Origin of the sequence: Microvirga terrae, from assembly GCF_013307435.2 — a bacterium.
Taxonomy (GTDB): domain Bacteria; phylum Pseudomonadota; class Alphaproteobacteria; order Rhizobiales; family Beijerinckiaceae; genus Microvirga; species Microvirga terrae.
In genome coordinates this window covers 729,926-787,596 of the sequence record NZ_CP102845.1, presented here as the reverse complement: position 1 = coordinate 787,596, position 57,671 = coordinate 729,926, and the positions used below count along the sequence as shown (strand labels likewise).

The 57,671-nt window shown below is 62.4% G+C and carries 50 protein-coding genes (2 of these 50 running past the window's edge); 21 read left to right on the top strand and 29 right to left on the bottom strand.

Annotated elements, in window-relative coordinates; all coding sequences use genetic code 11:
- The 3 genes from HPT29_RS03675 to HPT29_RS03665 all read right to left on the bottom strand — a co-directional run.
- Window positions 1–77, bottom strand: the 5' end (the start) of a protein-coding gene (locus HPT29_RS03675) for a chemotaxis protein CheW (RefSeq protein WP_173950042.1). Its footprint begins 412 nt before the window's first position; only the first 77 of its 489 coding nucleotides appear in the window; its start codon is at window positions 75–77; its stop codon lies beyond the left edge, outside the window.
- A gap of 2 nt (window positions 78–79) precedes the next feature.
- Complete coding sequence (locus HPT29_RS03670) at window positions 80–2,881, bottom strand: hybrid sensor histidine kinase/response regulator (protein WP_173950041.1); 2,802 nt, start codon at window positions 2,879–2,881, stop codon at window positions 80–82.
- Between the two features lie 737 nt (window positions 2,882–3,618).
- Window positions 3,619–4,305 carry a response regulator transcription factor gene (locus HPT29_RS03665; protein WP_173950040.1) on the bottom strand — a complete coding sequence of 229 codons (687 nt, stop codon included), beginning with the start codon at window positions 4,303–4,305 and terminating at the stop codon, window positions 3,619–3,621.
- Window positions 4,306–5,078: 773 nt separating this feature from the next.
- Between HPT29_RS03665 and HPT29_RS28605 the strand changes: the two genes are divergently transcribed.
- From HPT29_RS28605 to HPT29_RS03640, 3 genes are all read left to right on the top strand, one after another.
- A complete protein-coding gene (locus HPT29_RS28605; protein WP_173950039.1) occupies window positions 5,079–8,234 on the top strand; it encodes a bifunctional diguanylate cyclase/phosphodiesterase in 3,156 nt (1,051 codons plus the stop codon).
- 266 nt (window positions 8,235–8,500) lie between these two features.
- The gene (locus HPT29_RS03645; protein ID WP_173950038.1) at window positions 8,501–8,890 is read left to right on the top strand and encodes a response regulator; all 390 of its coding nucleotides are present in this window, start codon (window positions 8,501–8,503) and stop codon (window positions 8,888–8,890) included.
- A gap of 124 nt (window positions 8,891–9,014) precedes the next feature.
- Window positions 9,015–9,890: an aldose 1-epimerase family protein gene (locus HPT29_RS03640; RefSeq protein ID WP_173950037.1), complete on the top strand. Its 876-nt coding sequence runs from the start codon at window positions 9,015–9,017 to the stop codon at window positions 9,888–9,890.
- A 55-nt stretch (window positions 9,891–9,945) separates the two neighbouring features.
- On the opposite strand, the gene HPT29_RS03635 is transcribed toward HPT29_RS03640, so the two are convergent.
- Window positions 9,946–10,332 (bottom strand): response regulator, encoded by a 387-nt coding sequence (locus tag HPT29_RS03635; RefSeq protein ID WP_173950036.1) that lies wholly within the window; start codon window positions 10,330–10,332, stop codon window positions 9,946–9,948.
- A 111-nt stretch (window positions 10,333–10,443) separates the two neighbouring features.
- Between HPT29_RS03635 and HPT29_RS03630 the strand changes: the two genes are divergently transcribed.
- Complete coding sequence (locus tag HPT29_RS03630; protein WP_173950035.1) at window positions 10,444–10,641, top strand: hypothetical protein; 198 nt, start codon at window positions 10,444–10,446, stop codon at window positions 10,639–10,641.
- Window positions 10,642–10,720: 79 nt separating this feature from the next.
- On the opposite strand, the gene HPT29_RS03625 is transcribed toward HPT29_RS03630, so the two are convergent.
- Window positions 10,721–10,930, bottom strand: coding sequence for a hypothetical protein (locus HPT29_RS03625; protein WP_173950034.1), 210 nt, complete (start codon window positions 10,928–10,930; stop codon window positions 10,721–10,723).
- A 260-nt stretch (window positions 10,931–11,190) separates the two neighbouring features.
- Between HPT29_RS03625 and HPT29_RS03620 the strand changes: the two genes are divergently transcribed.
- Window positions 11,191–12,381, top strand: a complete 1,191-nt coding sequence (locus tag HPT29_RS03620) for a YihY/virulence factor BrkB family protein (protein ID WP_173950033.1) — start codon at window positions 11,191–11,193, stop codon at window positions 12,379–12,381.
- Between the two features lie 158 nt (window positions 12,382–12,539).
- Here HPT29_RS03620 and HPT29_RS03615 read toward each other — a convergent pair whose 3' ends face one another.
- From HPT29_RS03615 to HPT29_RS03585, 7 genes are all read right to left on the bottom strand, one after another.
- On the bottom strand, window positions 12,540–13,574 hold the full coding sequence (locus HPT29_RS03615; RefSeq protein ID WP_173950032.1) for a UDP-glucuronic acid decarboxylase family protein: 1,035 nt from the start codon (window positions 13,572–13,574) through the stop codon (window positions 12,540–12,542).
- Window positions 13,575–13,683: 109 nt separating this feature from the next.
- Window positions 13,684–14,793, bottom strand: a complete 1,110-nt coding sequence (locus tag HPT29_RS03610; RefSeq protein ID WP_173950031.1) for a CgeB family protein — start codon at window positions 14,791–14,793, stop codon at window positions 13,684–13,686.
- Entirely contained in the window at window positions 14,790–15,884 is a 1,095-nt protein-coding gene (locus tag HPT29_RS03605) for a CgeB family protein (protein WP_173950030.1), read from the bottom strand. Before HPT29_RS03605 ends, HPT29_RS03610 begins: the two co-directional genes overlap by 4 nt.
- Window positions 15,881–16,993: a CgeB family protein gene (locus HPT29_RS03600; RefSeq protein WP_173950029.1), complete on the bottom strand. Its 1,113-nt coding sequence runs from the start codon at window positions 16,991–16,993 to the stop codon at window positions 15,881–15,883. The genes HPT29_RS03605 and HPT29_RS03600 overlap by 4 nt, the downstream gene beginning before the upstream one ends.
- Window positions 16,990–18,123 (bottom strand): glycosyltransferase family 4 protein, encoded by a 1,134-nt coding sequence (locus tag HPT29_RS03595; RefSeq protein ID WP_210272463.1) that lies wholly within the window; start codon window positions 18,121–18,123, stop codon window positions 16,990–16,992. Before HPT29_RS03595 ends, HPT29_RS03600 begins: the two co-directional genes overlap by 4 nt.
- Before the next feature lie 42 nt (window positions 18,124–18,165).
- Complete coding sequence (locus HPT29_RS03590) at window positions 18,166–19,284, bottom strand: NAD-dependent epimerase/dehydratase family protein (RefSeq protein ID WP_173950028.1); 1,119 nt, start codon at window positions 19,282–19,284, stop codon at window positions 18,166–18,168.
- Entirely contained in the window at window positions 19,281–20,393 is a 1,113-nt protein-coding gene (locus HPT29_RS03585; protein ID WP_173950027.1) for an NAD-dependent epimerase/dehydratase family protein, read from the bottom strand. The genes HPT29_RS03590 and HPT29_RS03585 overlap by 4 nt, the downstream gene beginning before the upstream one ends.
- Window positions 20,394–20,803: 410 nt before the next feature.
- On the opposite strand from HPT29_RS03585, the gene HPT29_RS03580 reads away from it, so the two are divergent.
- From HPT29_RS03580 to HPT29_RS03555, 6 genes are read left to right on the top strand one after another with little or no spacing between them, the layout of a single operon-like run.
- Entirely contained in the window at window positions 20,804–21,886 is a 1,083-nt protein-coding gene (locus HPT29_RS03580) for an inositol-3-phosphate synthase (protein WP_173950026.1), read from the top strand.
- 15 nt (window positions 21,887–21,901) lie between these two features.
- A complete protein-coding gene (locus tag HPT29_RS03575; protein WP_173950025.1) occupies window positions 21,902–22,501 on the top strand; it encodes a histidine phosphatase family protein in 600 nt (199 codons plus the stop codon).
- Window positions 22,498–23,604 (top strand): CgeB family protein, encoded by a 1,107-nt coding sequence (locus HPT29_RS03570; protein ID WP_173950024.1) that lies wholly within the window; start codon window positions 22,498–22,500, stop codon window positions 23,602–23,604. The genes HPT29_RS03575 and HPT29_RS03570 overlap by 4 nt, the downstream gene beginning before the upstream one ends.
- Before the next feature lie 2 nt (window positions 23,605–23,606).
- Complete coding sequence (locus HPT29_RS03565) at window positions 23,607–24,419, top strand: sugar phosphate nucleotidyltransferase (protein ID WP_173950023.1); 813 nt, start codon at window positions 23,607–23,609, stop codon at window positions 24,417–24,419.
- Window positions 24,420–24,427: 8 nt separating this feature from the next.
- Window positions 24,428–25,201 carry a TIGR04290 family methyltransferase gene (locus HPT29_RS03560; RefSeq protein WP_173950022.1) on the top strand — a complete coding sequence of 258 codons (774 nt, stop codon included), beginning with the start codon at window positions 24,428–24,430 and terminating at the stop codon, window positions 25,199–25,201.
- A complete protein-coding gene (locus tag HPT29_RS03555) occupies window positions 25,198–26,127 on the top strand; it encodes a glycoside hydrolase 5 family protein (RefSeq protein ID WP_173950021.1) in 930 nt (309 codons plus the stop codon). The genes HPT29_RS03560 and HPT29_RS03555 overlap by 4 nt, the downstream gene beginning before the upstream one ends.
- Window positions 26,128–26,288: 161 nt before the next feature.
- Here the strand turns inward: HPT29_RS03555 and HPT29_RS03550 are convergent, their stop codons facing one another.
- From HPT29_RS03550 to HPT29_RS03520, 7 genes are all read right to left on the bottom strand, one after another.
- Window positions 26,289–27,317, bottom strand: a complete 1,029-nt coding sequence (locus tag HPT29_RS03550; protein ID WP_173950020.1) for a Gfo/Idh/MocA family protein — start codon at window positions 27,315–27,317, stop codon at window positions 26,289–26,291.
- Window positions 27,317–28,270, bottom strand: a complete 954-nt coding sequence (locus tag HPT29_RS03545) for an MDR/zinc-dependent alcohol dehydrogenase-like family protein (RefSeq protein ID WP_173950215.1) — start codon at window positions 28,268–28,270, stop codon at window positions 27,317–27,319. Before HPT29_RS03545 ends, HPT29_RS03550 begins: the two co-directional genes overlap by 1 nt.
- Window positions 28,271–28,450: 180 nt before the next feature.
- On the bottom strand, window positions 28,451–28,741 hold the full coding sequence (locus tag HPT29_RS03540; RefSeq protein ID WP_173950019.1) for a DUF8829 domain-containing protein: 291 nt from the start codon (window positions 28,739–28,741) through the stop codon (window positions 28,451–28,453).
- Window positions 28,742–28,807: 66 nt separating this feature from the next.
- Window positions 28,808–29,269, bottom strand: coding sequence for a hypothetical protein (locus HPT29_RS03535; protein ID WP_173950018.1), 462 nt, complete (start codon window positions 29,267–29,269; stop codon window positions 28,808–28,810).
- Window positions 29,270–29,481: 212 nt separating this feature from the next.
- A complete protein-coding gene (locus HPT29_RS03530) occupies window positions 29,482–31,026 on the bottom strand; it encodes a SpoVR family protein (RefSeq protein WP_173950017.1) in 1,545 nt (514 codons plus the stop codon).
- Window positions 31,023–32,327 carry a YeaH/YhbH family protein gene (locus HPT29_RS03525; protein ID WP_173950016.1) on the bottom strand — a complete coding sequence of 435 codons (1,305 nt, stop codon included), beginning with the start codon at window positions 32,325–32,327 and terminating at the stop codon, window positions 31,023–31,025. The genes HPT29_RS03530 and HPT29_RS03525 overlap by 4 nt, the downstream gene beginning before the upstream one ends.
- A gap of 29 nt (window positions 32,328–32,356) precedes the next feature.
- Window positions 32,357–34,303 (bottom strand): PrkA family serine protein kinase, encoded by a 1,947-nt coding sequence (locus tag HPT29_RS03520; protein WP_173950015.1) that lies wholly within the window; start codon window positions 34,301–34,303, stop codon window positions 32,357–32,359.
- Between the two features lie 582 nt (window positions 34,304–34,885).
- Between HPT29_RS03520 and HPT29_RS03515 the strand changes: the two genes are divergently transcribed.
- The 3 genes from HPT29_RS03515 to HPT29_RS03505 all read left to right on the top strand — a co-directional run bounded on the left by HPT29_RS03515 (window position 34,886) and on the right by HPT29_RS03505 (window position 38,716).
- Window positions 34,886–35,953: an NAD(P)-dependent alcohol dehydrogenase gene (locus tag HPT29_RS03515; RefSeq protein ID WP_173950014.1), complete on the top strand. Its 1,068-nt coding sequence runs from the start codon at window positions 34,886–34,888 to the stop codon at window positions 35,951–35,953.
- Between the two features lie 20 nt (window positions 35,954–35,973).
- Complete coding sequence (locus tag HPT29_RS03510) at window positions 35,974–37,728, top strand: protein kinase family protein (protein WP_173950013.1); 1,755 nt, start codon at window positions 35,974–35,976, stop codon at window positions 37,726–37,728.
- Between the two features lie 85 nt (window positions 37,729–37,813).
- Window positions 37,814–38,716, top strand: coding sequence for a YihY/virulence factor BrkB family protein (locus tag HPT29_RS03505; RefSeq protein WP_173950012.1), 903 nt, complete (start codon window positions 37,814–37,816; stop codon window positions 38,714–38,716).
- A gap of 15 nt (window positions 38,717–38,731) precedes the next feature.
- On the opposite strand, the gene HPT29_RS03500 is transcribed toward HPT29_RS03505, so the two are convergent.
- The gene (locus tag HPT29_RS03500; protein ID WP_173950011.1) at window positions 38,732–40,447 is read right to left on the bottom strand and encodes a catalase; all 1,716 of its coding nucleotides are present in this window, start codon (window positions 40,445–40,447) and stop codon (window positions 38,732–38,734) included.
- A gap of 297 nt (window positions 40,448–40,744) precedes the next feature.
- The gene (locus HPT29_RS03495; RefSeq protein WP_173950010.1) at window positions 40,745–41,044 is read right to left on the bottom strand and encodes an HlyU family transcriptional regulator; all 300 of its coding nucleotides are present in this window, start codon (window positions 41,042–41,044) and stop codon (window positions 40,745–40,747) included.
- Between the two features lie 189 nt (window positions 41,045–41,233).
- Between HPT29_RS03495 and HPT29_RS03490 the strand changes: the two genes are divergently transcribed.
- Genes HPT29_RS03490 through HPT29_RS03480 form a run of 3 tightly spaced genes read left to right on the top strand, consistent with a single transcriptional unit; the run spans window position 41,234 to window position 42,952 of the window.
- Window positions 41,234–41,587: a DUF6152 family protein gene (locus HPT29_RS03490; protein WP_173950009.1), complete on the top strand. Its 354-nt coding sequence runs from the start codon at window positions 41,234–41,236 to the stop codon at window positions 41,585–41,587.
- Window positions 41,588–41,593: 6 nt separating this feature from the next.
- Window positions 41,594–42,061, top strand: a complete 468-nt coding sequence (locus tag HPT29_RS03485; protein WP_173950008.1) for a hypothetical protein — start codon at window positions 41,594–41,596, stop codon at window positions 42,059–42,061.
- Between the two features lie 54 nt (window positions 42,062–42,115).
- Window positions 42,116–42,952, top strand: a complete 837-nt coding sequence (locus tag HPT29_RS03480) for a transglycosylase SLT domain-containing protein (protein WP_173950007.1) — start codon at window positions 42,116–42,118, stop codon at window positions 42,950–42,952.
- Between the two features lie 58 nt (window positions 42,953–43,010).
- Here the strand turns inward: HPT29_RS03480 and HPT29_RS03475 are convergent, their stop codons facing one another.
- The 3 genes from HPT29_RS03475 to HPT29_RS03465 form a co-directional block, all read right to left on the bottom strand.
- Window positions 43,011–43,799, bottom strand: coding sequence for a CYTH domain-containing protein (locus tag HPT29_RS03475; protein ID WP_173950006.1), 789 nt, complete (start codon window positions 43,797–43,799; stop codon window positions 43,011–43,013).
- 416 nt (window positions 43,800–44,215) lie between these two features.
- Window positions 44,216–45,691 carry an aldehyde dehydrogenase family protein gene (locus HPT29_RS03470; RefSeq protein WP_173950005.1) on the bottom strand — a complete coding sequence of 492 codons (1,476 nt, stop codon included), beginning with the start codon at window positions 45,689–45,691 and terminating at the stop codon, window positions 44,216–44,218.
- Between the two features lie 2 nt (window positions 45,692–45,693).
- Window positions 45,694–46,890, bottom strand: coding sequence for a fumarylacetoacetate hydrolase family protein (locus tag HPT29_RS03465; protein ID WP_173950004.1), 1,197 nt, complete (start codon window positions 46,888–46,890; stop codon window positions 45,694–45,696).
- A gap of 291 nt (window positions 46,891–47,181) precedes the next feature.
- Here HPT29_RS03465 and HPT29_RS03460 point away from each other — a divergent pair, with 291 nt between their 5' ends.
- From HPT29_RS03460 to chrA, 3 genes are all read left to right on the top strand, one after another.
- Entirely contained in the window at window positions 47,182–47,970 is a 789-nt protein-coding gene (locus tag HPT29_RS03460) for an LOG family protein (protein WP_173950003.1), read from the top strand.
- Between the two features lie 133 nt (window positions 47,971–48,103).
- Complete coding sequence (locus tag HPT29_RS03455; protein WP_173950002.1) at window positions 48,104–48,928, top strand: chromate resistance protein ChrB domain-containing protein; 825 nt, start codon at window positions 48,104–48,106, stop codon at window positions 48,926–48,928.
- A gap of 13 nt (window positions 48,929–48,941) precedes the next feature.
- A complete protein-coding gene (chrA, locus tag HPT29_RS03450; protein ID WP_173950214.1) occupies window positions 48,942–50,327 on the top strand; it encodes a chromate efflux transporter in 1,386 nt (461 codons plus the stop codon).
- 43 nt (window positions 50,328–50,370) lie between these two features.
- On the opposite strand, the gene HPT29_RS03445 is transcribed toward chrA, so the two are convergent.
- The 5 genes from HPT29_RS03445 to HPT29_RS03425 all read right to left on the bottom strand — a co-directional run bounded on the left by HPT29_RS03445 (window position 50,371) and on the right by HPT29_RS03425 (window position 56,643).
- On the bottom strand, window positions 50,371–51,150 hold the full coding sequence (locus HPT29_RS03445) for an SDR family oxidoreductase (RefSeq protein WP_173950001.1): 780 nt from the start codon (window positions 51,148–51,150) through the stop codon (window positions 50,371–50,373).
- A 23-nt stretch (window positions 51,151–51,173) separates the two neighbouring features.
- The gene (locus HPT29_RS03440; RefSeq protein ID WP_173950000.1) at window positions 51,174–52,085 is read right to left on the bottom strand and encodes a dihydrodipicolinate synthase family protein; all 912 of its coding nucleotides are present in this window, start codon (window positions 52,083–52,085) and stop codon (window positions 51,174–51,176) included.
- Between the two features lie 96 nt (window positions 52,086–52,181).
- Window positions 52,182–52,355 carry a hypothetical protein gene (locus tag HPT29_RS03435; RefSeq protein WP_173949999.1) on the bottom strand — a complete coding sequence of 58 codons (174 nt, stop codon included), beginning with the start codon at window positions 52,353–52,355 and terminating at the stop codon, window positions 52,182–52,184.
- Window positions 52,356–52,456: 101 nt separating this feature from the next.
- Window positions 52,457–55,243, bottom strand: a complete 2,787-nt coding sequence (ppc, locus tag HPT29_RS03430) for a phosphoenolpyruvate carboxylase (RefSeq protein ID WP_173949998.1) — start codon at window positions 55,241–55,243, stop codon at window positions 52,457–52,459.
- Between the two features lie 89 nt (window positions 55,244–55,332).
- On the bottom strand, window positions 55,333–56,643 hold the full coding sequence (locus tag HPT29_RS03425; RefSeq protein ID WP_173949997.1) for an Hsp70 family protein: 1,311 nt from the start codon (window positions 56,641–56,643) through the stop codon (window positions 55,333–55,335).
- 184 nt (window positions 56,644–56,827) lie between these two features.
- On the opposite strand from HPT29_RS03425, the gene HPT29_RS03420 reads away from it, so the two are divergent.
- A protein-coding gene (locus tag HPT29_RS03420) for a Tex family protein (protein WP_173949996.1) crosses the window boundary here: on the top strand, window positions 56,828–57,671 show its 5' end (the start). The gene runs 1,502 nt beyond the window's last position; 844 of the gene's 2,346 nt are visible here — the first part of the coding sequence; the start codon lies at window positions 56,828–56,830; the stop codon falls past the right edge of the window.

The following is a 57,671-nucleotide window of genomic DNA, read 5'->3' as shown; positions in this document are numbered from 1 at the left end:
ACCGTGACCGTCACGAATTCCATCTGCTTGGAGGTACTCTTGATTGCACCGGATGCAATTGGGTCAATCGGTTTCATTCTTATGCAGCCTCTTCAAGCGACGCGTTCAGCTCTGCCAGGGCGGAGAGAAGTCCCCGCCTGTCGATTTTCGAAACGATCTCCGAAATGCGCAGTTTCCTCGCCAGGGCGATCTGCTGCGCGTCAGGTTTGACAGTCATCCCGATGACAGGGGTCGAACTGTGATGCGGATCGGCTCGCAGCGAAGCAACCAATGCAAAACCTGAGTGTCCGGAGAGCTCCAGATCGGTCACGATCACATCGACCTGCAACCCGTTCGATAGGAGGCGAACTGCCTCCTGGGCCGTCGAGGCCGTTTGAACCCTGTAGCCTGACGCCTTGAGGACCGGGACAAGCATGTCACGGAAGAACGTCGAGCTGTCGACGAGGAGCAGGGATTTGTCAGGTCCGCCGCGCCGGTCTTTACGGGCCCACGTTTCAAGCACCATCGGGAGGTAATGTGCGATGTTGACGATCTCGGTCGTACGACCACGGACGACAGCGGATCCAACCAGGTCGGACCGCTCAGCAAGCAGTTCCACGTCAAGTTTATCTTCGACGATGTCCACGATCTCGGCGACAGCCAAGCCCATAGAGACCTCGCCATCGGAGAAGACCAGCAGAGATTGCATCCCCTGTCGTTTGATGGCCAGCTCATCATCGCACGAGACCAGCGGCATCAAACGCCCGCGATACTGGACGACCGGGCGCCCGCTGGACCACTCGATGGTCGAGGCGTCAATTTCCTCCAGACGGGTTACGAGAGAGAGCGGAACCGCCTTGAGGCTTTCTCCACCGCCGCGGAAGACAAGCAGACTTGTCAATTCATCCGCCGCCGCGATCGTTTGCTCGAGTCCGGCATCGCTCTGGAACTCATTGCTGTCGGCGCCCGAGCCGACCATCCGGGCGAGACCGTTTGGATCGATGATGAGAACGACGGCGCCATCGCCCAGGATGGTGTTGCCGGAGAAGAGCTGGATATGCCGCAACTTGGACGACATCGGCTTTACGACGATCTCTTCAGTATGGAAGACACCATCGACAAGGATGCCAAAGCGCTGATGGGCGACCTGCGTCACGACGACGAAGCCGTTATTGACGTCCTCGTTTCCGGACAGGCCCATGACCTTCGAGAGCGGAACGATCGGCAAGAGCCGGTCCCGCAGGCGGAGGATCGGAGTCCCGTTGATGCGTTCGATCGAGTGCTCGGACGACGGCGATACTCTGACGAGCTCGGAGACGGCAACCTGGGGGATTGCGAAGCGCTGGTCCTTCGATGCCACGATGAGCGCCGCGACGATGGCCAGGGTTAGCGGAATTTTGATCGTGAATGTTGTCCCGCGTCCCTGCTCGGAACGGATATCGACGGTGCCGCCAATCAGCTCGATGTTCGTCTTGACGACGTCCATGCCAACGCCGCGTCCCGACACAGAGGTGACTTTCGCCGCTGTCGAGAAGCCAGGATGGAAGATGAACTTGGCCACTTGAGCATCGCTCATGCGCTCCACTTCGGAATCGCCGGCGATGCCTCGTTCAACAGCCTTCTTCCGGATGGCGGCAAAGTTCAGGCCCTTGCCGTCATCGGAAATTTCGATCGTGATTGACCCGCCCTCGTGATAGGCATTGAGGCGAATCGTTCCCTTCTCAGGCTTTCCGGCAACTTTTCGATCCGCCGGGCTCTCGATGCCGTGGTCGGCCGAATTGCGGACCATATGGGTGAGAGGATCTTTGATGACCTCGAGCACCTGCCGATCGAGCTCGGTGTCAGCCCCCTGCATCACGAGCTCGATCTTCTTCGAAAGTTCGTTCGAGAGGTCGCGAACGACTCGGGGAAGCTTCTGCCACGCATTGCCGATGGGCTGCATCCGGGTCTTCATGACCCCGTCCTGCAGCTCCGCCGTCACCTGAGACAAACGCTGCAAGGGTACCTTGTATCCGTGGTCCTCGGAGCTTCTCCTGGCAATCTCGAGCAACTGGTTCCGGGTCAGAACGAGCTCTGACACCATGGTCATCAAATGCTCGAGCGTATCCACGTTCACGCGGATGGTTTGGACCTTCCCGGCGATGCTCTCGGCTCCGTCGCCGGCGTCCGACGCATCTGAATTCTTCTTGGGCGCCTGTGCCGGACGCTGGGTCGCTGCGGCCTCCGCTTTCGGGGCGATGGCGACGGGCTTGTCGATGACAAGGGGAGCCGGGCCAGGCGCCTCTCGGAAGGCCCGTTCAAGTTCGTCGAGCGAGACCTCGCCGTGCTTCAGTGGACGTTCCAGCACCTGATAGGTCAGCGTGCCGGAGGTTGAGTCTTTCTCCGGACCGGGCGCCTCCTGGAAGGCCCGCTCGAGCTCGTCCAGCGAGACCTCTCCGGGCTTCAGCTCGCGCTCCAGAACCTGATAGACCAATTGTCCGGACGATTGTGGCGAGGGCGCCTGTGCGACAGGTGCAGGAGCGGGTGCTTCCTGTGATGCCATCTTGTCCAGCATCTCGATCAGGTCGCCGTCGGATCCTTCGGGCTCCGAGCCCTGCCGCTCGAGTTCACCCAGGATCTCTTTGATCCGATCGAGGGTTGCGAGGATGAGCGAGACGGCAGGCGTTGTAACCGGCATGCCGTCCCGGAATTTGCCCATAAGGGTCTCAGCCGCATGTGCAAGAGCTTCAAGGCGCGGCAGGCCGAGGAAACCGCAGGTTCCCTTGATGGTATGAACCAGCCGGAAGATGTTGCTGAGAATCGCCTCGTTATTGGGGTCTTGCTCGAATCGGACCATCTCCACGTCGACCGTCTCGAGGTGCTCGTTGGTCTCGGTTAGAAACTCAAGAAGAAGGTCGTCCATTGCCGTATCTCAACTCTTGTTACGCGAACTGACGGGCACAATCATCGAGCCCCTCACGATGGATGAATTCTGCGGCCTTTACGCCGGCAATAAAGCGCTGAACCTCATGTCCATGCTTGGAGTTCGAAGGGCGGCATTCTGAGCCGCACTCAAGAGCTGGGAGCTGCCCAGCCGGTGTGAGAATGCCCTTGGATGGGAATCGCCAAAACTTGCGCCGTCATACCCTGCCCCGATACGCCCTGTTCACTACGCCAGAGTTGTGCTGATGTTCTTGTCGGCGCAGGTCTGGGGCGGTCCGGCGACCTCATGGGTCAAGAACAGCGATCCAGAGCAGCTCCCATATCATTGCAGCTTTACTCATGACGTTGAGGAAGAATAAGTCCTCGTTTCCTGCAATAAAGTTAACGCCAGCGAGGCAAATCGACTTTATTTCAGGGCCCACGTCAAACGTCCGGATCCGCTGTATTGCAATGTTCAGCAGCTCCGGCGCATCGTTCGCTTGAAAGTCCCGTTGCGAGCCCAAGCTCCGTACCTTCCATCCGCTACGTCCGCCGAGCAGCGATCCACGATCGAAAGATTTTGCAGCAGACTCTCATCGCAGCAGCATGGCAACAACAAAGCAAACCCCGCGAGGGTATGAGCCTCGCGGGGTTTGCTGCAATCATGTCATTTCAGGAATTTCGCCCGCCTGTGGTTCGATCCGTCGGGCCACAGGAAGGAGCCGCCGACGAACAGAACTATGAAGCTGCGCCCACATACGAATAGCCGATATACCGCTTGGCATCGATAGGGTCATATCCGAGACGCTGCCGGAGCTTCTTCCGCAACTTGCTGATATGCCCTTCTACGACGCTGTCCTCCACGTCGTCACTGTAGATCCCGTAGACTGCATCGAAGATCTGCTTCTTGGTCAGACGATGTCCCCTCTTGCGGACCAGGTATTCAAGGATATGCCGCTCGCGGCGCGGAAGCGCCAGGGGCATACCGTCGACCTCCGGATCGCGACCATCGAAGAAGACCTTCAAACGGTCGGCGTCGTTGTGCGTCTTCTTTCCGACACCCGCATTGACCCGACGCCACACGGCCTCCGAGCGAGCGAGAATCTCGCGAACGTGGACAGGTTTGCGGACCACGTCGTCGAATTTGGCCGTGAAGAGTTCCAGAGTCTCCTCAAGGGATCGAACGTCACTCAAAGCGATAATGGGGGCTTTGGAATAGCGGCGAATGCTTTCGGCAGAGTGGACCCGCTCTTCGAAGGTTCCAAGGACGAAACCTTGAATGGCTTCGAGATCGGCGTCTGATGCCGATTCCAGCCAGTCGTTGAATTCGTTAGCATACAAGCCAAGGGAGGATATGCCTTCGCGCTTGAAGCTTGCAACATATCCGGACGTAACCATCTGCCGGTCATCGACGACGATATACATTTTGATCTGCCCCGCCTTAATAATTAAGTGCGTTCTTCACATTTTTACTTTTCGCCATGGAAAGTTTTACTTCTAAGATCCACATCCTTCGGCGATGTGGAGAATGTATATTTTGCCCCGATGACGGACAATACGTAAATAATGGGAGAGCCCCCGAGGTTATGGTTAATGCCGTTTAACAAACCTTAAGCAGCTCTTAAGGGACGGTTTTGCGAGGGTCAGGGGCAGCGGCCTCTTTGAATCGCAGCATCAACAGGCTGACAAGTCAGGGCTTTTTACCGTTCCGATGTTTCAGAATTGCAGTCGCTGGCGTAGGCTAGCCGCTAATGACATAAAATTACTACGTAGTTTCCGCAGCTTTTCTCTACGTGGGACCACGTATTCGCCCATCCTATTCGATGGCGGGCGCCCACCGTTCGAGGCGAATCCATTGACGTTCAGCCCCGGTCGCGGATGGTTTCTGCTCATCGGGATCTTGAACCGGAGCTCACCCTTGGATTGATCCCGCATCGCGTCGTACCCGATGAAGATTGCGCGGAGCAGACCTCCCCTCACGCATGTGCCGTTGGACTTGCGTCCCGGACCTGAGCCAGCGGAGCCAAGGCGCACGCTGAGTGATCAGCCGCAGATCTGCGCATGTCCTGTTAACCATAAATGCGAGGGAGCTTTCGCCGCTTCTTGACCTCGACTGGACCGGGCCGCTATCCCAGGGTTGAGTATAGTTCAATTTATTGCGGACAGTACCGCCGTCAGCACTATGGCAGGCCTGATTGATGGCCGGCATGACGCTTTGCCATTTTACCGGTTGCGAGCCCGGATGTTCTATCAGCAGCAGATCGAGATTTGCTCGAGGCATGATGCCATTCTGCTGTGTCGGTTGGAATCCGACATCTCCTGAGCAACTCGGGCGCTTCGGCGCGGGCAGTTTTAGAATGGTAGAATGTCCTGGTCTTCGCGATGTACCTCAGTGGAAAGAGGTCGACCGCCTTGCTGCCCTTTATCAATTCGACATCCTTGATACGGAAGCGGAACTCGAATTCGACAGCATCGCAAAAGTTGCAGCACAGATCTGTGAGACGGAAACTGCCTTCATTTCTTTCCTGGATGAGCACAGGCAGTGGTTCAAGGCGCGGATCGGCCTCGAGATCTCCGAGACACCCCGCGAGATTTCGATATGCAATCATGCAATCCTGCACCCAGGGGTGTTTGTTGTTGCAGACCTCGCAGCCGACCCTCAATTTCGAAACCATCCGTTGGCCGAGGAATGCTCCAAGTTCTCGTTCTACGCCGGGGCACCTCTGAAAACGAAGGATGGCCTTCCACTGGGGATGCTGTGCGTCCTTGCCCACGAACCACGTCCGCAGGGATTGAACGAACAACAGAAGCACGCATTGACGGCCCTCGCAGGTGCGGTGATGTGTCAACTGGAGTTGAAGCTCGCCAACAGGGCGGCGGCTGATCGCGAGGAGTTTACGCGGCGCCTGTTGGCCAGCTCCGACGACTGCATAAAGGTCTTCGATCTCAGAGGAGACCTCCGCTTCATGAGCCAAAGCGGTTTGCGCGCGATGGATGTGGCGGATTTCGGTACGATTGAGGGTCGCAATTGGGCTGATCTTTGGAGCGGTGTCGCTGGAAGAGACGCGTGTGAAGCGCTCGAGCATGCGAAATCGGGCGGGACAGGGCGTTTCCAAGGCCCTTGTGCAACCGCGGCAGGGGGGCGGAAATGGTGGGACGTGGTGGTCACTCCCATCATGGGGCGCGACGGGCGTCCACAAGCATATCTGTGCATCTCCCGTGACATGACAGAGTTCCGACGAGCCGAGCAGAGCCTGCGGAAAAGCGAGAAGCGTCTTCGTACGCTCATTGACGTCATGCCGCTTTCCTTTACTTCACCGCAGGTGGTCTGGTTCAGCGATCCCGATGGGGAACTCACGTACTGCAACGACGTTTGGCATGAATATGCGGGGGCTGGGCCGAACTCCACGCCAAAAGGCTGGTTTACGGTGATCCACCCTCTCCATCGCGAGCGGGCTTCCGAGATGTGGGCCGGAGCCCTTCGCGGCGGCCAATCCTTCGAACTGGAGTTGCCGCTTCGACGCGCGTCGGATGGGATGCATCGCTGGTTCATTATCCGGGGGCAACCGCTCAAGAATGAGCACGGCAAGGTTGAACAATGGTTCGGCATTGCCATGGACATCCACGAGCGTAAGCAGTCCGAGCAGGCTCTGGGGGAAAGTGAAGAACGTTTGCGGCTCGCCTTGAAGGCCGCGCATATGATTGCGTGGGAGTTCAATCCGCAGACAGGCACCACGACGCGCTCCGAGAACGCGCTTGCACTTCTGGGCGTCACGCCTGGAACTGACAGAAGCTTCATGACAGGAATCCATCCGGACGACCATCAGAGGGTCGAGGATTTCCTTCAACGGATACAGATCCGCGGTTCCGACGCCGTGGAGTGCCGCTACGTATTGCCTAACGGCGAGTTTCGGTGGCTTCGAGCGCGGGCCGAGAGGGCTGGGACTGACCGGATCGTAGGCGTCACGTTCGATATCAGCGAGCAAAAGGAAGCAGAAGAAGAAATCTGGCGCTCGGCCAATCATGACGCCCTTACGGGTCTTCCCAACCGCAATCTCTTCCAACGCCGGCTTGAGGCCGCCCTGGCGGCCGCCCAGCAAGGCGGAACGAGCGTCAGCCTCCTGTTGATCGATCTGGATGATTTCAAGGACATCAATGACACACTTGGCCATGATGCGGGTGATGCGCTGCTGCAGGAGACGGCACGCCGTCTCTCAGCCATGGTTCGCGCTTGTGACACCGTGGCTCGGATCGGCGGAGATGAGTTCGCGGTACTTGTCGTCGATCCGCTCAAGCTCGAGAACGCCGCGCGTTTGGGTACGCTCATTGCGGACATGCTACGCCAGCCGTTCACTTACCGGAAGCGGACCCTCCTCAGTCGGGTAAGCATTGGCATCGCGGCTTTTCCAGATCACGATGGAACGCCGACGGAACTGGTCAAAGATGCGGACATTGCCATGTACCAGGCAAAATCTCAGGGACGCAACAGAGTCGTCACGTACTCGCCAGACATGCGGAGAGTTCTCGAACAGCGCGTCTCTTTAGGGCGAGGAATGCGAGAGGCGGTCGAGAACGATCAGATCATTCCATTCTACCAGCCGAAAGTTAGCCTCTCGACGGGGGAGATCGTAGGTCTCGAAGCCCTGGCGCGCTGGCAGCATCCAACGAAGGGCATTCTGACTCCCAGCTTCTTCGGAGCCGTCTTCGAGGATCATGAAACGGCGATTTCCATCGGCAAGCTTCTGATTTCGAAGATTGCAGCGGATGTGCGTCAGTGGCTTGATCAGGACCTCCCTTTCGGCCGCGTCGCGCTTAATCTGTCGCCGGCTGAGTTCGGCCAGTCGGGGCTGGTCGACGGCATGTTGAGAACCTTCGACTGGCTTAAAATTCCGCCCAATGTCTTCGAGGTCGAGGTCACGGAGACCGTGCTCCTTGGGAGAAACTCCAGCAACGTCGCTTCGGCTCTGGCGCAGTTCCGTGAACACGGTATCCAGATTGCGCTCGACGATTTTGGAACCGGCTACGCCTCGTTAACGCACCTGAAGCAGTTCCCCGTCGATCATATCAAGATCGACAGAAGTTTCGTACGGGATCTCGAGCATGATTCCGACGATGACGCGATCACAGCGGCCGTCATTGGCCTCGGCAGAAGTCTGCAACTGCAGGTGACCGCAGAAGGCGTGGAAACGCATGGCCAAGCCCGGCGCCTGCGTGACCTCGGATGTGATCATGCGCAGGGCTACCTCTATGCGAAGCCGATGGCGGGGTCGCAGGTCCCTGATCTATTGATGCGGTGGGACGGAATGCTCATAAGGCCCCGATCTGAGAGAAACATGGAGCTCCTGAGCCGCTAGGAGCATACGACAGTGCGGTATGGCACGTCGGGCGGCAACGCAGCACAATCGACCGCGTGAGCTGTGAGGCGCTGGTGGGAGACGTCGTTGACGTGGCCTGCAGCCGGGCAGAGACTATCGTCATCCTTGGCCGTTTGAGGCTCCCCGAGCCATTTCCGGTTCGCGAGGAACCGCGAGGGCTTACTTATGTTATTCCTCGTATTGCTCAAGCCGGCCTATCAATAGGACTGCCCCGTCGCGAGGTTGTTTGGCAGAGGAGTAGGCGTATGGCGGTCTCTGGACACAAGCAGTCGTTGCGTGATTGTCGAATCCTCGTGGTCGAGGACGAGTATTTCCTCGCTGAGGATATGGCCCAGGCTTTGGAGAAATTGGGCGCCACGATCATCGGGCCTGCATCGGACCGCGAGAAAGCTCTCGCCCTGCTCTCGTCGTCGGAGCAAGTTGATGCGGCCGTGCTCGACATCAACCTGCGTGGGGCGACCGCCTTCCCAGTCGCCGACGCCTTGCTCGAACATGGGATCCCTTTCGTGTTTGCGACGGGTTATGCACCTGCCTCCGTCCCGTGGGCTTACTCGGCCGTCCCGTGCTGGGAAAAGCCATTCAACCCGAACGACTTGGCTCAAGCTCTGCCACAAATCGTCAGAGGTGTACGCTGACCTTCAGGTCTGGTGAGGGTGGCCATAAGGGCAATTCGATCAAACCTGTCGATACCTTCATGCTGAGATCGGCTTCGCTCCCGGCTTCGTGCTAGTGTGCAGAGGCAGGCGAGGAATTGTTCGAATGAGCGCTACCATTGCGAGCCCCTATCTGCGGGCTCAAGTGTCCGATAGAGGCGCCGAGCTTGTGCGGCTCCAGGACGAGCAGGGGCGAGACCTCCTGTGGGACGGCGATCCTGCGTTCTGGACCGGGCGCTCGCCACTTCTGTTTCCCATCGTCGGACGTGTGAGGAATGACCGGATCCAGGTCGACGGCTCCGACTATGAGCTGCCAAAGCACGGCTTTGCACGAGGATCCCAATTCGAGCTCAAGGAGTCCGAAGCATCCCGGTGCCGGTTCCGCCTGTGCTCCGACGAGGCTACGCTTCGGCAGTATCCGTTTCCCTTTCAACTCGATGTTTCCTATAAAATCGATGGGACGACGCTGACGGTCACGGCTTCGGTAACGAATTCCGGCTCTGCTGCCATGCCGGTCTCGCTTGGATTTCACCCCGCCTTTCGCTGGCCGCTGCCGTTTGGGGCACCACGGGAGGCCCATGCAGTTCGTTTCGAGTACGAAGAAACCGCTCCAATTCGCCGGCCGGTCGACGGTTTGATCAGCCGCAAAGCCGAGATGAGCCCCGTGCGTGATGGGATCCTCTTATTGAACGATAACTTGTTCGAGACAGATGCTCTCGTCTTCGACCAGCTCGAAAGCAGATCCGTCGTCTATGGAGCGCCACGTGGCGGATCGATCCGTGTCGACTTTCCAGGAATGCCGCATCTGGGCATCTGGACCAAGCCTGGAGCCGGCTTCATCTGCATCGAGCCTTGGCAGGGGCATGCGGATCCGGAAGGCTTCGATGGTGAATTGTCCGCTAAGCCAGGCATTGTTCTCGTTCAGCCCGGCGGAACGCGTGACTTCGCCATGGGCATCACGGTCCGCCACGTGGGAATTTGACCCAGTCGCCGGAGATCTTCAACCTGCGCGTTGGCTGCTCCGTTACTGGCGCGGTCTACTGGCTCGTCACGAGTTCGCGGATGTGCTGAACCACATCTTCGCTGGAATACGGCTTTGGGACGAACCGGCCGTCGTCGGGGATCTGCTCGGAAGTAGGCTTGTGATAGGCGGACGAGATCAGGAGCGAGATGTGCGGCCACCGCTGCTGAACATTCTCGGCCAGATCAAGACCGTTCATGGATCCCGGCATGTCGATATCAGTGAATAGCACCTGTACTTCGTTAGAACAGGTTTCCAGGACCGCGAGGGCCACATCCGCATTGGCCGCTTCCAGCACGTGAAAACCGGCATCCTCTAAATCGCCGGCCGCCGCCATCCGCACGAGGAGTTCATCCTCGACTAGCAGAACAACCGGAGTGTCGTCTGAATATTTGTTCATCATGAGCCATGGAACGAAACTAACCTATGTTAGTTCCTACTGCTCAGGTAGCTTTTTTGAGCGGGGATCCGGGTCATGGCATCGCACAGGTTCAAGGTCGGAGATCAGGTGCGAATGGTCAAGTTTGCCAGCACCAATACCGTGGAGGCCTTCCTCAATATGGTCGCGACCATCGATGTCGTCCAGCCCCAGGACACCTGGGAAGTGATCCGACTTCTCCCTGCTGACAGCAACGGCTTTCAGTATCACATCAAGGGCAATCAGCAGGGCCCGGAGCGCCTCGTGCGTGAAGAACAGCTTCAGCCCGCCTGACGAACCCATTTGAGGGAAGCACCGTCCGATGGCAGGACAATTGGCGGTGCTCCCTTACAGATCCCTAGCAGCAGCGAGCTCAGCCTGCCTTGCGGACAGGGGTTTCCTCTGCTTGATCGACCATGGGCTGCGTCCGAGAGCGGAAATCGTGCAGCTCCTGCCGTATCGTTTCAAGAACCGGATTGAAGGCCGGCCCGTGCTCCTTCGCGATATCAACCAGAACATCGATCGCCCGAAGCAGACGCTCCTCTGTCACTGGCTCCCATTTGCGTCCTGACCACTCGTCCATTTCAGACCCTCCTCGTGGATCGAGGGAGACACTGGTCCAGAGAGTCTTGCATCCGGGTTAAAGCGTACGATCAAAAGGGCTGGGCAAAACCGACGAACCGGGTTCCCGCTTCTTCAATGCAGATCAACACCAAAACCTTATGGCGGACAGTCCAGGATCGTCTCCACACAATAAGTGTGTGGAACCACTGAGTAATTCGGAAGGTTTACGGTTGAACCAGGCCGTTTGGCCTGCACCCGACAACCGAGGCAGTGTCGACTATGGCGAACAATCCGGCAATCCAGCCACCTGGAGGGAGGCAGTCCTCCTCATCCTCGACTGTCACGACCATGTGGGCCGTGGTGCTCGGATGGGCTCTCGTCCGCCTCGTCGTCGGAGGGGATCGCGTGGATCCTGTCCAGACAGGACGATCGTCATCGCAACCGGCATCGACCCGGCGTCAGGGCCGACAGACCGATTCAGATTTGGGCGAGAAGCAGCATGCCCCGCCGCAAGCCGCTGCCGAGAAGGGGCGCGGGCGGAGCGCCGACACGCCAACGGAGATCCCGGCCCAGGGATGGAAGGACATCCTGTGGCGCACCTATGAAGAGTTCAACAAAGACCGCATCATGTCGGTTGCAGCCGGCGTCACCTACTATGCCCTGCTGGCGCTGTTTCCGGCGATCGCAGCCCTCGTCTCCATCTACGGCCTCTTCGCCGACCCGGCCACGATCCAGGATCATCTGAACACCCTGTCGGGCGTGTTGCCCAGTGGCGCTCTCGACATCATCCGCGAACAGGTCACCCGTATCGCTTCCAAGGGAGGCGGTGCCCTCGGGTTCGGTTTCATCTTCGGCCTTGGATTGTCCTTGTGGAGCGCGAATGCCGGTATGAAGGCCATCTTCGACGCCCTCAACATCGTCTATGGCGAGGACGAGAAGAGAAGCTTCGTCAAACTGAACCTGCTGTCTCTATCCTTCACATTGGGAGCGATTGTCTTCATTCTTGTTGCTCTCACCGGAATTATCATCCTGCCGATCCTGCTCAACTTCATCGGACTGGGCTCAGGAGCCGAATGGCTGGTATCGCTTGCGCGCTGGCCGATCCTGCTGATCGGAGTCGTTCTAGGCCTTTCGCTGATCTACCGGTTCGGGCCGAGCCGCGACAAGGCCGAGTGGCGTTGGGTCACGCCCGGCGGGATCATCGCGGCCGTCCTGTGGCTTGCCGTCTCCATGCTGTTCTCATGGTATGTTGCGAATTTCGGAAGCTACAACGAGACTTATGGTTCACTCGGCGCCGTCATCGGCTTCATGACGTGGATCTGGTTGTCGACAATCGTCGTGCTGCTGGGTGCCGAGATCAATTCAGAGATGGAGCACCAGACGGCGAAGGATACAACCGAAGGCTCCGATCAGCCCATGGGAGTTCGTGGCGCACGGATGGCCGACACGATCGGTGCGGCGAAGAGCTGAGCACCGTAAAAAACCATCGGGGAAGGCGCTCCCTCGCGGAGCGCCTTTTTCCATGCCTATGCTCGGGGCGAGCTCGTCCGTCATCGGTCCCGAATGAACAAGGGCGCGCCGTTCGTGATCCGGCGCGCCCTATGAGCCACTGGTGTGCTTTAAAAATCTCAGACTTGCCCGGCCGAGATCGCACTTCCGACGGTTGATGTCTTGCGAGCTGCTGTTCCGTCTTCAGCCTGTTCGGCCGAGAACCAGGCAATCGTCGCCTTCAGGCCGGTGTCCAACGCTGTGCGTGGCGACCATCCGAGCAGATTCTTGGCCAGGGAAATGTCGGGACGCCGGCGGCGTGGATCATCGATCGGCAACGGCCGCGTAACAACGCGGGATGAGGAGCCGGTCATGGCCAGAACCTTCTCGGCCAAATCACCCACGGTGAGCTCGACCGGGTTACCGAGGTTGACTGCGCCCGGGAACGGGCCGTCATAGGCCATCAGACGCAGGAAACCGTCGACAAGATCGGACACGTAGCAGAACGACCGTGTCTGGCTTCCGTCTCCGTAGACCGTAATATCATCGCCCGTGAGAGCTTGGCAGATGTAGTTGGACACGACGCGGCCATCGTCGGCGCGCATGCGTGGGCCATAGGTATTGAAGATCCGCGCCACGCGAACGTCGGCCCGTCCCGCACGATCGAAATCGAAGGTCAGCGTCTCGGCAGCGCGCTTGCCTTCGTCATAGCATGCACGCGGCCCGGTCGGATTGACGTTTCCCCAATAGCTCTCCGTTTGCGGGTGCACCTCTGGATCGCCATAGATCTCGCTGGTCGAGGCGAGGAAGAACCGCGCCCCTGTCGCTTCAGCGAAGGTGAGAAGATTGTGCGTGCCCACGACGCTCGTCAGCATCGTGTGCTCCGGATCGGCCTGATAATGCGGAGGGGAGGCTGCACAGGCAAGATTGAAGACTTCATCGATCTTCAGGCGCTTCGACCGCAGCCGGGCCGGCAGAGGCTTGATGATATCGCTGTCGATGATATCGAAGCGTGGCTCCCGCTCCAAATGGCGAATATTCTGCTTTCGTCCTGTTTGAAAGTTATCGAGGACGGTCACATGAGCGCCTTCGCTGAGAAGGGCATCGCAGAGATGGGACCCAAGGAATCCGGCCCCACCGGCTACGAGAACATGCTTACCTGTGCCATTCTTCATGAGAACGCTCCTTCTCGGACCTTCAGAGGGTCTCAAGGTACAAACCTACTCTGCCCCAACCGCAAAGCCTGACGTTTGTTCAATGCCCGGCTTGAATCTATTCATAGCATCAGGACTCAACTGCCAAAGCGAGCGGCCGTTCCTGATGTCGGCGCTGAAGGGCTTCGAAAAGATCCCGCTCCATCGATGCGGCACGGTGAGCCGATGTATGCTCCTCAAGGATACGGTGCCGTGCGCGACTTCCCAGGTCCTTTCTCTTATTGTCGGGCCAAGTACCGAGAACCGTGAGAACATCGTCGGACCGGCGCGCCAGTACGATCTCCCGATCCGGTTCGAGAAGCGTCTCAATCCCATCCCAAACATCGGAAATGATCGGCGTTCCACAGGCTGCGGCCTCGAAAAGGCGAACGCTCGGGCTATACCCTGCCCTGATCATGTCGGCCCGCGTGACATTGAGAGTATAGCGGCTCCGCGCATAAAAGGCCGGGTGGTCGCTTGGAGGAATGTGGTCGATACGCTCAACGTTCTCCGGCCAATCGATGTCGGCCGGATATTGGGGACCTGCGACGACGAAACGAAGATGAGGCGCTTTCAGGGCTGGTTCGATCAGGAGCCGCTCAAGGGTCGGCTGCCGGTCTGGACTGTACGTCCCGAGATAGCTCAGATCCCAGCGCTTCTCCTCATCAAGGCTCGGATACGCCTCAGGATCAACCGAACAGTAAAGCGCCCGAGCGGCGGGCGAGCCATACCTCGCCATCAGCAAGTCAAGCGTCGGCCCTCCGGTGAACGAGAAGTAGACGTCGTAGTCAGGAATCAGGCCTGGCGCGAGGTACTCGTAGTCGCCCCTCTCCAGTTTCGCGAGCGTGACGGGCGTGTCGATGTCATAGAACGCCACGACACTCTGGGCCGTCTGTTGGACGTACCGGCCGACCTCGACACCGTCCGGCACATAGGAGCCGACAAGGACGGCATCGGCCTCCTTGATCAAGTCCTGATAGCGCTTGAGATCCTCCAAGCTGGAATAGAACTCCAGCCGGCAGAAGTCAGGATCCTTCAGATCGCGGTGAGAGGCATACCACGGCACGTCGCGCTCCAGGAACTGCACGTCATGATGCCGCGCTGCGAAAGCCCTCAACAAGGCGCGGAAGGTTGTCGCGTGGCCGTTCCCCCATGAGGAGGACAGACTCAGTCCCAGGACAACGACGCGGAGCTTGGTCACGCGACGCTCCTCTCGCGCTTCTGAGAGACTTCTTGGCGCAGAATGGCATCCACCTCGGCACCGCGGCGGGTATAGGTGTGCTCAGCCATGATCCGCGCCCTTGCCGCGGCGCCGATCGCGCGGGCACGCTCGGGCGTAAGGGCCTCGACATGGTCAGCGACATCTCTGCCGTCGCGGGCCACCAGCACTTCCTCTCCTTCCTTCAGGAACAGCTCCAGACCGATCCAGGCATCCGTGATCAGGCACGCCCCGGCTCCCGCAGCCTCGAAAACGCGGGTTGCGGGTGAATATCCCGTGCTTGCCATCGAGTCGCGGGCAATGTTGAGAACCGCCAGCGGACTCGTGTTGAAGGCGTTATGGTCACGCGTGTAGACATGGCCGATGTGACGGACGTTCGACGGCATTCCCTTTGTTTCCCAGCCATTGCCGCCAATCAGGAATTGACGGTCCGGCAGATGGGCGGCGGGCTCCAGAAAGAACTGCTCCACACGAGCCTCGCGATCGGGCAGACGATTGCCGAGGAAGGACAAGTCTGCCCGGAAGCGATCATCTGCCGGAACAGGATGATGGGTCGATGGATCGCAGGCATTATAGATCGGGATGCACCGGCGGGCGCCGAAGCCCTCATAGGCGCCGATCACCGGCGGGCCGCCGCCATAGGTCAGCACAAGATCAAGAGACGGCATCGCGCGATGCAGCGGATGGTCAGGGCTCTCGCGCAACTCAGCGAGGGTTGCAGGCGCATCAACATCCCAGAAGATGCGGATCGCATCGGGACGAGACGCTGCAACGATCCCTTCCAGCAACTCGTTGTCGAAAACACCGACACCGGACGCCTTGACCACGACATCAGCCTTTGCCGCCTCAGACACGACCCCACGCATGGCCTCAGCCGTTGCGGGATAGACTTTTACATCCGCCCAGTCCGGTGGCTCGATGTCCCGATGCTTCTGGCGGTCGAACGCATCCGGCTCGTAGAACGTGATGCTGTAGCCCCGGCGGGCGAGATCACTCAGGAGGCCGCGGTAATAGGTGGCGGCACCATTCCAATACGAAGACAGAAGGCTGGAGCCGTAAAAGGCGATCTTCATGCGGACATCTCCATTGGCGTCGCAGCGCCATGATCTGCAAGAATAGAAAGGAGCTGTTCGGCCCGATGAGCACAGGAGTGGCGGCTGCGAATGGCGTTAAGTCCATTCTCCACCAGCGACCTGCGCAGGTCGGAGTCATGGAGAACCGCCTTCATATGGCGTTCCATCCGCGCGTCATTCTCGGCAACGAGAAAATCAGATCCGGGATTGAACAAGCCTTCGGAATCGTGCCAGGGCGCGGAGATCAGCGGAATCCCGCAGGCGAGAGCCTCAAAGACACGAATTGTCGGGATGCCCGGGAGCATCTCGACATAAAACCGCCGTGGTACGTGAACGGTCGCCACATGGCGCGAGAAGACTTCAGGAGCTCGAGCGTTCGGCAGCCAACCGCGATAGGTGACGCCATAGCGTGCCAGCGTGCGGAGCGCCTCGTCAGGATACCGCACGCCGTAGATTTCGAGAGGAAGACCAACCGCCTGCGCAGGGCGGAAGAGGAAGCTTTCGAGCTCCGCGCTTCGCTCGCCGTCACCCCAGTTGCCGATCCACACCAGGCCATTCCGCTCCACTTCACGTGCAGGCGGGTGAAAGAGCCGGGTATCGGCAGCCTCGTGCCAGACGTGGACGCGATCACCCCAGCCCCAGCGTCGATAGACCTCCGCGAGAGTCTCGCCGAAAGCGAGAACGCCGTCATAGCCGTCGAGATCGAATTGGCGAATAGCGTCAGGATCGCTTACGGCCCTGTGGTGCGTGTCATGAAACAGGAGCGTGAACTGGCCACCCAGCCGGCGCACTTTCCCAATCGCTGCGACCAGCCATGGCTCGTTCCATTCATGAACGATGACCACGTCGGCGTCTGCAAGTGCTTCCTCGAGATTCAGGTCCTGGTTGAAGATTCTCGAGGACAGCTCAGGGTAGAGTCTACGATAAGAATCGAGCCCTGCCTCTCCATGATCCTTCAGGAGGTTCTCGAGGCTCCAGGCTCCCCGCGGCTCGTACACGGCGACAGCATGCCCTCCATGAACGAGCTCTCGCAGGACGCCGCGCAGGAAATGCGCGTTGCCATGGTTCCAGCACGAGGCGAGGGAATGGGTAAAATACACGAACTTCATGCGGCGGCTCCCTCAAGGGGGGATCTCGAGGGCTTCGGCTCCAGGAGGGAACGATACGCGCTCAGAACCCCGGCGCTCATGGCCTCTATCGTGTAGGACTCAGAGCGCACTCGTGCAGCGCTTCCCAGAGCGCGGCGGGTTTCCGGATCCCGAAGAAGGCGTTCGGTTGCCTCGACAACTGCGCTCTCATCATCTGGATCGACGAACAACGCGGCATCCTCCCACAATTCCCGGAACGTCGGTATGTCGGACAGGATCAAAGCGCATTCCATCTGGGCGGCTTCGAGAACGGCAAGGCCGAAGGGTTCATATCGTGCCGGCGAGACGAAGATCGGCTTGGCGCTCAGGTACCGGGTAACGTCCATATCGCTCAACTGGCCGAGCACTCTGGCGTGAACCGCCTGAGCTGTCGCACCATTTGGCCCTCGAACTGATCCTGCGGCGAGAACCGATATGGGGAGACGGGATGCCAGGCGGTCGATACCGGCAAAATTCTTGCCCTCGTCCCAGAGGCGCCCAGCCGTGAAGACGAAATCGCCGTCGGGCATGCTCGCTGATAACGGCGCGAGTCGCCTGCCATTTCTGACGACGCTCGGGACCTGGGGGAGTTCATAGACCTTCGCTGTGGTGCGGGCGAATGCGAGGGTCGGCGCCAGGAGGCGGCCGGCAGACGCATAGCCTCTCCTGACGAGTTCCGTCCGCCATACGAACTCCTCCGGGAGGCGACCGCATTTCACGGCCTGCCACCAGGTCGCAACGCAAGAGTGACACACTGCCACGACAGGAGCATCGAAGACCGCACGAGCGGCCAGCGCCGGCGAGTTGAGATGAATGAGATCCGGGCGAAGGCGCGCGGCAAGACGCGCAATCGCTTCGCCGGCCTCCTCGACCTCATGCGGAGCTTGAGCGGTCCAGTCCAGCGGGAGGCCTGTCATCACAAGCGTTGCGCCCATGGCTTCTGCCGCCACCTGCTGATCGGCGGACGGAGGAGGCCCGAGCACGGCGATCGTGGTTTTGACATCGTGTGCACGCAGACCATCACTGAGATCGAGCGCGTATTGCCAGACCCCGCCGACCGCATCTGCTGTCATCAGCACATGCAGACCTGCTCCACCGTCAGGCCATGCCATGGCGTCTCTCGTTATCGCGCAACCCGCAAACAACATGGGCCCTCATGACAGGGCCTCGGCATTCTGAAGGGAAGAGGGCAGAGAATTCGAGCGGGCGAGCCCGCTCTCATTCTGCAGCCAGGCCGCCAATGCAGCCACGCCCTTGAGCCAGGAGATCGGCTGTTTCAGGCCGAGCTCCCGAGTGGCGAGGCGGGTATCCGAGACGTAGTAGCGCTGGTCTCCGGCACGCCAATCGGCGTAGATCGTCTCAACCGGGCGACCGATGACATCCTCGATGTGAGTGATGAGCTGACGCAGACTGATCGCGTTCGCCGTGCCTCCGCCGAGATTGAAAGCCCGCCCTTGAACCGCATCGCTCCGCTTCCACGCCGAGGCGTAAGCGGCAACTGCATCGGAGACATCGAGCACGTCACGAACCTGGCAGCCGTCGCCATAAATCGTGATGGGTTCGCCTTGAAGAGCGCGGATCAGGAAATGGGCAACCCATCCCTGATCCTCCGTTCCCATCTGCCTCTGCCCGTAGATGCAGCTCATGCGCATAACGCAGGTCGGAATTCCAAAGGAGCGCGCATAATCCAGCACATACTGATCCGCCGCTCCCTTCGAGCACCCATACGGTGTATGGAAGTCGAGAGGCCGGCTTTCGCCGATTCCTGCATCCCGGACCGCAGGGCTACGCGGCTTGTAGGCGTCGTTCGTCTTCTCCAACTCCACATCGGCAAGGTCCCCATAGACCTTGTTCGTTGACGCGAAGATCAACGGCACCCGATCGCCGCGTTGCCTGAGCGCATCAAGCACGTTCAGGGTTCCGCGAATATTGATTTCGAAGTCCGCGCGAGGGTCCGTCAGGCTGGTCGTCACGGCAACCTGGGCGGCCATGTGGAACACGGCCTGAGCATCGCGTGCCGCCTCGGCGACGGATGTCTCGTCGCGGATGTCGCCGATCACGCTTGAGATCCTGCTCGGGTGCCGCTTTTTAAGCCATTCGAGATTACGTTCGACGCCGGGCCGAGCCAGAGCGTCGTAGATCAGAACATCGTGTCCCTCAGTGGCGAAATTGTCGGCAAGATTGGATCCGATAAAGCCGGCGCCGCCTGTCACCAGAATGGGACGGCGGCGAAGGACGGCCGGTGCGGCAGCCGATGTGTCTGATGCTTTCATGCCACCAGGCCCCGGGCTTCAAGCTCCTTGCGAGCTTCATTGACGAGATCCTTGGCTTCCTGTTTGGCGACCCATTCGGCGAGCTCCGCCAAGCCCTCGGCGAAGTCTTTCCTGGGCCTGTAGCCAAGCTCCTGCTGGATCCGACTGATATCGGCGATGCAGTGACGGATATCGCCGATACGCGCCTTGCCGGCGATCTCCGGCGCCATAGGCCGGTTCATCGCTTCGGACAGAAGCTGCGCGACCTCCGAGACAGTACGATCCTGTCCGCTTCCGACATTGTAGACTCCGCCTGGAGCCTTCTCATGCTCCAGGGCCAGAACGAAAGCCTGTGCCACATCTTCGACGTGAACGAAGTCCCGGCGCTGCTGACCGTCCTCGAAGATCATTGGAGGCTGACCGTTGTGGAGCCGCGACGCAAAGATGGCGAGAACCCCGGTATAGGGGTTGGACAGGGCCTGCCCAGGCCCGTAGGCATTCCATAGCCGGAGAGCCACACCCTCCATGCCGTAGGCCGGACACAGGGTCAGCGTCAGGCGTTCCTGGACATATTTCGACAGCGCGTAAACCGAAGCCAATGCAGGTTTCTTCCATTCGGGTGTCGGCACCGGAATGAGAGGCCGCCCCTGCTCATCGAGGGGATCCCAGGGGTCGTTCTCGCCTGCGCGCGGCTTGCGGACGACATCCTCGTGAATTCGTCCATCGGCATCGCGATAGAGACCTTCGCCATAGATGCTCATGGAGGACGCGACCACGACCCGCTTCACCGGATTGTCGATGAGCTGCTGGAACAGCACGGCTGTGCCGTAATCGTTCACGGAGACATAACGGTCGACCGCATACATGCTCTGACCGACGCCAACCTCGGCCGCAAGATGGACGACCTTCGTGACCCCTTTGAGCGCCCGCAGAAGCGCCGCCTCGTCGCGGATGTCTCCGACAACGACCTCCACATCCGGATCGAGCCCATCGGCCTGGGTTCTGTCGCCATGGACCTGCTCGATGAGGCTGTCGAGCACACGAACCTTGTGACCACGGTCAAGGCACGCCCGCGCAACGTATCGTCCAATGAAACCTGCACCACCGGTAATAAGGATCGTATCCGTCACGAGATGTCTCCAGATCAGTTTCTGGCCGAGCCGCCGATGAGTCAGACAAGAGACGGCAGCCCCATCCTAAGCTGGAATGAGGACGCAGAACCTCCACACATTCCGGCTTAGGATAGAGCTTCGCAGCAGACCTCGACAAACGAGGGCTGCACCATACATTTCCAACTCAAGCTTGACTTTGCTCTCAGGAAACTCCGCCGCTTCATCTTTGTTCCTGGCCAATCGGATAGTTTGGGCGCTCGGCCATCAAGACAAGAGTCACATGCGACAGGAATCCGGGCGGAACAACGAACCTTCTTCAAACGTTGGAGGCCAAGCTTAGGAGAAGGCCCAGGTCGGATGCCTGTGGCCGCATATGTGCTTTCGCCTGACGAGAGAGCATCCGACCGGCCATACATGGGAGATCCGTCATGAGTTCGAGGAAGGTCCGCGTCGGCATCGTGGGCGTCGGTAATTGCGCCTCGTCCTTCGTGCAGGGGCTCTCCTACTACAAGGATGCGAACGGCAACGAGCCCGTACCCGGCCTGATGAACGTAGAGCTTGGCGGATACCATATCAGAGACGTCGAAGTGTCAGCGGCCTTCGACGTGAACGCCTCGAAAGTCGGTCGCGACGTATCCGAGGCCATATTCGCACAGCCTAACAATACGCAGCGGTTCGCGTCCGTTCCACAGAGCGGGATCATCGTCCATCGAGGCAGGACGCTGGACGGGCTCGGCAAATATTTGCGCGACACGATCGAAGAATCCTCTCACGATGAAACCGACGTCACTGCGATCCTGCGCGAGTCCAAGACCGATGTTCTCGTGTCCTACTTGCCCGTGGGTTCGCAGAAGGCCACCGAGTGGTACGCTGAGCGGGCGCTCGAAGCAGGGTGTGCCTTTGTGAATTGCATCCCGGTCTTCATCGCCTCGAACCCCGAATGGCGCAAACGGTTCGAGGAACGCGGTCTCCCCATCATCGGTGACGACATCAAGAGCCAGGTCGGCGCCACGATCGTCCATCGCATGCTCGCCAATCTCTTCCGGGAGCGCGGGGTGCGTCTCGACCGCACCTATCAGCTCAATTTCGGCGGCAACACCGACTTCCAGAACATGCTGGAGCGCGAGCGTCTCGAGTCAAAGAAAATCTCGAAGACGCAGGCCGTCTCGAGCCAGCTCGACGTTCCACTCCCGGCAGGCGACATCCATGTGGGGCCGAGCGATCACGTGCCCTGGCTCACCGACCGGAAATGGGCTTACATCCGCCTCGAGGGAACGAGCTTCGGCGGCGTTCCGCTCAACATGGAGGTGAAGCTCGAGGTCTGGGATTCTCCGAATTCGGCCGGCATCGTGATCGATGCCGTGCGCTGCGCAAAGCTTGCCATGGACCGTCAGATCGGAGGCGCTCTCACGGGTCCGTCGAGCTATTTCATGAAGTCGCCGCCGCAGCAATTCACCGACAACGAGGCCCGCGACAGAACCCTCCGCTTCATCAGCGGCGACGGCGATTAGGACCGGGAGGCCGCGGTGACCACCACGTTCTTCCTCGTCCGCCATGCCGCCCACGATCGGGTCGGCACCGTTCTGTGCGGGCGCATGCCGGACGTGAAGCTCGGGTCGGTCGGGAAAGGCCAGGCGGAGCGCCTGGCGCAGCATCTTGCGAGGAACGATGTGGCCTGCATCTGCACAGGTCCTCTTGAGCGTGCTCTGGAAACGGCCCAGCCCATCGCATCGGGCCTAGGACAGAGGCTTCACGTTCGTGATGCCATCACCGAAATCGATTTCGGTCGTTGGACCGGCATGAGCTTCGATGCGCTGGGCCAGGATCCGCTCTGGTCGTCCTGGAACCGCTCGCGCAGCACCAGCCGCCCTCCTGAAGGAGAGACGATGCTGGAAGCGCAAACGCGCATTGTCGGCGCCATGGAACAACTGCGCAGCCTTCATCCAGGTCGATCGGTCATTCTCGTGAGCCATGGCGATGTGATCAAGGCCGCCCTCCTCTACCACCTCGGCATGCCGATCGATGCCTATGACCGGATCGACGTGGAACCTGCTTCGATCTCCACTCTGGTCGTGGGCGACTGGGGCTCCAAGGTTCTACGCCTGAACGAGGTGGCGGCCCCATGAAACTCGTCGTCTTCGGTCTGACCATTTCGTCGTCCTGGGGCAACGGCCACGCGACCCTGTGGCGCGGCCTGTGCCGAGCGCTTGCGCAACGAGGGCACAGGGTCGTGTTCTTCGAGAAGGACGTGCCCTATTACGCCACGAATCGGGACTTCGTCGAAATCCCCGGCGGCGATCTCATCCTCTATCGGGATTGGAGCGACGTTCGCCGTCGGGCCGAGGAAGAGCTGAGAGACGCGGACGTGGCCATGGTCACGTCCTACTGCCCGGACGGCATTGTTGCGGGAGATCTCGTACTGGCGGCGCGCGCAACCCGCGTGTTCTATGATCTCGATACGCCGGTGACGTTCTCGCGTCTCGATGCGGGCGAGCCGATCAGCTACATCGGTCGGGATGGTCTCGCGGGCTTCGATCTGGCTCTGAGCTATACCGGGGGCCGGGCTCTCCAGAGGTTGAAGACGGAACTCGGCGCACAACGTGTCGCGCCGCTCTACGGCCATGTGGATCCGGACGTGCACCGTCCCGTGCAACGGGTCCAGCATTACGGTTCGGATCTGTCCTACCTCGGCACCTATGCGGCGGACCGCCAGGATGTCCTTCAGAACCTGTTCATCGACCCGGCTGCCCGCCGCCCGGACCGGCGCTTCCTGATCGGAGGGGCACAATACCCCGACGACTTCCCCTGGCAGCCCAACATTCATTTCGTAAGACACCTTCCCCCGCCGGAACATCCCGCGTTCTTCTCGTCCTCGCGCCTCACGCTCAACATCACCCGGCGAGCCATGGCCGAGATGGGCTGGTGTCCATCCGGGCGGCTCTTCGAGGCCGCGGCCTGCGGGGCGCCCATTCTTTCGGACAATTGGGAGGGTCTCGACAGCTTCTTCGAGCCTGGCAGGGAGATTTTGATCGTCGGCGATCCAGAGGATGTCGTCGCCGCGCTCGACCTGACGGACGCCGAATTGCATCGAATTGCCAAGGCAGGGCGGGACAGGGTGCTGGAAGAGCATACGTCAGAGCACAGGGTCCGGGAGCTTGAGATCCTGCTTGGCGGCTCCACATCCCTTTCGCGCTCAACCGGCGGCCCAGCCGCCATGATGGAGGCGTGACCATGTGGGGAATCGTGCCCGCGGCCGGGACAGGCAGCCGCATCCAGCCCCTGGCGTTCTCGAAGGAGCTCCTGCCCGTCGGAAGCCGGCTCGACAATGGCATCGAGCGCCCCTGCGCCGTGAGCGAGTACCTTGTCGAGCGCATGATCCATGGCGGAGCGAACAAGATCTGCTTCGTGATTTCCCCGGGCAAATCCGACATCATGGAGTATTATGGAGCAAGCTATGGCAGCGCCTCCATGGCCTATGTGGTTCAACCGCAGGCGAGTGGATTGTGCGATGCGATCTTCCAGGCCACGCCGCTCATTCCCTCGGACGAAAGCGTGATCGTCGGCTTGCCCGACACGGTCTGGTTTCCCGAGAAGGCACTGGCGGAACTGCCGGACGACGTTCTCTCGTTTCTGCTCTTTCCCGTCGACAATCCGGACGTTTTCGACGCGGTTATCCTGGACGAGGCGAAGCGCGTCCAGGAGATCCAGGTGAAGCGGAGCGATGCCGGGTCACGCTGGATCTGGGGGGCTTTCAAGATGCCCGGGCATCTCCTGAAAGCATTGCACGAGCTCTGGATTTCCCGCGATCGCCAGGATGAGTATTTCGGCACGCTGGTGAATGCCTATCTGGCTCAAGGAGGCGCGGCTGTCGGCGTGCAGGCCGGTGAATCCTATGTGGATGTGGGGACCCTGCACGGCTATCGGGCCGCCATCGGTTTGCTGAGCGAGGCTGCCCAGCACGACACAATCACGGGCGCCCGTGTGGCCCTGGGCTGGCCGGCGGGTCGCCTGCCGCGGGGACTTCACGACTTGAACAGGGAGTAGTCGCTACGATGAATGCCATCGATCCCACGCCGCCGGATGAGATCCGCCGGAAAGCCGAAGCGCTCGGGCCATGGTTTCACAATATCGAGCTGAAGGGTGGCGTCTGGACCGCGCCTGACCACTTCCTCGGCAATTACCCGGCCGTGAAATGGCAGCAATTCGCGGACGCGATCCCGCAGGATCTCACCGGTAAAACCGTGCTCGACATCGGCTGCAACGGCGGCTTCTACTCCATGGAGATGAAGAAGCGGGGCGCGGAGCGCGTGCTCGGCATCGATTTCGACGACACTTATCTCGCCCAGGCCCGGTTCGCCGCCCAGACCATGGGCCACGACATCGAATTCCGCAAGGTTTCGGTCTACGACCTCGGCCAGCTCGGGGAGCGCTTCGATGTGGTGCTCTTCATGGGCGTGCTCTATCATCTGCGCCACCCGTTGTTGGCCCTCGACCTGATCCACGAGCACGTCGCCCGGGATCTTCTCGTGTTTCAGTCGATGCAGCGCGGATCCGCGGAGGTCATGCCGGTCGCGGAGAACTATACCTTCTGGCAGACGGATCACTTCGATGATCCGCGCTACCCGAAAATGCACTTCATCGAGCATCGCTATGCCGATGATCCGACCAACTGGTGGGCCCCGAACGCCGCCTGCGTCGAAGCCATGCTCCGCAGCGCCGGGTTCGAGATCATCCAGCACCCTGAAATCGAAGTTTATATCTGCCGCCGTGTCGACGCTCCGCCCGGTGCGGGCGCCGTCTATCCGGCCCAAGGGAGACAAGCATGATCGAAGCCGCGATGATCTGGAACGAGCCCAACAACAAGTCCCATTGGGATCCGGAGATCGACCCGGATTGGAAGCTCTTCTCCGATATGGCGATCGTCGCAGGTCAGGCGATCAGGGCCGAGAATCCCAACCTGCCCCGCGTGCTCGGCGGCATCTCGCCGATCGATCCCGGCTTCATCAAGAAGCTGGAAGGCCATGGCGCCCTGGACCAGATCGACGTTGTGGCCGTGCACGGATTCCCGCTTGATTGGAACCTGTGGCAGATCCACGATTGGCCCGCGAAGATCGACGAGATCCGGGCCGTCACGGACAAGCCCATCTGGGTGAGCGAGGTCGGCATTTCGACCTTCGGCGCCGAGGAGGTTCAGGCCTGGGGCTTGAACCGCACGGCGGAACTTCTGATCGGCAAGGTGCCGAAAATCCATTGGTACAGCCTCTACGACCTCCCTCGATCCTGGGAGGCCACGACGCGCCACAGGGAAGCGGAAGGCTCGTCATACTACCGTCACTTCTACATGGGCCTTCTGCGCGAAGACGGCACGCCGAAGCCCGCTCTCGAGGAATTCGCAAAATATACGCCGCAGATGGGCCTGTGCCAGTGGTTCCATTACGAGGACCATCGCCTCGACGATGCGGTGGCCTGCATGAAGCGGCTGGGCGTGAAGTATCTGCGCACGGGCCTGTCCTGGGCGGACAGCTTCCGTCCGAATGCGCTCGACTGGTTCGACCGGCAGATGGAGGCGCTGGCGGATTTCGACGTGACCGTGACGTTCTGCTTCACGCCCGAGCATCGCGGGATCGCTCCGCACCACACGAGCGCACCGCAGGTGAAGGAGGAGTTCGCGGAGTTCTGCGCCAGCATGATCCGCCGCTATGCGCCCTCGGGCCAGACCGCTCAACCGAGCAAGGTGCTGGAGGCTCTCTGACGCGGGATGCGTCTCAAGGAGCTGACACTCCTCACGTCATGGCCGGGCTTGCCCCGGCCATGACGCTTGCGTGAAGCGCCTTGCCCTTTCGATCGGGATCACCGGAACAGGGCCGGTGAGACAATGAGGAGGGAACGGCGCACCTCTTCGTCTGATGGGCGTTAACGCCCGTAAATCGAGTCGAGCACCCGTGCGACCTCGACCAGCTGCTCCGCTGCTGGGTCGAACCGCTCGCCCGCGGCCAGGCGGGAGGCCCAATCCGCAGCAGCGCGGCCACCCCACTCGTCGGGCGGCGTCGTCAATGTCTCACGGGATGTGCCGCGATAGCGCTCCGCCGTGAAATCGTAGAACGACCCATTCACATTGCGCAGCGACACACCCCCTTGCGTGCCATAGAGCGTGGCCGAGATCATCGCGTCGCATCCGGCCTGGAGCCGCCAGGAGCAGGCGAGCTGCACCACGGCGCCCGTGTCCAGCGTCACCGTCGCGACGGCATAATCCTCGACCTGTGACGCGGGATCCTGGAGCGGCGCGCCGCCAGCGAAGAGCTTGCCCGTCACGCCTGCGACCCCGGGGCTGTTGAGGGTCCACAAGGCGAGATCGACCAGATGAACGCCGAGATCCATCACGCAGCCGCCGCCCGACTGCACCGGATCGTAGAACCATGGCTTGTCGGGGCCGTAAGCGTTGTGGAACACGAGATCGACAGCATAGATGTGTCCCAGCTCACCCGTGTCGATGACCTCGCGAATGCGCCGCATGCCCTCCGTGAACCGGTACGAGAGATCGACGCCCAAGAGCCGATCGGACCGGCGCGCGGTATCGACCACGGCCTGCACCTCCGCGGCCGTGCGTCCGAGAGGTTTTTGGCAGAAAACCGCGACGCCGCGTTCCAGGGCCCGGATCGACTGGTCGGCATGCATGGCGCTCGGGGTTGCGATCACCACGCCATCGACGCCGATGTCGAGAATGTCGTCGAGCGTCGCCACCCGCTTCGCATCGGGCGCGAGCCGGCCGGCCTCCGCGGCCGTCTCGGGGGACGGATCGGCGATGGCCGCGACATCGACCATGCCGGTGCCGAGGATGGCCTGCATGCGGTGCCGCCCGATCCAGCCGACGCCGAGAAAGCCGAGGCGCGGGCGCACCAGTGAGGGTTCGGAAGTTGTTTCAACCACGGCCTGCTGCACCATCAGTATGTCACCAGGGCCTTGAGGAAACCGTCCGGCCGGTCGCGCGTGGCATCGAGCGCCTCGCCGAGCCGGTCCAACGGGTAAGTATGGGTATAGAGGGTGCTCGGGTCCAGACGTCCGGATGCGATCATGTCCATGGCCTCGCGCATGCCCTGAACATAGACCCTGGAATCGCGCTCATGGGCGTTGATCACGTCGATGCCGCGCCAGTTCCAGAGCCACATGTTGACCTGTCGCGGCCCGTCCTGATGATATCCGGCGACGATGAGCTTTCCCCGCTCTCGCGTCAGCTCGCCTGCAAGATCGAGAGGCCATTGCTTGCCCACCGCCTCGATCACCCGATCGCAGAATGCGCCGCCGGTCAGTTCCTTAACGCGGTCGATGATCGCATGGTGGTCCTCCATCGGGATCGTCTCGGCTGCGCCCATGCGACGGGCGAGATCGAGCGAGAACGGCCGCCTCGAGATGGCGATGACGCGGGCGCCGGCATCGGAGGCGAGCTTGGTGAGAATGGCGCCGAGAAAGCCGATCCCGATGATCGCGACTGTCTGCCCGGCCTCGATCTCGCTGCGTCGAAAGATGTTCATGGCGCAGCCGAGCGGCTCGCCAGGGAACGGTCGTCCTGCAAGAGCGTCCGGCAGGGGAATGACCGCGTCGGCCGCGGCCAGATCGTATTCGGCATAGGATTGATAGGAGAGCGCCGCGACCCGGTCGCCGACGGACAGACCCTCGACCCCCTCGCCGACGGCGTCGACAAAACCCCAGGCTTCGTGCCCGAGCGCGCCCGGCTCCGTGGGGTACTGCATCCATTCCGGTCCTGCCCAGGGCGTCAGGTTCGAGGCGCACACGCCGCACCCCTCCAGGCGCAGCCGCACCTGCCCGGGGCCCGGCTCGGGAAGGGCGACCGCCTGGATCTGGATCTGCCCGGGCCCGGTCAGGACGGCCGCCCGCATGGCGTGCCCGGACGCCGTCGACCGATCCGTCTCATTGGCGGAAATGTCGCTGCTCGCACCGTTCTCGTTCAGCAAGTTTGTGCCTCCACCCTGTAGCCCGAGCAACTAGGCATGGGGCAGGAGACGTCAAGGCTTGGCTGTTTACGCAGGATGCGGCGGGGGCGTGACGATGCTGGTGGCTTATTCGGCGTTCCGGCCAGCGATGTCGGCGACGTACCGCGTGCGCGCGGCGCTGTCGGGCTCCAGGCCCTGTTCCCGGCACCATGCTGCAAATGCGTCAGGCTCGACCGTCACCCGTATGATCTGGAGACCGGCCTGACGACCGACATTCTCGTTGTTCTCGGCCGCTGCGAGCCAAGCGTCGTAGCTGGGTGCGAGGTTGTGCGGGTCGACGATCATCTCGCGGATGCGGGAATAATCCTCGCGGATGTACCAGGGCAATCCGATCCGACGGGGCGGAGCATCCGTCATTCATGGGTCTCCAAACGACCGGCACCGGGCCCGGCCGATCGCCGGGCTCGGCGCCGCAGCTTTCCTTCAGCTCAGCAAGTAGAACACCGCAGGAGCCGCCGTGAGCAGTCCTGCTGTCGTGAACAGCATGAGCCGATGATCGGGATTGGCGATCCGGTGGACCTTCCGCGCCGTGGTTCCGGCTTCCATGCTCCAACCGTTCATGCAGGAGCAGAGAAGGCGATGGGAGGCGCTCTCGGACAGCTCGAAGAACTCCATGGCATCCCCAAGCGTATCGCCCCTCAGCCCGGCTGCCCGGAGGATCGGATCCTCGAACGCCACCGTAATGGGGGATTCGTCGGATCTCAACTCCGGCCGCTTGTCCTTGGGGACGAACTCGATCTCGCCGAGAGACCGCAAGCGCCGTTTCGGCTGGCGCTCCAACACTTCGGCCCAACGCTCGAGGCGTTCGCGCCGCGACAGGAAACCTTGGCTCAACTCATGCACTTCAGCGACGCTACGCAGCTTCTCTACAGGCTTGTGTTCCATAGGTATTCTCCTGCAAGGGAGCCGACCCTCGAAACCAGGGCCGAGCCCAGGGGATCCTATGATCGCGTGAGTCCCTGGCTTTTTTGCGTCAAAGGGGCGCATCGCACGGAAAAGTAGGCCCGATTTTGCGCGCACGACGATCTCGCTCCTTCACGCGAGAGGCATCGGTTCACCCGCGACATGGGAGTCGCTGTCGAGCCCGATGCAGGCCTTCAGAAGAGCGTTTCGTGCGGGTGGGCGACGTGCTCCTGGAAGATCGCTCCGGTCGCCGGCTCCACCTCCTTCAGGACAACCGCATAACCCCACAGATTGGCCACCATCTGGAGAACCCGTTGAGCGTCGTCCTTGTGCAGCAGGGTGCGATTGAGCACGTGATGGTGCAGGATCAGGCGCCGGTCGCCGGCGAGGTCCACGTCCACCACCTGGATGTCGGGATCGCTCCACCCGACGTCGTAGTGGCGCGACAGGGAGCGCCGCAGGCGCCGGTAGCCGCGTTCGTCGTGGATCGCCTCGATCATGAGCTCCGGCCGGTCCGGATCGTCGACGAGGTGGAACATGCGCCATCGCCGGATCAGATGCGGGCTCAGAAACTGCGAGATGAAGCTCTCGTCGCGGTAATTGGCCCACACGTCACGCAGCACCGCCATGGCGTCACCGCCGCCGGCGATGTCGGGGAACCATTCCCGGTCCTCCGCCGTCGGCTTCGTGCAGATGCGCTCGATGTCCTGCATCATGCCGAATCCGAGCGCATACGGGTTGATGCCGCCGTAATGCGGATCGTCGAATTCCGGCTGCCGCGTGACGTTGGTGTGCGACTGCAGGAATTCGAGGAAGGCGCCGTCGCTGATCTGCCCGGTCTCGTGCAGCCGGGTCATGATGCGGTAATGGCAATAGGTGGCGCAGCCCTCGTTCATCACCTTCGTCTGGCGCTGCGGATAGAAGTACTGCGCGATCTGGCGGACGATGCGCAGGATCTCGCGTTGCCAGGGCTGGAGGCGCGGGGCCGACTTTTCCAGGAAGTAGAGGAGGTTCTCCTGCGGCAGCTCGAGAAGGGCGCGCCGGCGCTCCTCGCTCAGCTGGGGCTTTGCGGCGGCGCCCTTCGTCGGCACCGTGCGCCACAGATCGTTGAAGGTCTGCTCCTGATGCAGCTGGCGCTCGCGCTCCCGACGCTCCTCCGAGCGCAGGTCGGGGCGTTTCTTGCGCGGATAACGATGAACCCCATGCGACATCAGCGCGTGGGCGGCATCGAGGATGCGCTCCACGGCCGCATGGCCGTAGCGCTCCTCGCAGCGCGTGATGTAGCCTTTGGCAAACTCGAGATAATCCAGGATGCCGTCCGCGTCGGTCCATTCCTTGAACAGGTAGTTGTTCTTGAAGAAGTGGTTGTGCCCGAAGGCCGCGTGGGCGATGACGAGGGTCTGCATCGTGGCCGAGTTCTCCTCCATGATGTAGGAGATGCACGGGTTCGAGTTGATGACGATCTCGTAGGCCAGGCCCATGAGGCCCTGGCGGTAGCTCGATTCATGGAGGGCGAAGCGCTTGCCGAAGGACCAGTGCTTGTAGAACAGGGGCATGCCGATGGACGCATAGGCGCCGAGCATCTGCTCGGCGGTGATCACCTCGATCTGGTTGGGATAGACGTCGAGCCCAAGCTCGCCGACCCCGATGGCCTCGACCGCGTCATGGATGCGCTGGATGGTTCCGAAATCCCAGTCCGCCCCGTGGAAGAGCAGAGTGTCGTGCTCGACTACGCTCATGGCACCTTTGCTCCAGCGTCCGCATCCCGCCGGCGGAAGAGTTCGCGGAAGACGGGGTAGATCTCACGACGGTGGTTCACCTTGCGCATGGCGAGGTTGGCCCCCTGCTCCTGGAGCGTCTCGTAGGTCTGCCACAGGGAGGTCTTGTGGTTGATGAACCCGGTCTGCATGCGGTCGCTGTCGCTGCCGACCTCGAGATAGGCATAATACTGGCAGACGGGCAGGATCACCTCGCGCAGCATGGCCGCGCTGGTGGTGCCGTCGTTCGGCGAATTGTCGCCGTCGGAGGCCTGGGCCGCATAGATGTTCCACGCATCCGGCGAGTAACGCTCCTCGACGATCCGCTGCATCTCGCGCAGGGCCGAGGATACCACCGTTCCGCCGGTCTCGGGGCTGTTGAAGAAGGTTTCCTCGTCCACCTCCTTGGCCTCGTGGGTGTGGCGGATGAAGACGATCTCCACGTGCTTGTAGCGCCGCGTCAGGAAGATGTAGAGCAGCATGTAGAAGCGCTTCGCCAGATCCTTCATGTGCTCGGTCATGGAGCCGGACACGTCCATGAGGCAGAACATCACCGCCTGCGCGACGGGCTTGGCCACGGGTTCGAAGCGGCGATAGCGCAGATCGATCGGGTCGATATAGGGGAAGCGCCGGCTGCGCAGCTGGAGCAGTTCCAGTTCCTGGCGCAGGGCGGTCAGTCGCTCGGACGGTCCTTCCCGCTCCTCCAGGCGGTCGATCTCCTCCTGGAGGCGAAGCAGATCCTGGGATTTCGGCCGCCGCATGGCGATGCGGCGCGACAGGGCATTGCGCATGGAGCGCAGCAACGCGAGGTTCACGGGCGAGCCGGTGACGGTGTAGCCCGCCCGGCGCATCCCCTGCGTCTCCACGGTGGCGACCCGCCTCTTGGCGAGGTCGGGCAGTTCCAGGTCGTCGAGGAACAGGTCGAGGAACTCGTCGCGGGTCAGGACGAAGCGGAAATCGTCCTCGCCCTCGCCATTGTCGCCCCCGGCCGCGCTGCCGCCCCCGCCCGGCGGGCGTTCGACGGTATCGCCTTCCACGAAGCGCTTGTTGCCCGGAAGGATGTGATCGTGCACGCCCCCCTCGCCGGACCGTCGGAAGCTGGGCTCGCGAACACCATCGGCCGGGATCGAGACCTCCCCTCCCCGTTCGAGATCGGTGATATCCCGATCGCCTGCGGTCTGACGGACGGCCCGCTGGATCTGCGCCTTGGCTCGGCGAAGAAAACGTTGGCGGTTGGCCAGACTCTTGCCCCCTGGGTTGAGGCGCCGGTCGATGATGTACATAGGAACGCCTGATCTGCCTCCGTCTTCTGTCAGCCCGCCTGCTTCACACGCATGTACCATTCCACCAGACGCCGTACCTGACGCTCGGTGTAGCCGCGGTCCATCATCCGTGCGACGAACTCGCCGTGCTTCTTTTCGGTCTCGCTGTCCTTCTTGGAGCCGAAGCTGATCACAGGCAGCAATTCCTCGACCTGCGAGAACATGCGGCGCTCGATCACGTCGCGGATCTTCTCGTAGCTGGTCCAGGACGGGTTGCGGCCATGATTGCCGGCCCGGGCCCGGAGCGAGAACTTCACCACCTCGTTGCGGAAGTCCTTCGGATTGGCGATGCCCGCTGGCTTCTCGATCTTGGTCAGCTCCTGGTTCAGGAGTTCCCGGTTGAGGAGCTGGCCGGTATCGGGATCCTTGAAGTCCTGATCTTCGATCCATGCATCGGCATAGGCCACGTAGCGGTCGAACAGGTTCTGACCGTAATCGTGATAGGATTCGAGATAGGCCTTCTGGATCTCGTGACCGATGAAATCGGCGTAGCGCGGCGCCAGCTCGGCCTTGATGAACTCCAGATAGCGTCGCTCCACGTCCTGGGGCAGCTGCTCGCGCCTCAGGGACTGCTCGAGCACGTACATGAGATGCACCGGATCGGCCGCGACCTCGATGGTGTCGTGGTTGAAGGTGGCCGACAGGACCTTGAAGGCAAAGCGAGTCGAGATGCCGTCCATGCCCTCGTCGACACCGGCCGAGTCCCGGTATTCCTGCAGGCTTCGCGCGCGGGGATCCACCTCGCGCAGGCTCTCGCCGTCATAGACCCGCATCTTGGAGTAGAAGTTCGAGTTCTCGTGCGCCCGCAGCCGCGAGAGGACCGAGAACCGCGCCAGCATCTCCAGCGTGGCGGGAGCGCAGGGCGCGCCGGCCAGCTCCGAGGTGCGGATCAGCTTATCGTAGATCTTCTGCTCCTCCGTGACCCTCAGGCAATACGGCACCTTGATCACGTAGATGCGGTCGATGAAGGCCTCGTTGTTCTTGTTGGTCCGGAAGGTCTGCCATTCCGCCTCGTTGGAATGCGCCAGGATGATGCCGCTGAACGGGATGGATCCGATATTCTCGGTGCCGACATAATTCCCCTCCTGGGTAGCCGTCAGCAGGGGGTGCAGCATCTTGATCGGCGCCTTGAACATCTCGACGAATTCGAGAATGCCCTGGTTGGCGCGGTTGAGGCCGCCGGAATAGCTGTAGGCGTCGGGATCGGCTTGGGACAAGGTCTCCAGCTTGCGGATATCGACCTTGCCGACGAGGGACGAGATGTCCTGATTGTTCTCGTCGCCCGGCTCCGTCTTGGCGATGGCGATCTGCCTCATGCGGGACGGGTTGATCTTGACCACGCGGAACTTGGAGATGTCGCCCTTGAACTCGTCGAGACGTTTGATGGCCCAGGGGCTGAGCAGATTGGTCAGGCGCCGGCGGGGAATGCCGTAGCGTTCCTCCAGCATGGGTCCCATCTGCTCCGCGTCGAAGAGACCGAGCGGGCTCTCGAAGACGGGGCTGATCTCGTCGCCCGCCTTGAGGACATAGATAGGATTGACCTCCATCAGGGATTTCAGGCGCTCGGCCAGGGAGGACTTACCGCCGCCGACGGGCCCGAGCAGGTAGAGGATCTGCTTGCGCTCCTCCAGGCCTTGAGCGGCGTGGCGGAAGAAGCTCACGATCATCTCGATCGTCTCTTCCATGCCGTAGAATTCGGAGAAGGCCGGATACACCCGGATCGTGCGGTTCATGAAGATGCGGCCGAGGCGTGCATCCTTTGACGTATCGACAAGCTGGGGCTCGCCGATCGCTGCCAGGATGCGCTCGGGAGCGCTCGCATACATCATGGGATCGTTGCGGCACCCTTCCAGGTAGTCCGCCAGGGACATCTCCGCCTCGCGGCGGGTTTCATAGGTCTTCAAGAAACTCGAGAACAGGTCGTCGGAATGAAGCATGGCGCCACCGAAATCCAATCCCTCTCAGAGACAACTATTGTGCACCGCTAAGGTTGCCCAGACCATGCGATACTATGATGCGGCCAAGATGATGCGGCGTACTCCTTTTGTCGTGGCGGAGAAAAAGCAGGTCGCGACAGGCTCGATCGTGTTCGGGATGACCCGCGCGCCTTGAAAATATGCCCGCCCTCAGCAGCTAGCCTCGCGGATTGCGGGCGGGACAGCAAGTTAAAGTTTCTCACTGCCCCCTGAAATCCACTGTGCCGCATTGCCGCCGTCGGCAGCAGGCCGGCGACTCTCCGCAAGCCTTCCCGCACGCCATCGCAGGGCCTTAAGAAAGAGTGGGAACGCCCGTTCGAGAATACCAGGAGCCAGCAAGTCAATTGAACGTGACCATGTGAAAATCTCTGCCTTCATTCATGCCGGATCCCGACTGAACTTCCCTTGAACAAAGCGCCTGCCGATCCGTTGACGCGGGCCTGATCGCGCCTATGGTCTTGGGTGCCCGGAAGGCCCGGCAGGATCCCCAGCATGGCGAGCGGATCTGCACGCTCAAGCCTTCCCCAACCGGAGAAAAATCCCGTGATCAAAGCTTTCGGCTACGCCGCCCAGGATGCGTCCACACCGCTTTCCCCATTCCGCTTCGAGCGCCGCGAGCCCCGCGAAAGCGATGTCCAGATCGAGATCCTCTATTGCGGCGTCTGCCACTCCGATCTGCACACCGCACGGGCAGAATGGGGTGGCACTGTCTATCCCTGTGTGCCAGGCCACGAGATCGTCGGCCGCGTCACGCGTGTCGGGCCGGGCGTGCAGAAGTTCAAGGAAGGCGATCTCGTCGGCGTCGGCTGCATGGTCGATTCCTGCCGCACCTGCCGGAGCTGCCGCGAGGGCCTGGAGCAGTATTGCGAGGTCGGGTTCACCGGCACCTATAACGGCCCAGAGCAGGGCACCGGGGCCAACACCTATGGCGGCTATTCCGACACCGTCGTGGTCGACGAAAGCTTCGTCCTGAAGGTGCCGGACGGCATGGACCTGGCCGCGGCGGCGCCCCTCCTGTGCGCCGGCATCACCACGTATTCGCCCCTGCGCCGCTGGCGCGTGCAGCCCGGGCACAAGGTGGGCGTGGTCGGTCTCGGCGGCCTCGGCCATATGGCCGTCAAGCTCGCACGGGCCATGGGGGCGCATGTGGTGCTGTTCACCACCTCTCCGAACAAGCGGGAGGACGCCCTCAAGCTCGGCGCCCACGAGGTCGTCGTGTCACGGGATCCAGAAGCCATGAAGGAGCACGTGAACAGCTTCGATTTCATCCTCGATACCGTCGCCGCGCCGCATGACCTCGACGCCTACTTGGTCCTGCTCGCCCGCGACAGCGCCATGGTGCTGGTGGGCGCTCCGGCCGAGCCGCATCCAGCCACGACCGTGTTCAACCTGATCATGAAGCGGCGCCAGCTGGCCGGCTCCCTGATCGGCGGAATCGCCGAAACGCAGGAGATGCTCGATTTCTGCGCCCAGCACGGCATCACGTCCGAGATCGAGATGATCCCGATCCAGAAGATCAACGAGGCCTACGAGCGGATGCTCAAGAGCGACGTAAAATACCGCTTCGTGATCGACATGGCGTCGCTGAAGCAGGACGCGGCGGCGGCTTAAGCTCGGACGGAGCCCGTCCGATGCTGGTTTACGGGGATGTCGAGACGGAAGACACGGTGGGGGCCCGCCAGGCCGCCATCGCGGACATCCTGACCAGGATGCAGGCCATGCCGCCCGGGATCGAGCGGCATGGCACTCTCGTATCCGCCTTCATCGCGACCAGCGAACTCGTCCAGGGATTGATCGACGCGGAGTTCCACGACCACGGCCGTGACGTGCTGTCCGCGATCCACGAGCAGGGCATGGAATGCCTCTCGATCCTCGCCCACAGCATCGCGGGATCCTGGTGGAACGGGTTCGAAGAGAACGGTCTTCCCCCGGCCTTCCTCGCGGCGCTTCGCAGTTTCGATTCATCCCGGACGATCCGCGTCAAGCAGGCGGAGGGCTATGCCTTCTACGCCCTCTATCCGGAAAGCTATCTGGAAGCCGCCAGGGCTTCGGGCCTGGATGCGAGGACCCAGGTCATCGGGATCCGCAGCATCGGCACCGGCCTCAGCACCCTCGTGGCCGCCGCCCTCGGCGCCCCGCCCCCTGTCACCCTTCGCCCGATGGGCCATCCTTTCCGGCGCGAGGTGGCCGTGGACCCAGCTCTCGCGGCGATGCTGACCGCGGATCGGACCAGGGCCTTCGCCATCGTCGACGAAGGGCCCGGGCTGTCCGGAAGCTCGTTCGGGGCAGTCGCCGACTGGCTGGAAGCGGCCGGCGTTCCGCGTGAGCGGATTGTCTTCTTCCCCAGTCACCAGGGTCCGCTCGGGCCCCAGGCCAGCCCCTCTCACCAGGAGCGGTGGAGCCGGGCTTCACGGCATGTCCGGACCATGGACGATATCCTGCTCGGCGGTTCGCCCTCCCACCACCTTGCCGCCTGGGCGAGAGACCTGATCGGTTCCCCGGACGGGCCGCTCGAGGACGTTTCAGGCGGGGCGTGGCGCTGGCGCCGCTATGGGGACGAGGCGAGCTGGCCAGCGTCCAATGTCCAGCAGGAACGCCGGAAGTTCCTGGTGCGGAGCAACGGCGTCCCGTGGCTGGTGAAGTTTGCAGGTCTTGGCGAGGCGGGCGCCAGGAAGCTGCGAATGGCCCGGCTGCTGCATGAGGCCGGATTTGCGCCGGATGTCGCGGGCTACCGCCACGGCTTTCTCGTGCAGCGCTGGCATGAGGATGCTCCGAGCCTCGATCAGGTCTCGCTCGATCGCACCCGGCTGATCGATCAAGTCGGGGCCTATCTGGGCTTTCGCAACCGCCAATGCCCCGCCGACGGGCAGCCTGGGGCGTCGTTGGACGAGTTGCGGCGCATGGCGGTCTACAATAGCGGGCAGGCCCTGGGGGACGCCGCCGCCTCAGGTCTGGAGCGATCCCTGCCGGATCCGGGGGATCTCGACCGCAAGGTGCGCCGGGTCTGGACCGACAATCGTATGCCTCCCTGCAAATGGCTGGTATGCGGCGACCACCTCCTCAAGGCGGACGCGCTCGACCACAGCGCCGCCCACGACCTGATCGGACACCAGGACATCGGTTGGGACATCGCCGGAGCGATCGTCGAGTTCGGCCTCTCGAACCGGGAGGGGGCGCGTCTTTGCACCGTTGTCGAGCGGGAGGGCGGCCATCCGGTGTCGTCCGAGCTGCTGCCGTTCCTGCTCGTCTGCTACTGCGCCTTCCAGCTGGGCGCCCACCTCATGGCGGCCAGCGCGCTTGGCGGTGAGGAAGCGGTCCGCCTGCGCAAGGCCGCCGATCGCTACGGGCTCATTCTGCGGCAGCCCGATGCCGTGATGCGCTTCTAGGAACAAGGGAAAGTTCCCGCCCGTTAACGGCCAAGTCATACGCTTGCAATGACGGGGCGTTCGGGCCCGTCGGATCGGTTCTTGCATGGTTTTCGAGACAGGGCGGCTCTTGAAAGTGGCCTTCGCGGGCTGGTGGGGCGACCGCGCCATGAGCCTCGGCGCCTCCATCGCGTTTTTCACCGTCTTCTCCCTGGCCCCGATGCTGCTCGCGGCCATTGCCGTTGCCGGGCTGGCCTTCGGGCGGGAGGCCGCCCAGGGGGCCATCGTGGCCGAACTCGGCGGCCTGATCGGGACCAACGAAGCATCCGCCCTCGAAGCCATGATCGCGAGCGCCAGCAATGTGGGGTCGGGCATCATCGGCACCACGGTCGGGATCGTGACCTTTCTCCTCCTGGTCACCGGGGCGGTCGTCGAACTCCAGGACGACCTCAACATCATCTGGAAGGCGAAGCCGCCCGCGAGCTACGGCGTCCTGGATTTCATCCGGACCCGGCTGGTCAGCTTTGCCCTGGTACTGGGGATCGGCTTTCTGCTGCTCGTGTCGCTCGTCGTCGATACGGGTCTGACGGCCATCGGGCACTATCTGGAGGCCCATTTCTCGGGGGCCACGGTCATCCTGCGGCTCCTGAACAGCCTGGTCGCCTTCGCCGTCGCCACGCTCCTGTTCGCCATGATCTTCAAGCTCCTCCCGAGCGTGGACCTGCGCTGGAGCGACGTCTGGACCGGCTCCCTGGTGACGGCCTTGCTCTTCACCCTCGGCAAGTTTCTGATCGGCTACTACCTCGGCAAGAGCAATGTCGCGTCGAGCTATGGGGCGGCCGCCTCCATCATCACGATCCTGCTCTGGATCTATTATTCGTCCCTGATCCTGCTCTTCGGCGCCGAATTCACCAAGGCTTATGCCGAGAGCCGCGGCAGCAGGGGCCTCGGACACACCACGGAGCCCGAACGCGAAACGAGCCGGGAGGCCCCGGCTCGCTCCCTCTAGGCCACCTCCAGGCGCCTATTCGGCGGCCTCCTTCGTGGCCGGCGTCGTGGGCACGTCGCGCATGCCGCCCAGGACCTCCTCGGCCGAGGCCTTGTAGTTCTTCACGGAACTCGTCCATTGGCCCCAGACGGTCGGGTCGATCTTGTCGCCGTTCCGGCCGAGATTCTGGAGGCGGCGCTGGTCCTCGTCGGTCAGAACCTGCTTCGCTAGCGGCGGGAGGTTGCGGACGTCGTCGGCCGAGATGCCGAGCCTCTCGCCCACCCGGGTCCCGTAATCGTCGTGCACCAACAGGAGATGCCACACCATGCGCTCCTGCACGTCCCGCTCGCACTGGCCCAGCAGCGTGCCCAGGTTGTGGACGAGATCGTCCCGCTCCCAGTCCATCATCGTGCAGTAGCGGCCCCGGGCGTGGATGTAGTCGTTGCGCCGCTCGAGCACGCTGCGGGTCAGCCTCCCGCGGATCTCGGGCGGATTGTTCGGCTCCTCCCGGGGGGATTCGTGCAGGCCGTTATGGATCGACGGCTCGAAGTTCACATGCGGGTTCTGGCCCGGCGCCAGATCGCGGCGGAAGGACATCTGCCCGCCGTTCAGATTGGTCGATACCTTGGCGTTCTTGGCCTGGTTCACGGGCAGCTGCAGGTAGTTCGTGCCGACGCGGTAACGCTGGGTGTCGGAATAGGAGAAGGTCCGCCCCACCAGCATCTTGTCGTCGGAGAAGTCGAGCCCATCCACGAGCACGCCAGTCCCCATGGCGATCTGCTCGTTCTCGTTGAAGTGATCCTCCACGTTGCGGTTCAGGGTCATGACTCCGATATGCCGTAACGGAAAGTCCTTCTCGGGCCAGATCTTGGTATCGTCCAGCGGATCCCAGTCGAGTTCGGGATGGTCATGGTCTTCCATGATCTGCACATACACGTCCCACTGGGGATATTCGCCGCGCTCGATCGCCTCGAAGAGATCCTTGGAAGCCGAGCCGAGATCCTGTCCCTGCACCTTGGTCGCCTCCTCGGCCGTGAGGCTGGCGAGGCCGCACCGGGGATGGAAGTGATACTTCACCAGAACGGTGTCGCCTTGGGCGTTGACCATCTTGTAGGTGTTGACGCCGAAGCCCTCCATGTGCCGGTAGCTCGCCGGAATGCCGCGCGGACTGAACAGATGGGTCAGCATGTGCATGGATTCGGGCGTCTGGCTCATGAAGTCGAAGATGCGGTTCGGCTCCTGACGGAAGGTAATGGGATCCGGCTTCAGCGAGTGGATGACATCTGGGAACTTGATGGCATCTCGGATGAAGAAAACTGCCAGGTTGTTGCCAACGAGATCCCAATTGCCGTCTTCGGTATAGAATTTCACCGCGAAGCCGCGCGGGTCGCGGGCAACTTCCGACGAATCGCGGCCGCCGATCACGGTCGAGAAGCGGATGGCCAGCGGGGTCTTTTGGCCGGCGGTCTGGAACAGCTTGGCTCTTGTATATTTCGATGCAGGCTCGTCGCCGATCTTGCCGGTCACTTCGAGTTCGCCGTAGCACACGAAGCCGCGGGCATGGACGACCCGCTCGGGGATGCGCTCCCGGTCGAAATGGGTGATTTTCTCAAGGAACTGATAATTCTCCAGCGTGGCCGGTCCACGGCTGCCCACGGTGCGCTGGGACTGGTTGTTGGCGATTGGATGTCCCTGCCTGTTCGTCAGGACCTGATCGGAGGTTCCTGACGGTTTTTGAGGGTTCTTGGCCATGGCGATCTCCCTTGTATGACCGGTTGATTGCAACACGCCCCCATCAGGATCCTAAGAGTCCGCGGCGATCAGCGCCAATCGATAATCCTGAGGCACACGATCAGATTACCTGATCGAGCGTTGGTTCCGGATTGGGAGCGTGTTTGCGGAGGCAACCTCCGGAATCCGCATTGGTTGCGGCCAATTCGGACCTGACGCGCAGGACGCCTCGATGAGGCGCAGGCCGAGGATCATCGTGCCGACGTCCGAGGGCGGAGAACCACCGTCGTCCCGCCGGCAGCCCCGATGCCGGTACGATCAGCGGAAGACTCGATCACCCTGTTCGTCGATGATCTGCTTGCCCTTGGTGACGGAGAAGGTGGCCGCTTCGTCCTTGCTGGGATGGGTCTCGGCGCGCACGAACCGATATTCTTTCATGCCGGACTCGAAATCCTTCTCGATCACGCCCGCAGTCTGAAACCCGCCTTTCGCGGAATAGGGTGCCGGCCGGATTCGAAATCCTTTGTATTCGACCGCCTCAGCGGCCGGCTCCTCGTGGACGCTGGCATTGCCTCCGCCTGCGAACCGGTTCCAGAGGTCTTTCAACATCGATGCCATGACTGCCCCTGAACGAGGGTTGATTCGAGAAGCTGCAGCATAGCCGGGACGGAGCCGGGGAGCGAATCCTCCAGGCTGCCTCATCACGATCCGATGATCATGACGAAGCGCGACTTCGATCGTCTTGACCGCAGGCTTTCGACGGCCAACTCTCGCTCCCATTCGGCTCAAGAGATGCGGGGTCCCGCCATGAAACATCGTCTGTTCGGATTATGCCTTTCCGGCGCTCTGCTGAGTGGCGGCGTAGCCGTCGCTCACCACGGCTGGGGCAGCTACGATGCGGGCCGCGTCATGACGGTCACCGCCAACGTCGAGCGGGCCGATTGGGAGAACCCCCATGTCACCGTGGTCGTGCCCTACCAGGGGAAAAACTGGGACGCGGTACTCGCGCCTCCGTTCCGCATGAGCGCACGCGGGTTGAGCCCGGACATGATCAAGCCCGGCACACAGGTCACACTCGAAGGCTATCCCTCCACCCGATCCGCAACGGAGATGAGAGCCGAACGGATTGTCGTGAGCGGCAAGACCTACGAGCTGCGCTAGGCGATCATGTATCTCGACTTGCTCGCGGCATTGGAGAGTTCCTGGCTCGGCCACGCGGGACGTCACTCCGCCTGGCTCTACACTGTCGCCAATCTGCTTCACGTTCTCGGAGCCGCCTTCGTGGTCGGGGGCATCGCGGTCTTCGATCTGAAGGTTCTGGCCGAGCATGGGAAGCATGCGCGGGAGGTCGGCCGCTATGCCATTCCCCTCGCCGCCGCCGGTCTGGCGCTTCAGATTCCGACCGGAGCATTGCTCCTCGCCGTGGAGGCCCGGGCGCTCGGTGTCAACCCTGCCTTCTACGTGAAGGTCGCCTTCATCGCGCTGGGGCTCGTCAATGTCGTGCTTTTCCATATCCGCTTCGGAGCAGCCCTACGGGATGGCGCCTTGCCGGCCGAGGCTCGCGTCTACGCCATCATCTCGCTTCTGGCCTGGATCGTCGCACTCTTGGCGGGACGAATGATCGCCTATTTGTAGCTTGGCACGTGGCCAACATTCTTCACTCTTCAATCCTTCCGAGCGGGGTCTTTCATGCGCTTGCTGCTGGCGCTTTGTGGCATGGCCCTCGGCTGCGGCGCCACCCTGGCCGCTCCGGGAGGGTCGATGGAGACCGTCCAGCAGGCTCTGTGCCGGCTGATCGAGGGAGCGGCACGCACCCAGCAGATCCCCCACGATCTGCTCACCAGACTGATCTGGCAGGAAAGCTCCTTCCGCCCGAATGTCGTGAGCCCGGCGGGTGCACAGGGGATCGCCCAGTTCATGCCGGGCACGGCTCGGGAGCGAGGCTTGACCGATCCCTTCGATCCCGAGCAGGCGATCCCCAAAGCCGCCGAGTTCATCGCCCACCTTGCGGAGCAGTTCGGCAATCTCGGGCTGGCGGCCGCCGCCTATAACGGCGGACCTGCACGAGTGACTTCCTGGCTCGCAGGCCAGGGGGGCTTGCCTGCCGAGACCAGGAACTACGTGATCGCCGTGACCGGCCGGCCCGCCGAGGAATGGGCCGCCGATGCGAAGGAGAAGCGAAACGCCGACTGGAGCCCATCCGGTCAGAGCTGCCAGCAGATCGTCGCCACGCTTCGTATCCCCGGACGCGGCGAACCCATCGAGGCGCCTTTTGCGCCCTGGGGCGTTCAGCTTGCCGGCAATTTCTCGAAGGAGCGCGCGCTCGCAACGTTCAGGCGCACCAGCCAGGCCTACGCGTCGCTCCTGAAGGATGTGCGGCCCATGATCATTGGAACGCGGCTACGCTATCGCGGCACACGCACGTTCTACCGCGTCCGCGCTCCCGCCGAGACGCGGCAGGCGGCCGAGCAGCTATGCCGCAACATCCGCACGGCCGGCGGCAGCTGCATCGTGCTGCCGAGTTGAAAAAGCCTGCGCCGTTCGCACGGCGCAGGCTTTTCCTGGTCCTCGATGGAGCAAGCGATCAGCGGCGCTGGGGCCGGAGCGAGCGGGCCAGCTCGCGGATGACGTTGTCCTCGATGTTGAGGTTCAGATCGTTGTCGTCGCCCGCATCGTCGTCCCCCATATCCGCATCAACCGAAGCCGCGGGCCTGGACAGAACGCCCCGCTGTGGCTGAGCCGCTCTCTCATTCCCTTGTGCAGGAGCGGTCGGCGGAGCATTGCGCTGCCCGGTTCCGGCTTCAGCAGAGCTGCGTGCCGGAGCGTTGGGGGTATAGCCGCGAGGCGCGGAGTACCGGTTTTCGAGAGTATCGAGCAGGCTGTTGAGAGCCGCGTTCGACATCGGAACATCGGGCGCCTGAGGCGCGCCCTCAAGGGCGATGGATCGGTTCTGGTAGGCCACTTCCGTCGTCACATCCGGTCCGAACCAGGACAGGGGCCGGAAATCTCTCGCTTCCTCATCGCTCTCGAACGGGACGGAGATCAGATCCAGCGGACCGGGCGTCACGAAACGGACGATCTGGATGTCGCGCGTGCCGACCGTGAGATGAGTGAGCAGATAATCAAGCTTGCCGGGCGTGACATCGAGAAGAGCCTCTGCATGGGCCCGAGGAACTTCGGTCCTCTCCTCAATGGGGCCGTTGGGCCCTGCATGGAGCAGAACGAGGCTGCCCTTGTCGCCCTCTACAACCACGAAGGAGCTGCGGTCTGCCTGATTGGGGAAGTGGCCCTCCGTGACACGATTGCCTCCCCTCTCCTTGCGGATCAGACGTGCAAGCGAGGAAGCAATAAGATAACGCCGGGAAGTAACCATATTGAGTTCTCTACTATTGACGGGGCGCCACTTACCGGTGCGCAGAACCAGCAGCATGCATTCGCAACCGAACGAAATTGCAATTCAGTTTCCCACGCGAGAAAGCATGAAGGTGAATGCAACAATGTTTGCCGCTGCAGAAGTTCAGGCCTGTAAGTACAAGTCCTCTTGGAAGCCTATGATGGCGTTCCCATGGCAAAGTTCAATGGACCGGACCAAAAGCTGCCCGAGTTTTGACGATAAAGTTAACGCTGGTTTGGATGTGGATGTGTATCTCACATCTGAATCTGAAAGCACGAACTACTTCGCGCTGGAAGGAGCGTCAAATTCACACGCCCGATCATCACATAAGTCAAAAGCCTCAGCGTCTCACGGACGGAAACGCTGAGGCCATACGACGTACGAGCGTAATTGAATTACTCGCTCGACTTGGTCTTCGGCACGTAAGGACCGTTACCGTCGAAGGTGTAGGCAGTCTTCACCGTGGTGTAGAATTCCTGCGCATAGCGGCCCTGCTCGCGCGGACCGTAGGACGAGCTCTTCCGACCGCCGAACGGCACATGGTAGTCGACGCCGGCGGTGGGCAGATTCACCATCACCATGCCGGCTTCCGCATTGCGCTTGAAGTGCGAAGCGTATTTCAGGCTCGTGGTGCAGATGCCGGATGAGAGACCGAACGGCGTATCGTTGGCGAGCTCCAGCGCCTCATCGTAATCCCTTGCTCGGGTCACCGTGGCGACCGGTCCGAAGATCTCTTCCCGCGCCACGCGCATCTCGTTGCTCACCTCCGTGAACAGCGCAGGCGCCAGATAGAAACCGGGCGTCTCGCGCTTCAGCAGTTCGCCGCCGGCGACCAGCTTGGCGCCCTCCTCCTGGCCGATGCGGATATACTTCAGGTCCTGGTCGAGCTGGCTCTGGTCGACCACGGGACCGATATGCGTGCCTGCCTTCAGGGCGTCGTCGATGACCAGCCCCTGCATACGCTCCTGCATGGCGGCCACGAACCTGTCATGGATGCCCTCGGTCACGATCAGCCGCGAGGAAGCGGTGCAGCGCTGGCCCGTGGAGAAGAAGGCGCTGTTGACCGCGCATTCCACGGCCACCTTCAGGTCGGCGTCGTCGAGAACCACCATCGGGTTCTTGCCGCCCATCTCGAGCTGAACCTTCTTCATCGGATCGGCCGTGATGCAGGTCTGGGCGACCTTGCGTCCCGTGGGCACCGATCCGGTGAACGAGATGGCCGACACCTTGGGGCTCTGCAGCATGGCTTCGCCCACCACCGAGCCGCGTCCCATCACCAGATTGAACACGCCCGCCGGCACTCCGGCCCGGATGATGATCTCGGACAGGGCATGGGCCGAACCCGGCACGAGATCGGCCGGCTTGAACACCACCGTGTTGCCGTAGGCGAGAGCTGGGGCGATCTTCCACGCGGGGATTGCGATCGGGAAGTTCCAGGGCGTGATCAGGCCGACGACGCCCACCGGCTCGCGGGTGATCTCCACGTCGATGAAGGGCCGCACGGACGGCACCTTCTCGCCAGCCATGCGCAGGCACTCGCCGGAGAAGAACAGGAAGATCTGAGCGGCACGGGTCACCTCGCCGATGCCCTCCGGCAGGGTCTTTCCCTCCTCTCGGGAGAGCAGGCGGCCAAGCTCCTCCTTGCGGGCGAGGATCTCGTCGCCGACCGCCTTCAGAATGTCGTGGCGCTGCTGGATCGAGGAGCGCGACCAGGCCGGGAAGGCATCGTAAGCCGCTGCGATGGCGCGCTCGGCCTCCGCCACTGAAGCGCGGGCATACTCGCCCACCACGTCGTTGGTGTTCGACGGATTGACGTTCGCAGAGGCTTCCGTCGCCGACAGCCACTCGCCTGCAATATAGTTCTTCGTCATCGTTAACCTGCCTGTCTGGTGTTGATGAGGCCCCGTTGGGCCAGGTTGGACATGAGAGCGCTGATGCCGAAGGTCCACGGCTCGCATTCGGAGCTCGGCTTCATGCGGTTGACCAGCGCTCCAAGCTTGGGAGCCGCAATGGTGACGGTGTCGCCGCGCTTGTGCGTGAAGCCCATGCCGGCCTCGTTCCGGTCCTGCGTGGGCGCGAACATCGTCCCAAGGAAGAGCGCGAACCCGTCCGGGTACTGATGGTGGGGACCGATGGTCTGAGCGACAAGGTCCTCGGGATCGCGGCTGATCTTCGTGATCGACGAGGAGCCCTCGAGCCTGAACCCGTCTTCACCCTCGACCGTCAGCGTCACCGTGGTCTGGCGCACGTCATCGAGCGAGAAGGTTTCATCAAAGAACCGGATGAACGGTCCGACGGAGCACGATGCGTTGTTGTCCTTCGCCTTCGAGAGCAGCAGCGCAGAGCGCCCTTCGAAATCGCGCAGGTTCACGTCGTTGCCGAGGGTGGCCCCGACGATCCTGCCCTGAGCCGTGACGATCACTACCACCTCGGGCTCGGGATTGTTCCAGGTGGATTTGGGGTGCAGGCCCGCATCCATGAAGGTGCCAACGGCCGAGAGCGTCGGAGCCTTGGTGAACACCTCCGCGTCGGGTCCGATGCCGACCTCGAGATACTGACTCCACGCCCCCTGGGCGACGAGAACCTCCTTGAGGGCCATAGCCTCGGCCGACCCGGGCTTCAGACGGCTCAGATCATCGCCCACGAGCCGCAGGACCTCGGCCCGGATGGCGGCCGCGGCGCTGGCGTCGCCTCGTGCGCGCTCCTCGATGACGCGCTCCAGCATGGACACGGCGAAGGTAACGCCGGCTGCCTTGATGACCTGGAGATCGATCGGCGCGAGAAGCCAGGGTTTGGACGCATCACGGCCGTCCGGCGCGGTATTGCCGGCGACCTCTTCGAGCGAGCCGATCCTCTCGCCCTTGGCGGCTTTCACCGCATGCGCAGGATTCTCGAGAGCCGCAAGGCCGCTCACCGTCGGATAGGTCGAGGAGATATCGAAGAGCCCGTCCTCCCTGACGGCGACGACGGAGGGTCCGATCCCAGGGCGCCAGACGCGTCCGACAAGAACTCCTTGCAATCCATCGTCCGGCAGAATCCGGGCTATCATCGTCGAAGACAAATGGTCCATTGGCTGGCGCTCGCTTCCTGTTGGGGCCGTTTTCCGCCCTTCCCATGTGCGCCCTTGATATAGCCACCGCGGCGCGAGCGGCTATAGGGAAAATGACTTTCCCCGGCTTCGATCGGGGAAAGGTCGGAACAAATCTGGCTCGTGCTCCGTTGCGCCGCGCGGCAATGGGAGCGCCACGGACAGGGGCATTCCACTTTGTGGACCTTCGACCATGTCTTTGCCGGGCCGAAAAGGGTTAACCGGGACCGGAAAGTATGCTTTGTGCAGGCCGCGTGACAGGAGTCCTATTCCATGGCTGACAGCGAACCTTCAAATGCCGCAAGCCTCAACTCGCCGTCCTACCGGCTCGCCGCGATGGATCAGGACTTCCTCCTGGGCGATTCCATGCGGGGCGTCCGGTTCATGCTGGAATATGCCAAGGCCGAGGAGAGCCTGCGGACCTGGGGTGTGCGATCGACCATCGTCGTCTTCGGCAGCGCCCGCGTTCACGAGAACGGTCCCGGAAAGCATCCGTTCTGGTACGAGCAGGCCCGCGCCTTCGGGGCCATTGCGTCCGAGCGGGGCGGCGCCATGACGGTCACCAGCGGCACCCGGGACAACGTGATTGCGACCGGCGGCGGCCCGGGTATCATGGAGGCGGCGAACCGGGGAGCCTTCGACGTCGGCGCGCCCTCCATCGGATTCAACATCACGCTGCCGCATGAGCAGGAGCCGAATTCCTACTCGACTCCGGATCTTACATTCCGCTTTCACTACTTCGCCATGCGCAAGATGCACCTGGCCATGCGGGCCAATGCCCTCGTGGTTTTTCCAGGTGGCTTCGGCACCTTGGACGAATTGTTTGAGATGCTGACCCTTCGCCAGACCGGCAAAGCCCCACCCCTGCCGATCGTCCTCTTCGACAAGGCCTATTGGCAATCGGTCATCAAGTTCGATGCCCTGCTCGAGCATGGCATGGTGAGCGAGCACGACCGCAAGCTCGTGAACTTCGCGGAGACAGCCGAGGATGTGTGGGGGTCTCTCATTGCGAACGGCCTTGTCGTTCAGACCCTGGAGAGGGATGCCGAGCCGGATTTCTGAGGGCCAGACCCGGATCGATTTGATTTGACAAAACCGGAGGGTTGAATTGTGATCCGCCCTATGGGGATCGCGATCTCCCCACGAGGCGACATGCCCAAGCATCGCATCCGCTCTCAACCATCACGGATGCACCATGTCGTCATTCAACACCATCTCTCCCGAAAAGCTGTCGCGCCTTGTCGGCACGCCCAGATGCCCCGTCCTCATCGATGTGCGCACCGATGAGGATTTTGCAGGCGACCCCCGCCTCATCCCCGGCTCCCGGCGGAGGTCTTTCGAGACCGTTGCCGACTGGTTCGTTGACTTTGAGGGCCGGACTGCCGTCGTGATCTGTCAGAAGGGTCTGAAGCTCAGCCACGGGGTGGCGGCTTGGCTGCGCCATGCAGGAGTGCCGGCGGACTCCCTTGAAGGCGGGGCGCTGGCCTGGGCGCAGGCTGGTTTGCCCATGGTCCCGTCGGATCGGATCCCATCGCTCGATCGGCAAGGAAGGACGGTCTGGGTCACCCGCTCGCGACCCAAGATCGACCGGATCGCCTGCCCCTGGCTGATCCGCCGTTTCGTCGACCCCGACGCCGTCTTCCTGTTCGTTCCGACCTCGGAGGTCCAAGGTGTTTCCGAACGCTTCTCGGCGACGCCCTTCGATATCGAAGGCGATGAGATATTCTGGAGCCATCGGGGCGAGCTCTGCACCTTCGATGTCATGGTCGAGGAGTTCGGGCTGTCCACCGCGCCGCTGAAGCGGCTCGCCACCATCGTCAGAGGCGCCGACACGGCGCGGCTCGACCTGGCGCCCGAAGCGCCCGGTCTGCTCGCCGCCTCGCTGGGATTGTCCCGGATGTATGCGGACGACCTCGCACAGGTCGAAGCCGGGCTTCTGCTCTATGATGCCTTCTATCGCTGGTGCCGGGACGCGACCGATGAAACGCACAATTGGCCCACGCGAAAACCAGGGGCATGACGTGAACGAAACAATGCGCGAACCCGGGCAGGCCAAGGGGCAAGCTCTGCCCGATCACGGTGTCTCTCTCGGCGAGGCGTTCCGCGTCTGGCTGCGCGTGGCGGCCCTGAGCTTCGGCGGGCCGGCCGGGCAGATTGCCGTGATGCACCGGATCCTGGTGGAGGAGAAGCGCTGGATCTCCGAAGGACGTTTCCTCCATGCCCTCAACTACTGCATGCTGCTGCCGGGTCCGGAGGCCCAGCAGCTTGCCACCTATGTGGGCTGGCTCATGCACCGCACCCTCGGCGGCATCATGGCGGGAGGGCTGTTCATCCTGCCCGGGATCGTCGCCATCATGGGCCTCAGTTGGGTCTATGCCCTCTACGGCAAGATCGGCATCGTGGCGGCGCTCTTCTTCGGCCTGAAGGCAGCCGTGCTGGCCATCGTTCTCGAGGCCGTGGTCCGGATCGGCAGGCGGGCATTGAAGAACCGCATCCTGATCGGGATTGCTGCGGCGGCCTTCGTGGCGATCTTCTTCCTCGGCGCGCCCTTTCCTCTGATCATTCTCGCGGCCGCGGTGATCGGCTTTGTCGGTGCGCGGGCGGGTCTCCCGCAGTTCGAAGCCGGCGGACACGGCGCGGACGCGCAGGACGGCGACAATCTTCTCGGGGAGCACCGTCCCGCCCACGCCACACCCAGCACGGGACGAAGCGTGCGCGTCGCGGCGATCTGGCTTGCGCTCTGGCTGGTGCCGGTTCTGGCTCTCCTGCTGATCCTCGGCCGCAACGACGTCTTCAGCCAGATCGCGATCTTCTTTTCCAAGATGGCGATGGTCACCTTCGGGGGCGCCTACGCGGTTCTGGCCTATGTGGCTCAGCAGGCCGTGGAAACCTATGGCTGGCTGCAGCCGGGCGAGATGCTCGATGGACTCGGCATGGCGGAAACCACGCCAGGCCCCTTGATCATGGTGCTCCAATTCGTGGGGTTCATGGCGGCGTTCCGGGACGCCGGCTCGCTTCCTCCGCTCCTGGCAGGCACGCTCGGCGGCCTCCTTGCCACATGGGTGACCTTCACTCCCTGCTTTCTCTGGATCTTCCTCGGGGCGCCCTACATCGAAGTGTTACGTGGCAACAAGGCCCTGAGCGGCGCCCTCACCGCCATCACGGCTGCCGTGGTGGGCGTGATCCTGAACCTTGCCGTCTGGTTCGGGATTCACACGATCTTCGGCCGCGTTCGAGCGATGGAATGGGGGCCGCTCGATTTCGATATGCCTGAATGGAAAAGTGTCGATGAATGGGCGCTGCTGCTCGCAGGGGCGGCCGTCATCGCCATGTTCCGCTTCAAGATCGGGATGCTGCCGACGCTTGCAGCGACGTCCATCGCAGGGGTCATCCTGTACTGGGCGGGGATGATCGCTTGAACGGGGTGAGGCGGAAGGCCGCCTCCCCCCGTGTCGAACCGGATCAGGTGGTCGACGAGATCTGCCCGCCATCGACGCGCAGGATCGAGCCCGTCATGAACGAGGCCTTCTCGCTCGCCAGGAAGACGGCGGCAGCCGCGAACTCCTCAATCTCGCCGTAGCGACCTGCCGGAATGCCCGCGCGGGCAGCGTTCGCCACATCTTCGACGGAACGGCCGGTCCGCTCCGCATTGGCGGCATCGAGCTGCTTCAGGCGATCGGTAGCGATGCGGCCCGGCGCGACGGCGTTCACGGTCACGCCCGAGGAGGCCACTTCGCTCGCGAGCGTCTTGCCCCAGCCGACGAGCGCGGGACGGATCGCGTTCGAGATCGCGAGGTTCGGGATCGGCTGGATCACGCCGGACGAGATCACCGAAATGATGCGGCCGAACTTGCGCTCGATCATGCCGGGGAGAAGCTGATCGGCAATCCGCACCAGGTTGACGAACATCGCCTCGAACGACTGGCGCCACTGATCGGACGACACCCCTTGCGCCTTGCCGGGCGGCGGACCGCCGCTGTTGAGCACGAGAATGTCGACGCCGCCGAGCGCTTCCGTCACATCCTTGACCAGGGCATCGACCTGATCGACCTTGCCGGTATCGCAGATGAACGGCAGGACGTCCCTGCCGATCTTGTCGGCAGCCGCCTTCGACCCGTCCATGCTGCGGCTCGCGATGGCGACCCGGGCGCCCTCCTCGGCCAAGCCCTGCGCGATGCCGAAGCCCAACCCTTTGCTCGCGCCGAGAACGAGCGCGCGCTTTCCCTTCAATCCTGTTTCCATGCGTGAAAACTCCCCTTGTTGCTTCACGAGCGCTCGATGCGCTGCATCAGCCATTCGATGTCGGCAATGGTTTCCGGGCTCAGCTTCGGCCCCGGCTTGCGCAGCGTATCGGATGCGATGATGCCGCGCCGCTTCAGCACGTACTTGCGCACGGCGAGGCCCACGCCGGGCTGTGTCTCGTAGCGCACCAGCGGCAGATGGCGGTCGAAGAGATCGTGCGCCTCCGCCCGCTTGCCCTGGTTGATGAAATCGACCACGCCGACCAGCATCTCCGGGTAGGCATAGCCCGTCATGGCGCCGTCCGCGCCCCGCTCCATCTCGAAGGGGAGGAACATCCCGCCATTGCCGCAGAGAATGGACACGCGGCGCACCTGGCCCGCATCGCTTGCGCGGCGCAGCGCCGTGATCTTGTCGAGGCCGGGCCAATCCTCGTGCTTGAGCATCACGCAGGACGGGCTCTGCTCGATGATGCGCATGATCACCTTCGGGGTCATGACCACGTTGGTGGTGAGGGGATAGTCCTGGATCACCCACGGAACATCCGGGCCGATGGCCTCCACGGCATCCGCGTAATAGGAGACGATCTGGTCGTCGGTCTTCAAGGTCGAGGGCGGCGCGATCATGACGCCGGCGGCGCCCGCATCCATCACCTTGGACGACAGGCCCGACATGGCGGCGAAGCCGGCCGCCGATACCCCGACGATGACGGGGACGCGGCCCGCCACCGTGGCGATCACCTGTCGGGTGAAGGCCAGGGCCTCATCGGCCGCGAGCTTGGGTGCCTCGCCCATGATGCCTAGAATCGTCAGTCCGGTCGCGCCGGCTTTCAGATAGGCCTCGACCATCCGGTCGGTCGAGGCGACGTCGACCCGTCCGTCGCTCTCGAAGGGCGTGGGGCAGATGACGTAGACCCCGGCGGCAGAACTCGTGAGCAAGACTTCCTCCTCGGCAAAGCGGGCAAGAGAACAGGAACCTCCATACACCCGCTTTGCGCCCGGCGCACTATCTTAGCTGCAGCCGGCTCTTCGCCTTTAGCTGCGTCCGGATCCGCTCTTCTTGCCGCCGCCATCCTGCTTGTTGACGGTGGCCCAAGCGCGCCTCTCGGCCTCCTTTTCCGAGAGTCCACGGCTCTCGTAGGATTCCTCGATATGCTCGGCCTTGCGCTTCTGCTTGTCGGTATAGGCGGACTTGTCACCGCGGGACATGGCATTTTCCTCTCGGGCTGGGTTCATCAGATGCATCCGACAGGGGATGCATGCTGAAGACTCAACCGGGAAGCCGGAGCACGGTTCCGCAACCTTGTTTCTTAGCCGCTGTTGCGCAGACCCGCCGCGATGCCGTTGATAGATAGGTGGATGCCCTGCACGACCTGCTCGTCCGCATCGCCGGAGCGGTGACGCTTCAGCAGTTCGATCTGCAGGTGGTTCAGCGGATCGAGATACGGGAAGCGGTTTCGGATCGAACGGGCCAGGAGCGGATTGCCGTCGAGCAGGGATTGCTGCCGCATGATGGCAAGCAGCTGCCTGATCGAATCCTCCCATTCACGGCGCAGGCGCGGGAAGATGGCCTCGCGCAAGGCGTCGTCCGCGACGAGGTTCGCATAACGTGAGGCGATCGCGATGTTGCTCTTCGCCAGGACCATGTCCATGTTCGAGAGCAGCGCCTGGAAGAACGGCCAGTCGCGATACATCTCCTGCAGCAGCGCCATGCCGGTGTCGGGCCGCTTTTCGAGCCACTCGTTCACCGCGGAGCCGAAGCCGTACCAGCCCGGCAGCATGAGGCGGCACTGCGCCCAGCCGAACACCCATGGGATGGCGCGCAGATCCTCGATGCGCCGGGAGTTCGTGCGCGATGCCGGCCGGCTGCCGATATTCAGATTGGCGATCTCGCCGATGACAGTCGATTCCCAGAAATAGCGCTCGAACCCTTCGGTCTCATAGACGAGCGCCCGATACGCCTTGAAGGCGCTGTTCGAAAGCTCGTCCATCGCCTTCAGGTACTCGTCGCGAGGGGCGGACTGGCCTGAATGCAGAAGGGTAGCTTCGAGAGTGGCCGCGGCGAGGATTTCAAGATTGCGGCGCCCGAGATCCGGATTCGAGTATTTGCCGGCAATCACCTCGCCCTGTTCGGTGATCCGAATGGCGCCCTGCACGGCCCCGCCCGGTTGCGCCAGGATCGCCTGATAGCTCGGTCCGCCGCCGCGGCCCACGGATCCGCCACGGCCATGGAACAGCCGAAGGGCGACGCTGTGGCGCTTGAACACCTCGATCAGCTCGATCTCCGCCTTGTAGAGCTCCCAGCCGGAGGTGAGAAAGCCGCCGTCCTTGTTGCTGTCAGAATAGCCGAGCATCACCTCCTGGGCCTGCCCGCGGCTGCGCAACAGGCGCATGTAATCCGGCAAGGAGAACAAAGCATCCATCACGCCGCTGCAATTGCGCAGATCCGCGATGGTCTCGAAGAGCGGGATGATGTTCACATCCATCTCGCCGTCGCGCGGACGCAGGAGGCCCGCCTCCTTTAGGAGAAGAGCCACCTCTAGGATGTCGGATGGATCGCTCGCTTTGGAGATGACGTAGTTCGGCACGGCCGCGCGGCCATAGCGCCGATGGGCTTCGGCGGCTTCGTGAACGATGGCCAGTTCGGATGCGGTCTCAGGCGAATAGTCGAGATAGGGCGACATGAGGAGGCGCGGCGTGCGAAGCTCTTCCAGGAGCAGGGCGACGCGCTTATCCTCCGGCAGCCCTTCATAGGCGGTTCCGGGATTGGCCTTCTCAAAAAGCTCGGCCACGACACGCTGATGAACGTCGGAATTCTGGCGCATGTCGACGCTGGCCAGATGGAACCCGAAGACGCTGACGGCACGGCGCAGTTTGCGCAGGCGGCCACGTGCCAGCGATCCCGATCCGTTCGAGCGCAGGGAGCGGTGAAGGACCGAGAGTTCACCCTCAAACTCCTCGATGCTGTCATAGGCCGGTGCCTCGCCTACCGCATGGCGCGCCACATCGCCGTGCCCAAGCCGGGCTGCGGTTGCGGCAAGGCGTGCATAGATGCCTGTGATTGCTCTGCGATAAGGCTCGTCCTGACGATGGGGAGAGGGATCGGGAGAGGCCTTGGCGAGTTCCTGGATCTCGTCGGAGACGTTCACATAACGCCCATCGAGCGACAGTTCAGCGCCCAGGCAATGGAGCTCTTCCAGATAGAAGCTGAGAGCGTGCTTGCTCTGCAGCAGAAGGGCCTGCCGCAGGGCATCCGCGGTCACGAAAGGATTGCCGTCGCGGTCTCCGCCGATCCAGCTGCCCATACGCAAGAAGGAGGGCAGCTCAATGCTCTCCCATAGGGGATCCAAGGCCGCAAGCTGATCCTCGAGGGAGGCATAGACCCGGGGTAACTCCTTGAAAAAAGTGTAGTCGTAGTACGAAAGACCGTTGTTGACCTCGTCGATCACCTTGAGCCGGTTGCGCCGAAGAATGCTCGTCTGCCAAAGTGTGAGAATGGCACGACGAAGGGCTTCCTGGCAGGCCGCCTCCTCGTCTGGTGTCAGATGCTGCCGATCCCGCTGCGCCAGAATCTGGGAGATTTCCATTTCGCGGTCGATGGTGCTCTTGCGGCGCACCTCTGTCGGGTGCGCCGTGAGAACGGGGCAGACGAGCGCGGAGGCAAAAACGGCCTGGAGGGCCGAATGGCTGACGCCGGCATCCTGGATGAGCTTGAGGGCTCGTGCCAGCGTTCCCTCGCGTGGCGCCGCAGCCTCCACGGCATGAGCGCCCGCCATCGCATGGGCGCGGGAGCGGCGGACATGATGCTGGTCCTCGGCGATGTTCGCCAGATGCGAGAAATAGCTGTAGGCCCGGATGATCTGGTTGCTGCGTCCCCGCGAGAGGCTGTTCAGGGTCGTCTCGAGCTCGCGGCGGGCCGCGTCATCCTCATTGCGGTGGAAACGGATCGAGGTCTGGCGGATGCGTTCCACGATCTCAAAGGCAGCCTCGCCCTCCTGCTCGCGGATCGTGTCACCCAGGATTCGCCCCAGAAGCCGAATATCGTCGCGAAGGGGAAGGTCCTTCTCGGGCGTGACGTCGGGGTTGATCAGAGACATGGGAGGGCTCCCGCTTGGCGCGTTTGCTGCACTGCGAAATAAAACCCTTTATCACCCTACGGCAAGCGTAATTTTATTTTAGAATCCGCCTAATTCATGACGGCCCACCGCTCCGGCCGGTCAGTCTGACCGATGAGCGCCAGCCCATAGGCGATGGACTCGAACTGGTCTGCCGAAGTCAGCCGGGTCTCGCCAAAGCGATCGACGAACAGGCGACGGATGGCTGGAACGAACGAGGTGCCGCCTGTCAGGAACACGCGCTCGATCTCCTCGGGTCTGACGCCAGCCCTGGAAAGAGCCTCGTCGACCGTTCCGGCGATCCGCTTTACGTCTTCCGCGATCCACGATTCGAAATCGGCGCGCGTGATCTTCGCCTCGATATCGACGCTCTCGCCCTGGAACTGGAACGTCGTCTCCTCCTGGTTCGAAAGCGCAACCTTTGCCGAAGAAACGGCCCGGTAGAGGGCAAAGCCGAGATCGTACTCGATGATGTCGATGAATTTCTCGAGCGGTTCCGGTTCCAGGGCGACGCGGGCCAGTTCCCGCAGCTCCTTGAGGTCACCGCTGCCCTTCATCATCGCGAGATGGTTCCAGCGGGCGAAATTGGCATAATAGTGGTTGGGGATCGACAGGATCTTTCCCATGGAGCGATAGAGCCCACCTTTTCCCAGGCGCGGGGACACGACCTTGTCGACGATCCGGTAATCGAAGGCGTCTCCCGCGATCCCGATGCCGGCATGCCCCAGCGGCTCGGCCCGCAGCACGCCTCCCTGTCGGGAAAAACGCATGACCGAAAAGTCGCTGGTGCCGCCGCCGAAATCCGCCACCAGCACGGTGGCGTCATGATCGAGCTGGCGCGCGTAGAAGAAGGCGGCCCCCACGGGCTCGTAGACGTAGCGGGCCTGCTCCGCCCCGAGCCGGCTGAAGGCCGTCCGGTAGCGCTGCATGGCGAGATCGTCGTCCGGATTGTAGCCGGCGAACTGGACCGGCCGCCCGATGACGACGTTCCGTGCCCCCCAATCGAGCCGAGAGCCGCCATGGCGCACGAGCGTGCGCAGGAAGGCGCTCAGCAGGTCCTCGAAGGCATAGCGTTCGCGGAAGATCCGGGTTTCCTTGAAGGTCGCGCTGGCCGCGAAGGTCTTGAACGACTGGATGAAGCGGTGGGCATGCAGCCCGTCCAGGAACTGCTCGATGGCCCAGGGGCCACCCTCGACTTCGGTGCGCAGGCCGTTGCCGTGCCGCTCATCCCAGAAGCAGAGCGCCGTGACGTAGACCTTGAGACGCTCGCCCCCGTGCTCGAAGGTCAGCGCCTCCACGTTCCCGTTCCGGTCCGCCAGGGCCACGACCGTGTTGCTGGTGCCGAAATCGATGCCGATGGATAAATCGTCGGAGAGGGACATGGAGACCTCGGGAGCGGGCGAAAGGGCGGGACGGTCTATACGCCGAGGCTTCGCCTGCCAAGCAGAAATGTCGAAACGCCGCTTTCCCTAACGGCACTGCGACCCCGGGGCTGTGGACGGGCCGTTGACCCGGTGGCGTCCCGCACCGTAGAAGCCGCGCCTTACGCCTTATTCGGAGACTTCCATGCTATCCATCGGTCAGCGCATCGCGAACGAACTGAGTGTTCAGGAGTGGCAGGTCAAGGCGGCCATCGAGCTGCTGGACGGCGGGTCGACCGTCCCCTTCATCGCACGCTACCGCAAGGAAGTCACCGGCACCCTGGACGACGCTCAGCTGCGCACCCTGGACGAGCGCCTGCGCTACCTGCGCGAGCTGGAGGACCGCCGCAAGACGATCCTGGACAGCGTCCGCGAGCAGGGCAAGCTCACCGAGGAGCTGGCGCTGCAGATCAACACCGCCGACACCAAGGCGCGCCTGGAAGACCTCTACCTGCCCTACAAGCCCAAGCGGCGAACCAAGGCGCAGATCGCCAGGGAGGCGGGCCTGGAGCCTTTGGCCGACCTGCTCCTGGGCGAGCCGGGCCGCGAGCCCAAGGAAGCGGCTTCCGGCTTCGTGAATGCCGAGAAGGAAGTCGCCACCCCGGAGGCGGCCCTCGAGGGCGCCCGCTCGATCCTCGTCGAGCGTTTCGCGGAAAATGCCGAACTTCTGGGAGCGCTGCGCGACATCTATTGGGAGCGGGGCAGCCTCACCTCCAAGATGCGCGACGGCAAGGCGACCGAAGGGGCGAAATTCGCCGACTATTTCGACTTCGCCGAGCCCCTGCCGAAGCTGCCCTCCCACCGGATCCTCGCCCTGTTCCGGGGCGAGAAGGAGGAGATCCTCGATCTGCGCATGGAGGAGGACAAGGACGCCGCAGAGCCCGGCTATGTCAGCCGCTACGAGGGCCGTACGGCGCTCGCCTACGGCATCGTCGATCAGGGCCGTCCCGGCGACAAGTGGCTTCTGGACACGGTTCGCTGGGCCTGGC

Coding starts and splice junctions, on each gene's coding strand:
- HPT29_RS03670 (WP_173950041.1), bottom strand. CDS start 2,881: ATGGACGACCTTCTTCTTGAGTTTCTAACCGAGACCAACGAGCACCTC.
- HPT29_RS03665 (WP_173950040.1), bottom strand. CDS start 4,305: ATGTATATCGTCGTCGATGACCGGCAGATGGTTACGTCCGGATATGTT.
- HPT29_RS28605 (WP_173950039.1), top strand. CDS start 5,079: ATGGCCGGCATGACGCTTTGCCATTTTACCGGTTGCGAGCCCGGATGT.
- HPT29_RS03645 (WP_173950038.1), top strand. CDS start 8,501: ATGGCGGTCTCTGGACACAAGCAGTCGTTGCGTGATTGTCGAATCCTC.
- HPT29_RS03640 (WP_173950037.1), top strand. CDS start 9,015: ATGAGCGCTACCATTGCGAGCCCCTATCTGCGGGCTCAAGTGTCCGAT.
- HPT29_RS03635 (WP_173950036.1), bottom strand. CDS start 10,332: ATGATGAACAAATATTCAGACGACACTCCGGTTGTTCTGCTAGTCGAG.
- HPT29_RS03630 (WP_173950035.1), top strand. CDS start 10,444: ATGGTCAAGTTTGCCAGCACCAATACCGTGGAGGCCTTCCTCAATATG.
- HPT29_RS03625 (WP_173950034.1), bottom strand. CDS start 10,930: ATGGACGAGTGGTCAGGACGCAAATGGGAGCCAGTGACAGAGGAGCGT.
- HPT29_RS03620 (WP_173950033.1), top strand. CDS start 11,191: ATGGCGAACAATCCGGCAATCCAGCCACCTGGAGGGAGGCAGTCCTCC.
- HPT29_RS03615 (WP_173950032.1), bottom strand. CDS start 13,574: ATGAAGAATGGCACAGGTAAGCATGTTCTCGTAGCCGGTGGGGCCGGA.
- HPT29_RS03605 (WP_173950030.1), bottom strand. CDS start 15,884: ATGAAGATCGCCTTTTACGGCTCCAGCCTTCTGTCTTCGTATTGGAAT.
- HPT29_RS03600 (WP_173950029.1), bottom strand. CDS start 16,993: ATGAAGTTCGTGTATTTTACCCATTCCCTCGCCTCGTGCTGGAACCAT.
- HPT29_RS03595 (WP_210272463.1), bottom strand. CDS start 18,123: ATGGCATGGCCTGACGGTGGAGCAGGTCTGCATGTGCTGATGACAGCA.
- HPT29_RS03590 (WP_173950028.1), bottom strand. CDS start 19,284: ATGAAAGCATCAGACACATCGGCTGCCGCACCGGCCGTCCTTCGCCGC.
- HPT29_RS03580 (WP_173950026.1), top strand. CDS start 20,804: ATGAGTTCGAGGAAGGTCCGCGTCGGCATCGTGGGCGTCGGTAATTGC.
- HPT29_RS03570 (WP_173950024.1), top strand. CDS start 22,498: ATGAAACTCGTCGTCTTCGGTCTGACCATTTCGTCGTCCTGGGGCAAC.
- HPT29_RS03565 (WP_173950023.1), top strand. CDS start 23,607: ATGTGGGGAATCGTGCCCGCGGCCGGGACAGGCAGCCGCATCCAGCCC.
- HPT29_RS03560 (WP_173950022.1), top strand. CDS start 24,428: ATGAATGCCATCGATCCCACGCCGCCGGATGAGATCCGCCGGAAAGCC.
- HPT29_RS03555 (WP_173950021.1), top strand. CDS start 25,198: ATGATCGAAGCCGCGATGATCTGGAACGAGCCCAACAACAAGTCCCAT.
- HPT29_RS03550 (WP_173950020.1), bottom strand. CDS start 27,317: ATGGTGCAGCAGGCCGTGGTTGAAACAACTTCCGAACCCTCACTGGTG.
- HPT29_RS03545 (WP_173950215.1), bottom strand. CDS start 28,270: ATGCGGGCGGCCGTCCTGACCGGGCCCGGGCAGATCCAGATCCAGGCG.
- HPT29_RS03540 (WP_173950019.1), bottom strand. CDS start 28,741: ATGACGGATGCTCCGCCCCGTCGGATCGGATTGCCCTGGTACATCCGC.
- HPT29_RS03535 (WP_173950018.1), bottom strand. CDS start 29,269: ATGGAACACAAGCCTGTAGAGAAGCTGCGTAGCGTCGCTGAAGTGCAT.
- HPT29_RS03530 (WP_173950017.1), bottom strand. CDS start 31,026: ATGAGCGTAGTCGAGCACGACACTCTGCTCTTCCACGGGGCGGACTGG.
- HPT29_RS03525 (WP_173950016.1), bottom strand. CDS start 32,327: ATGTACATCATCGACCGGCGCCTCAACCCAGGGGGCAAGAGTCTGGCC.
- HPT29_RS03520 (WP_173950015.1), bottom strand. CDS start 34,303: ATGCTTCATTCCGACGACCTGTTCTCGAGTTTCTTGAAGACCTATGAA.
- HPT29_RS03510 (WP_173950013.1), top strand. CDS start 35,974: ATGCTGGTTTACGGGGATGTCGAGACGGAAGACACGGTGGGGGCCCGC.
- HPT29_RS03505 (WP_173950012.1), top strand. CDS start 37,814: ATGGTTTTCGAGACAGGGCGGCTCTTGAAAGTGGCCTTCGCGGGCTGG.
- HPT29_RS03500 (WP_173950011.1), bottom strand. CDS start 40,447: ATGGCCAAGAACCCTCAAAAACCGTCAGGAACCTCCGATCAGGTCCTG.
- HPT29_RS03495 (WP_173950010.1), bottom strand. CDS start 41,044: ATGGCATCGATGTTGAAAGACCTCTGGAACCGGTTCGCAGGCGGAGGC.
- HPT29_RS03490 (WP_173950009.1), top strand. CDS start 41,234: ATGAAACATCGTCTGTTCGGATTATGCCTTTCCGGCGCTCTGCTGAGT.
- HPT29_RS03485 (WP_173950008.1), top strand. CDS start 41,594: ATGTATCTCGACTTGCTCGCGGCATTGGAGAGTTCCTGGCTCGGCCAC.
- HPT29_RS03480 (WP_173950007.1), top strand. CDS start 42,116: ATGCGCTTGCTGCTGGCGCTTTGTGGCATGGCCCTCGGCTGCGGCGCC.
- HPT29_RS03475 (WP_173950006.1), bottom strand. CDS start 43,799: ATGGTTACTTCCCGGCGTTATCTTATTGCTTCCTCGCTTGCACGTCTG.
- HPT29_RS03470 (WP_173950005.1), bottom strand. CDS start 45,691: ATGACGAAGAACTATATTGCAGGCGAGTGGCTGTCGGCGACGGAAGCC.
- HPT29_RS03465 (WP_173950004.1), bottom strand. CDS start 46,890: ATGGACCATTTGTCTTCGACGATGATAGCCCGGATTCTGCCGGACGAT.
- HPT29_RS03460 (WP_173950003.1), top strand. CDS start 47,182: ATGGCTGACAGCGAACCTTCAAATGCCGCAAGCCTCAACTCGCCGTCC.
- HPT29_RS03455 (WP_173950002.1), top strand. CDS start 48,104: ATGTCGTCATTCAACACCATCTCTCCCGAAAAGCTGTCGCGCCTTGTC.
- chrA (WP_173950214.1), top strand. CDS start 48,942: ATGCGCGAACCCGGGCAGGCCAAGGGGCAAGCTCTGCCCGATCACGGT.
- HPT29_RS03445 (WP_173950001.1), bottom strand. CDS start 51,150: ATGGAAACAGGATTGAAGGGAAAGCGCGCGCTCGTTCTCGGCGCGAGC.
- HPT29_RS03435 (WP_173949999.1), bottom strand. CDS start 52,355: ATGTCCCGCGGTGACAAGTCCGCCTATACCGACAAGCAGAAGCGCAAG.
- ppc (WP_173949998.1), bottom strand. CDS start 55,243: ATGTCTCTGATCAACCCCGACGTCACGCCCGAGAAGGACCTTCCCCTT.
- HPT29_RS03425 (WP_173949997.1), bottom strand. CDS start 56,643: ATGTCCCTCTCCGACGATTTATCCATCGGCATCGATTTCGGCACCAGC.